The organism is Pseudobutyrivibrio sp. C4, from assembly GCF_900111635.1.
Lineage (GTDB): Bacteria > Bacillota > Clostridia > Lachnospirales > Lachnospiraceae > Pseudobutyrivibrio > Pseudobutyrivibrio ruminis.
On the sequence record NZ_FOHF01000009.1, the window covers coordinates 1 to 57,671 of the forward strand.

The 57,671-nt window shown below is 39.1% G+C and carries 53 protein-coding genes and 2 tRNA genes (1 of these 55 running past the window's edge); 1 reads left to right on the forward strand and 54 read right to left on the reverse strand.

Annotated elements, in window-relative coordinates:
* Positions 1–271 precede the first annotated feature (271 nt).
* The 40 genes from BMY66_RS12145 to BMY66_RS12340 form a co-directional block, all read right to left on the reverse strand.
* Entirely contained in the window at positions 272–1,294 is a 1,023-nt protein-coding gene (locus BMY66_RS12145; protein WP_090395359.1) for a threonine aldolase family protein, read from the reverse strand.
* Positions 1,295–1,382: 88 nt separating this feature from the next.
* A tRNA-Ser gene (locus BMY66_RS12150) sits at positions 1,383–1,468 on the reverse strand.
* 137 nt (positions 1,469–1,605) lie between these two features.
* Positions 1,606–2,295, reverse strand: a complete 690-nt coding sequence (ispD, locus tag BMY66_RS12155) for a 2-C-methyl-D-erythritol 4-phosphate cytidylyltransferase (protein WP_044938538.1) — start codon at positions 2,293–2,295, stop codon at positions 1,606–1,608.
* A 2-nt stretch (positions 2,296–2,297) separates the two neighbouring features.
* Positions 2,298–3,323, reverse strand: coding sequence for a tRNA (adenosine(37)-N6)-threonylcarbamoyltransferase complex transferase subunit TsaD (gene tsaD / locus BMY66_RS12160; RefSeq protein WP_090395360.1), 1,026 nt, complete (start codon positions 3,321–3,323; stop codon positions 2,298–2,300).
* Complete coding sequence (locus BMY66_RS12165; RefSeq protein ID WP_044938542.1) at positions 3,313–3,897, reverse strand: DUF6715 family protein; 585 nt, start codon at positions 3,895–3,897, stop codon at positions 3,313–3,315. The genes tsaD and BMY66_RS12165 overlap by 11 nt, the downstream gene beginning before the upstream one ends.
* 1 nt (position 3,898) lies before the next feature.
* On the reverse strand, positions 3,899–4,810 hold the full coding sequence (locus BMY66_RS12170; RefSeq protein ID WP_044938544.1) for a ribonuclease Z: 912 nt from the start codon (positions 4,808–4,810) through the stop codon (positions 3,899–3,901).
* A 23-nt stretch (positions 4,811–4,833) separates the two neighbouring features.
* On the reverse strand, positions 4,834–5,274 hold the full coding sequence (rimI, locus tag BMY66_RS12175) for a ribosomal protein S18-alanine N-acetyltransferase (RefSeq protein ID WP_090395361.1): 441 nt from the start codon (positions 5,272–5,274) through the stop codon (positions 4,834–4,836).
* Entirely contained in the window at positions 5,274–5,984 is a 711-nt protein-coding gene (gene tsaB, locus BMY66_RS12180) for a tRNA (adenosine(37)-N6)-threonylcarbamoyltransferase complex dimerization subunit type 1 TsaB (protein ID WP_044938550.1), read from the reverse strand. The genes rimI and tsaB overlap by 1 nt, the downstream gene beginning before the upstream one ends.
* A gap of 1 nt (position 5,985) precedes the next feature.
* Positions 5,986–6,417 (reverse strand): tRNA (adenosine(37)-N6)-threonylcarbamoyltransferase complex ATPase subunit type 1 TsaE, encoded by a 432-nt coding sequence (gene tsaE, locus BMY66_RS12185; RefSeq protein WP_033153220.1) that lies wholly within the window; start codon positions 6,415–6,417, stop codon positions 5,986–5,988.
* Positions 6,414–6,920: a YcxB family protein gene (locus BMY66_RS12190; RefSeq protein WP_090395362.1), complete on the reverse strand. Its 507-nt coding sequence runs from the start codon at positions 6,918–6,920 to the stop codon at positions 6,414–6,416. Before BMY66_RS12190 ends, tsaE begins: the two co-directional genes overlap by 4 nt.
* Before the next feature lie 260 nt (positions 6,921–7,180).
* Positions 7,181–9,337 (reverse strand): Tex family protein, encoded by a 2,157-nt coding sequence (locus BMY66_RS12195; RefSeq protein WP_090395363.1) that lies wholly within the window; start codon positions 9,335–9,337, stop codon positions 7,181–7,183.
* An 18-nt stretch (positions 9,338–9,355) separates the two neighbouring features.
* A complete protein-coding gene (locus tag BMY66_RS12200; protein ID WP_090395364.1) occupies positions 9,356–10,420 on the reverse strand; it encodes an acyltransferase family protein in 1,065 nt (354 codons plus the stop codon).
* Positions 10,421–10,522: 102 nt separating this feature from the next.
* On the reverse strand, positions 10,523–10,888 hold the full coding sequence (locus BMY66_RS12205; RefSeq protein WP_074791572.1) for a DUF1667 domain-containing protein: 366 nt from the start codon (positions 10,886–10,888) through the stop codon (positions 10,523–10,525).
* Between the two features lie 13 nt (positions 10,889–10,901).
* The gene (locus BMY66_RS12210; RefSeq protein WP_090395365.1) at positions 10,902–12,167 is read right to left on the reverse strand and encodes an NAD(P)/FAD-dependent oxidoreductase; all 1,266 of its coding nucleotides are present in this window, start codon (positions 12,165–12,167) and stop codon (positions 10,902–10,904) included.
* Positions 12,167–13,618 (reverse strand): NAD(P)/FAD-dependent oxidoreductase, encoded by a 1,452-nt coding sequence (locus BMY66_RS12215; RefSeq protein WP_074791576.1) that lies wholly within the window; start codon positions 13,616–13,618, stop codon positions 12,167–12,169. Before BMY66_RS12215 ends, BMY66_RS12210 begins: the two co-directional genes overlap by 1 nt.
* Before the next feature lie 126 nt (positions 13,619–13,744).
* Positions 13,745–15,244, reverse strand: a complete 1,500-nt coding sequence (gene glpK / locus BMY66_RS12220) for a glycerol kinase GlpK (RefSeq protein ID WP_044938571.1) — start codon at positions 15,242–15,244, stop codon at positions 13,745–13,747.
* Positions 15,245–15,294: 50 nt separating this feature from the next.
* Positions 15,295–15,873, reverse strand: coding sequence for a glycerol-3-phosphate responsive antiterminator (locus tag BMY66_RS12225; protein ID WP_044938573.1), 579 nt, complete (start codon positions 15,871–15,873; stop codon positions 15,295–15,297).
* A 210-nt stretch (positions 15,874–16,083) separates the two neighbouring features.
* Positions 16,084–17,277, reverse strand: a complete 1,194-nt coding sequence (locus BMY66_RS12230; protein ID WP_090395366.1) for an ROK family transcriptional regulator — start codon at positions 17,275–17,277, stop codon at positions 16,084–16,086.
* A 17-nt stretch (positions 17,278–17,294) separates the two neighbouring features.
* A complete protein-coding gene (locus BMY66_RS12235) occupies positions 17,295–18,635 on the reverse strand; it encodes a fucose isomerase (RefSeq protein ID WP_090395367.1) in 1,341 nt (446 codons plus the stop codon).
* Positions 18,635–19,303, reverse strand: coding sequence for a DUF4867 family protein (locus tag BMY66_RS12240; protein WP_044938580.1), 669 nt, complete (start codon positions 19,301–19,303; stop codon positions 18,635–18,637). Before BMY66_RS12240 ends, BMY66_RS12235 begins: the two co-directional genes overlap by 1 nt.
* 16 nt (positions 19,304–19,319) lie before the next feature.
* The gene (locus BMY66_RS12245; RefSeq protein ID WP_090395368.1) at positions 19,320–20,177 is read right to left on the reverse strand and encodes an NAD(P)-dependent oxidoreductase; all 858 of its coding nucleotides are present in this window, start codon (positions 20,175–20,177) and stop codon (positions 19,320–19,322) included.
* Positions 20,178–20,357: 180 nt separating this feature from the next.
* On the reverse strand, positions 20,358–21,041 hold the full coding sequence (locus BMY66_RS12250) for a transaldolase family protein (RefSeq protein ID WP_090395369.1): 684 nt from the start codon (positions 21,039–21,041) through the stop codon (positions 20,358–20,360).
* A 69-nt stretch (positions 21,042–21,110) separates the two neighbouring features.
* On the reverse strand, positions 21,111–22,520 hold the full coding sequence (locus tag BMY66_RS12255; protein WP_090395370.1) for an SLC13 family permease: 1,410 nt from the start codon (positions 22,518–22,520) through the stop codon (positions 21,111–21,113).
* A 28-nt stretch (positions 22,521–22,548) separates the two neighbouring features.
* Positions 22,549–24,018, reverse strand: coding sequence for an MFS transporter (locus BMY66_RS12260; RefSeq protein ID WP_090395371.1), 1,470 nt, complete (start codon positions 24,016–24,018; stop codon positions 22,549–22,551).
* A gap of 22 nt (positions 24,019–24,040) precedes the next feature.
* Positions 24,041–26,053, reverse strand: coding sequence for an alpha-glucosidase (locus tag BMY66_RS12265; protein ID WP_090395372.1), 2,013 nt, complete (start codon positions 26,051–26,053; stop codon positions 24,041–24,043).
* A gap of 107 nt (positions 26,054–26,160) precedes the next feature.
* Positions 26,161–26,763, reverse strand: coding sequence for a bifunctional phosphoserine phosphatase/homoserine phosphotransferase ThrH (thrH, locus tag BMY66_RS12270; protein WP_044938597.1), 603 nt, complete (start codon positions 26,761–26,763; stop codon positions 26,161–26,163).
* A gap of 17 nt (positions 26,764–26,780) precedes the next feature.
* A complete protein-coding gene (locus tag BMY66_RS12275) occupies positions 26,781–27,977 on the reverse strand; it encodes a homoserine dehydrogenase (RefSeq protein ID WP_090395373.1) in 1,197 nt (398 codons plus the stop codon).
* Positions 27,978–27,981: 4 nt separating this feature from the next.
* Positions 27,982–28,425 carry an ACT domain-containing protein gene (locus tag BMY66_RS12280; RefSeq protein WP_044938603.1) on the reverse strand — a complete coding sequence of 148 codons (444 nt, stop codon included), beginning with the start codon at positions 28,423–28,425 and terminating at the stop codon, positions 27,982–27,984.
* An 83-nt stretch (positions 28,426–28,508) separates the two neighbouring features.
* Positions 28,509–29,646, reverse strand: a protein-coding gene (gene prfB / locus BMY66_RS12285; RefSeq protein WP_143063585.1) for a peptide chain release factor 2 whose coding sequence is annotated in 2 segments (ribosomal slippage) — positions 28,509–29,570 and positions 29,572–29,646 — 1,137 coding nt in all. Because the reading frame shifts where the segments join, the coding sequence is not laid out codon by codon here.
* Positions 29,647–29,684: 38 nt separating this feature from the next.
* Positions 29,685–30,953, reverse strand: a complete 1,269-nt coding sequence (locus BMY66_RS12290) for a S41 family peptidase (protein ID WP_090395374.1) — start codon at positions 30,951–30,953, stop codon at positions 29,685–29,687.
* 77 nt (positions 30,954–31,030) lie between these two features.
* The gene (gene ftsX, locus BMY66_RS12295; protein ID WP_090395375.1) at positions 31,031–31,939 is read right to left on the reverse strand and encodes a permease-like cell division protein FtsX; all 909 of its coding nucleotides are present in this window, start codon (positions 31,937–31,939) and stop codon (positions 31,031–31,033) included.
* Positions 31,929–32,609: a cell division ATP-binding protein FtsE gene (gene ftsE / locus BMY66_RS12300; protein ID WP_033153148.1), complete on the reverse strand. Its 681-nt coding sequence runs from the start codon at positions 32,607–32,609 to the stop codon at positions 31,929–31,931. The genes ftsX and ftsE overlap by 11 nt, the downstream gene beginning before the upstream one ends.
* A gap of 34 nt (positions 32,610–32,643) precedes the next feature.
* Positions 32,644–33,732, reverse strand: coding sequence for a PucR family transcriptional regulator (locus BMY66_RS12305; protein WP_033153146.1), 1,089 nt, complete (start codon positions 33,730–33,732; stop codon positions 32,644–32,646).
* Between the two features lie 653 nt (positions 33,733–34,385).
* Positions 34,386–35,606, reverse strand: a complete 1,221-nt coding sequence (locus BMY66_RS12310; RefSeq protein WP_090395376.1) for a C40 family peptidase — start codon at positions 35,604–35,606, stop codon at positions 34,386–34,388.
* Positions 35,607–35,749: 143 nt separating this feature from the next.
* The gene (gene trxB, locus BMY66_RS12315) at positions 35,750–36,664 is read right to left on the reverse strand and encodes a thioredoxin-disulfide reductase (protein WP_090395377.1); all 915 of its coding nucleotides are present in this window, start codon (positions 36,662–36,664) and stop codon (positions 35,750–35,752) included.
* A gap of 15 nt (positions 36,665–36,679) precedes the next feature.
* Positions 36,680–37,054, reverse strand: a complete 375-nt coding sequence (locus BMY66_RS12320) for a RidA family protein (RefSeq protein ID WP_033153141.1) — start codon at positions 37,052–37,054, stop codon at positions 36,680–36,682.
* Positions 37,055–37,067: 13 nt separating this feature from the next.
* Entirely contained in the window at positions 37,068–37,892 is an 825-nt protein-coding gene (locus BMY66_RS12325) for a CvfB family protein (RefSeq protein ID WP_090395378.1), read from the reverse strand.
* A complete protein-coding gene (locus tag BMY66_RS12330; RefSeq protein WP_049960420.1) occupies positions 37,892–38,590 on the reverse strand; it encodes an acyl-[acyl-carrier-protein] thioesterase in 699 nt (232 codons plus the stop codon). Before BMY66_RS12330 ends, BMY66_RS12325 begins: the two co-directional genes overlap by 1 nt.
* Positions 38,591–38,695: 105 nt before the next feature.
* A tRNA-Gln gene (locus tag BMY66_RS12335) sits at positions 38,696–38,767 on the reverse strand.
* A gap of 101 nt (positions 38,768–38,868) precedes the next feature.
* Entirely contained in the window at positions 38,869–39,522 is a 654-nt protein-coding gene (locus tag BMY66_RS12340) for a YigZ family protein (RefSeq protein WP_090395379.1), read from the reverse strand.
* Between the two features lie 55 nt (positions 39,523–39,577).
* Here BMY66_RS12340 and BMY66_RS12345 point away from each other — a divergent pair, with 55 nt between their 5' ends.
* Entirely contained in the window at positions 39,578–42,169 is a 2,592-nt protein-coding gene (locus BMY66_RS12345) for a transglycosylase domain-containing protein (RefSeq protein ID WP_090395380.1), read from the forward strand.
* Positions 42,170–42,218: 49 nt separating this feature from the next.
* On the opposite strand, the gene BMY66_RS12350 is transcribed toward BMY66_RS12345, so the two are convergent.
* The 14 genes from BMY66_RS12350 to BMY66_RS12415 form a co-directional block, all read right to left on the reverse strand.
* Positions 42,219–44,339: a glutamine synthetase III family protein gene (locus BMY66_RS12350; protein ID WP_044938628.1), complete on the reverse strand. Its 2,121-nt coding sequence runs from the start codon at positions 44,337–44,339 to the stop codon at positions 42,219–42,221.
* Positions 44,340–44,446: 107 nt separating this feature from the next.
* Positions 44,447–45,310 (reverse strand): class II fructose-1,6-bisphosphate aldolase, encoded by an 864-nt coding sequence (gene fba, locus BMY66_RS12355; RefSeq protein ID WP_033153129.1) that lies wholly within the window; start codon positions 45,308–45,310, stop codon positions 44,447–44,449.
* Between the two features lie 76 nt (positions 45,311–45,386).
* On the reverse strand, positions 45,387–46,280 hold the full coding sequence (locus tag BMY66_RS12360) for a diacylglycerol/lipid kinase family protein (RefSeq protein ID WP_044938630.1): 894 nt from the start codon (positions 46,278–46,280) through the stop codon (positions 45,387–45,389).
* An 18-nt stretch (positions 46,281–46,298) separates the two neighbouring features.
* Positions 46,299–46,547: an HPr family phosphocarrier protein gene (locus BMY66_RS12365; protein ID WP_044938633.1), complete on the reverse strand. Its 249-nt coding sequence runs from the start codon at positions 46,545–46,547 to the stop codon at positions 46,299–46,301.
* Positions 46,548–46,589: 42 nt separating this feature from the next.
* Positions 46,590–47,432, reverse strand: a complete 843-nt coding sequence (whiA, locus tag BMY66_RS12370; RefSeq protein WP_044938636.1) for a DNA-binding protein WhiA — start codon at positions 47,430–47,432, stop codon at positions 46,590–46,592.
* Positions 47,433–48,305, reverse strand: a complete 873-nt coding sequence (rapZ, locus tag BMY66_RS12375) for an RNase adapter RapZ (RefSeq protein ID WP_033153122.1) — start codon at positions 48,303–48,305, stop codon at positions 47,433–47,435. It abuts the gene before it with no gap.
* On the reverse strand, positions 48,302–49,228 hold the full coding sequence (murB, locus tag BMY66_RS12380) for a UDP-N-acetylmuramate dehydrogenase (RefSeq protein ID WP_090395381.1): 927 nt from the start codon (positions 49,226–49,228) through the stop codon (positions 48,302–48,304). Before murB ends, rapZ begins: the two co-directional genes overlap by 4 nt.
* Positions 49,221–50,618 carry an aminopeptidase gene (locus BMY66_RS12385; protein ID WP_044938641.1) on the reverse strand — a complete coding sequence of 466 codons (1,398 nt, stop codon included), beginning with the start codon at positions 50,616–50,618 and terminating at the stop codon, positions 49,221–49,223. Before BMY66_RS12385 ends, murB begins: the two co-directional genes overlap by 8 nt.
* Positions 50,619–50,632: 14 nt before the next feature.
* Positions 50,633–51,562: an HPr(Ser) kinase/phosphatase gene (gene hprK / locus BMY66_RS12390; RefSeq protein WP_090395383.1), complete on the reverse strand. Its 930-nt coding sequence runs from the start codon at positions 51,560–51,562 to the stop codon at positions 50,633–50,635.
* Positions 51,563–51,593: 31 nt separating this feature from the next.
* Entirely contained in the window at positions 51,594–53,465 is a 1,872-nt protein-coding gene (gene uvrC, locus BMY66_RS12395) for an excinuclease ABC subunit UvrC (RefSeq protein ID WP_090395384.1), read from the reverse strand.
* A gap of 5 nt (positions 53,466–53,470) precedes the next feature.
* Complete coding sequence (ftsH, locus tag BMY66_RS12400) at positions 53,471–55,474, reverse strand: ATP-dependent zinc metalloprotease FtsH (RefSeq protein WP_081822045.1); 2,004 nt, start codon at positions 55,472–55,474, stop codon at positions 53,471–53,473.
* 133 nt (positions 55,475–55,607) lie between these two features.
* Positions 55,608–56,405, reverse strand: a complete 798-nt coding sequence (locus BMY66_RS12405; RefSeq protein WP_044938650.1) for an ABC transporter ATP-binding protein — start codon at positions 56,403–56,405, stop codon at positions 55,608–55,610.
* Positions 56,405–57,328 (reverse strand): ABC transporter permease, encoded by a 924-nt coding sequence (locus BMY66_RS12410; protein WP_074791619.1) that lies wholly within the window; start codon positions 57,326–57,328, stop codon positions 56,405–56,407. The genes BMY66_RS12405 and BMY66_RS12410 overlap by 1 nt, the downstream gene beginning before the upstream one ends.
* A gap of 73 nt (positions 57,329–57,401) precedes the next feature.
* Positions 57,402–57,671, reverse strand: partial view of an ABC transporter substrate-binding protein gene (locus BMY66_RS12415; protein ID WP_044938655.1) — the 3' portion only. The gene runs 768 nt beyond the window's last position; 270 of the gene's 1,038 nt are visible here — the last part of the coding sequence; the start codon falls outside the window, past its right edge; its stop codon occupies positions 57,402–57,404.

The window sequence follows — 57,671 nt, forward strand, 5'->3', positions numbered from 1 at the left end:
CTTTGTTGTTGCCCTCAGCAGCAACTCGTTTATATTATCACGATGCTGTGTTTTTGTCAACAACTTTTTTATTTATTTTTCTTGATTTTCTTTGAAAAATCAAGGGCTGTGACTCTTTCGAATCAGCTTGTAAATAGTATCATCTGCATTGATTTTTGTCAAGCACTTTTTACTATTTTTTATCGCTGTTTCAGCGAAGCTTTTCGCTCACGCGACAGCTTGTTTATAATATCAAACAGCCCTTTGGGTGTCAACAACTTTTTGCAAACTTTTACAAGATTTTTTTCAAAGCTTCAACATCCTCTTTTGTAGTGCCCCAACTAGTTGCAATTCTAATAACTGTATGCTCTTCATCATACTTTTCCCAGAAGTCATAAACCACATTTTCTTTAAGTTGTTCTAGCTTGGCATTATCCATAACAACAAAAATCTGGTTAGTAGGATTTTCCATATATAATGTATATCCCTTAGCCTTCAAATCTTCTCTGATAGAATCAGCCCACTTAACACCATTTCTGCCCATAGACATATACAAATCATCAGTAAACAATTCAGCAAACTGAATGCCCAGTAATCTTCCTTTTGCAAGAAGGGCTCCATGCTGTTTAATCTGAGTAATCATATGTTTAGGAGTATTGTTCTTTGTAAATACTACCGCCTCACCAAAGAGAGCACCAACTTTAGTCCCTCCAATGTAAAATACATCGCAAAGCTTAGCCATATCCGCCATAGTTATATCATCAGCTGCTGCGAGTCCGTAGGCTAGACGTGCTCCATCTATGAAAAGAGGTATTTCATATTCATTACATATAGAATAAATTGCCTCTATCTCCTCCTTGGAATACAGTGTTCCATATTCAGTAGGATAAGATATATAAACCATACCCGGATTAACCATATGCTCACAGCTTCCATCTGCATAATGGTCTGCCAGCATTTGATTTAATTCATCTGCGTGAATCTTTCCTGCATGCCCTGGTAAAGTTATTACCTTGTGTCCGCTATATTCGATTGCCCCCGCCTCATGAACAGCAACATGCCCTGTTGCGGCCGCTACTACTCCATCGAAGTTCTGTAGCATAGAATCAATAACTGTTTGATTCGTTTGTGTGCCACCAACCAAGAAATAAATATCAGCATCAGGACAATTAATGTACTCTCTTATTTTTGCTTTCGCAGAATCACAATATGGATCTTCTCCATAACCCGAAGTAGAAAGCATATTTGTTTCCTCAAGAGCTTTTAAAATGTTAGGATGACACCCCTGGGCATAATCGCATTGAAAGTAAAGCATAACATTCCTCCTTTATATCTCTAGCTAACACTAATATATAAATGAATACAATAAAAAAGGCAACCACTTTCGTGATTGCCTTATCCAGCGCAGAGGGTGGGATTCGAACCCACGCGCCCTTGCGGACAAACGGTTTTCAAGACCGCCTCGTTATGACCACTTCGATACCTCTGCATGCATCTCTCGAGCACGTTATGTATAATATCATCCTATAAGATGGATGTCAACAAAAAATCGTAAGTTTTTTTGAAAATCCTTGAATTCAGAAAATTGTGACAACACCGCATTTTATCGTACTTTTCTGTATGTTTTTAATGGCGGTTTCTAAGTATCGCTTCTCCGAAGGTTGCGTCCTCTGGAGTAGTGACTTTTATGTTCATATATGAGCCCTGAATCATGTGGACATCATGGTCAGTTGCCATCTCTACTATCATGGCATCATCTGTGATTGATGTGTCTGCATTAGGCATAATTTTATCGTATGCCCCTCTGATAAGATTGTATTCAAAACACTGTGGTGTCTGAACAGTCCATACAGTGCTTCTATCTGGTGTATCTAATACTTTTCTATGCGTGTCTGTAATCTTGATTGTATCTTTTGTAGGCATACCTACAACGCATGATTCATATAGAGCAACAGCCGACATACAGCGGTGGATTATATCCTCTGTAACAAAAGCTCTTGCACAATCATGTATCAAAACATAACCATCGTTAATTGCCTGTAGACCCGCGTATACTGAGTCGTATCGTTCCTCTCCACCTTCAACAATAGCAATGCACTTATCTATATGATATCTTTCGATTATTTCTTTACGGCACTTTTCAACGTCTCCTGGCGCCACTACAAGTACAATTTGAGTAACCTTGCTTTCCTGGAATGTACGAAGACAATGAGACATAAGTGGAGCCCCACCTATATTCATATACTGCTTAGGAACTTCCTGTTCCATTCTTTTACCACTACCTGCTGCAAGTACAATCGCTGTAAATTTATTCATTGTTATCTTTCTCCCAGTTTAAGATTTGGAATAGCATTCAAATCCCAGCTATCCCTTCTGCCCGCTAAATACTCATAGTATCCAGCAGCGCCAATCATTGCCGCATTATCTGTACAAAGGATTGGTGATGGATGATAGAATTCTACACCCTTACTTTTGCACATTTCTTCCATAGCTGTTCTAAGAGTTTGATTAGATGCTACACCTCCAGCTATAGCGAACTTATCCATACCGAACTCATCGATAGCCATAGCTGCATGCTCGCATAAAGTATCTATAACTGTCTGTTGGAAGGATGCTGCAATATCCTTATCGTTTACTTCCTCGCCCTTCATTTGGGCACCATTTATATAGTTTAATACCTGTGACTTAAGTCCACTAAATGAAAAATCATACACTCCATCAGATACCTTTGGACGTGTAAATGTAATTGCATGAGGATTTCCTTCATGGGCAGCCTTTTCGATTTTAGGACCACCTGGGTATCCTAGCCCGATAGCACGAGCCACCTTATCAAAAGCCTCTCCAGCTGCATCGTCCCTGGTACGTCCAAGGATTTCGTATTTACCATAATCCTCTACTCGAACAAGATGAGTATGGCCACCAGACACTACTAAGCACAAAAATGGTGGCTTAAGCTCCTTATTTTCGATGTAGTTGGCGCTAATGTGGCCCTCGATATGATGAACGCCAATTAAAGGCTTGCCTGTAGCAAACGCTATTGCTTTCGCCTCTGCAACGCCAACAAGTAACGCACCAACTAAGCCTGGACCATATGTGACAGCAATTGCGTCCATATCTTCCAAGCCCATATCAGCTTCTTCTAATGCCTGCTCAATTACCTGATTAATTCTTTCTATGTGTTTGCGGGATGCAATCTCAGGAACTACCCCTCCATAAAGTGTATGAAGTGGTATCTGAGTAGATATGATATTACTTCTAACATCTCTTCCGTTTACAACAACCGCAGCCGCTGTTTCATCGCAAGAGCTTTCTATTGCAAGAATTTTTATTTCTTTAGTATCCATTTATTTCGTCCTCTGTGGACAGCCTCCATGTAAGAATCTTCCAATTACCATTTGAATCTTTTCTCAGGCAGAAATCCTCGTATGTACGAGTATATGAACTTCCTTCACGTACAAAATAGTACGCTGAAACAAAAGCACACTCATAACCATTTATCTTTTTATACTGAACTTCACCCGACTCACTAACAGAGCTCGATACGATAACTCTTTGACGATTGTGATAGTCCTCTATTTCAAGATTTAATGACGCAACGTAGGTATCTTTTGGATTGTATTGTAACAACTCATCATCCATAAGTTTTCTAGCCTGATCAGCCATCTGCTCAAGCTCATCCTGAGTAAAGTCTTCTGCATAGTAGGCTGTAATTATTCTATTGTACCATTTAACCACTGCACGAGGTGTGGCAGGGTAATTCTTATCAAAATCCTTTGAAATAATTGCCTGTACCTCTGACAGCTCAACACTATCATCTGCGGAAACAGAATCATTGCGGCGTGACAAATAAGCATAGTATCCCACTACAAGAGAAACCATACAGATTACCGCTATTCCTATTCGCAGTACCTTTTTCATCCTACTCCTCCGAAAAATCAAGTTCTATAAACTTGCCGTCTTCTCCCAATTGTGCCTGTGGAAATATATCACAGACAGCTTTCATATATCTTTTATGTCCGGTCATGGATGGGGAAAAATGTGTAAGCCATAGCTCAGATACATGAGCATCCTTTGCGACCTTTGCTGCTTCATAGAATGTCATGTGTTTATTCTGACGAGCTTTTGCAAGCTTTTCTTCCTCTGCGTACATTCCCTCACAAATAAGCAAGTCCGAGCCCTCGGCTGCTTCTACCAGTGATTGTGTAGGCCTTGTGTCAGTACAATATGTGACCCTCAAGCCCTTTCTAGCCTCGCCCATAACCATTTCAGGGGTGAATGTTTTTCCTTCGAATTCTACTGTTTGCCCCTTTTGTAATGGGTTCCACAGCTGAACCGGCAAGCCTAATGCTTTTGCGCCTTCTACGTCAAATCTGCCTTTTCTAGGTATATCTATCGTATATCCATAGCATAGCACATTATGATTAACTTTGAACGCGTGAATGTGATAACCCATTATCTCGAAACGTTCATCAGGCTCTGTAATTTCATGAAAATGTATTTCAAATGGAAGTTCAGGTGCGATAACCCTAAGTGAATTAACCACCCTTTCAAGCCCCTTTGGACCAACAATTGTAATAGGCTCAGTCCTATCAGAATTGCCCATGGATAACAAAAATCCAGGCAAACCACTGACATGATCTGCATGATAGTGAGTAAGACAGATAATTGAAATAGGATTTGGTGAAAAGCCTGCCTCCCTGAGAGCTACCTGTGTTCCCTCACCGCAATCTATAAGTAACCCCTCGCCGTTAAATCTCATAAGACAAGAAGTTAACCATCTATTAGGAAGCGGCATCATGCCAGCCGTTCCCAACAAACAAACATCTAACATTTATAAATCCTCTATAACCCTTATTACAAGCTCTTTGACATACAAATAGCATCTTCTATTGGGTTTGAATAAAAGTATTTGCGCTTTCCAATTTCTTCAAAATCAAAGCGTTGGTAAAGATTTCGTGCAGGTATATTTGAAACACGAACCTCTAAGAATATTGTTTCAACATTTCTTTTTACAGCCTCAGATATGGTGTATTCTAACAATCCTTTTCCAAGGCCTTTTCCCTGATGCTTTGTATCTATTACTATGTCTGGGAGTTCAGCCTCTGGCGCTGTTATGTATAAAACAGAAAAGCCACAGATTACATCATTCTCTGTGACAACCATAATCAATGAATAATCAGAATCAAACGCCTCCTGAAAAGATTTCATAGACCATGGTGTAGGCATAACCGCCTCTTCTATTTGAAAAATAGCCTGCAAATCCGCTGATGTTGCATGTCTATATTCAAAGGCCATTAAGCTTTCCCTTCCTTTTCCATGCGTTCTCTCTCTGCCTGTGACAATCTGAGATAATCAGGTCTGTGATCGGCCGCTGGCTCGCATTCACCATTTTGATAGTATATCTGGCCTAAAGTTGCAACTGATGCTGCATGCTGTCTGTTCAGATGAGCAGGTGCAAATCTGAATGGAACCTTTATGAGATTTGGTATTTCCTCCTTGAATACAGGAACTCCATCTCCTATAAATGTAACCGGCATCTGTAATTCGTTTATCTTTTCTGCTATTACATGGAAATCTACTGCACACTGACTGTGAAGTGTATTGAACTGTCCATCCTGATCAAAAGAGTAAAGGCCTGTGTATACCTGGCCTCTTCTAGCATCCATGATTGGACAAATAACTCCTGATTGCCCCCAAAGATTGAAAGCCAAAGCATCAACTGTAGGCACGGAAACTATTGGGCATCCCAAAGCCAAGCCTAATCCCTTTGCAGTTGCTGATGCAATTCGAAGACCGGTAAAAGATCCTGGTCCTGCTGCCACTGCAATGGCATCGATAGTGTTTAAATCTAACTCAATCATCTTGCCAAGCTCATCAAGCATTGGAAGAAGAGTCTGAGAATGAGTCTTTTTGTACCCCGTAGTGTACTCACCAATTAAATTATCATCCTCTACAACGGCAACTGAAGCAACAAGCCCAGAACCGTCAATTCCTAATATCTTCATACTATATTTGCTCTATCGTAATTTTGCGATAGTCGAATCCTTTTTCTAAATTTTTCTCTATTGTGACCTGGGTGTAATGCTCAGGTAAAATGTCGGTGATAAGATTAGCCCACTCAATAAGAGAGACGCCATCTCCATAGATGTAATCCTCGTATCCGATTTCATCCATTTCTTCGATATCGCCTATACGATATACGTCAAAATGATAAAACGGTAAGCGTCCTGTGTCGTAGACCTGAACAATAGTGAATGTAGGACTACAGATTGCTTCGTCTATTTCAAGACCATCTGCAAAACCCTGGGTGAAGACCGTCTTACCAACGCCCAAATCACCGATTAAGGTGAATACCTGACCAGGACTAGCTTCGCTAGCAAGCTTACGTCCAAGCTTTTCTGTTTCTTCTGGTGAATTTGTTTCTATTACTTCAATCATTTTATTTGAATCTTATAATCCTCTACGTGAGTTTTGATGTATGCAACAGCATCTTCATATTGGTTTGCTATATCTTCCTTTGGGATGATATAAGCATTGATCCTGTTGCTATAAATAAGGAGATAATCCTTCCAAGTGGCTATCTTATAAATATATTCCCATGGAAGCTCCGAATCCTCATCTGCTACTGGCGAGCTGACAACTATGCCTGTGTCAGTAAAACGGTATGTAAGAGGATGCATAAATACTTCCTGGCCCATCTGTGCCTTAGCTCTCATTTTGAGAGTCATTGGAATGTATAGTAAAAAAATTATTGCCACAAGCGGATATGCCACTCTGTATATTGGTGATAAAACTGAGAAACGCAGTATCCAGACAGCAACTAAAAGCACAAAAAGAACAATTGAAAAAATCCCCTGTGTGCTGGTGTATGCGTGATGGATATTGTAGCGATATAAATCCTCTTCTTTGATTTTTACGCTAAATGTAATTTCCTGTCCCATAATCCCAAAATCTCCCTATTTTTTGATATTTTACCATACTTTTGCGCAAAAAAATAGAGCAAGCCGAAACCCCTAACGACTCGCTCTAACCCATTTCTCCTAAAAAGCAAACTGACTGTTACTTTCTCTAACTAAAGTAGAGTATAGGAGTATTAGTTATAATTGTCAATATAATATAGCTTCTATTGATACATTTTGTACAATTACTACAATTTGGCATAACCATTTATGTATATGATTACCCCTTGCAAAACGATTTGTTACTTATCTCTCTTTCCAAGCTTCATTGTAAGACTGATTCTGCCCTTCTTTTCATCCACTGAAAGCACTTCGACATCAACAATATCGCCTACAGATACAACTTCCAAAGGATGCTTGATATATCTATCTGTCATCTGGGAAATATGAACAAGGCCATCCTGATGAACTCCGATATCAATAAATGCACCAAAATCAATTACGTTTCGAACTGTACCCTTAAGCTGCATTCCTGGCTTAAGGTCTTTCATCTCAAGTACATCACTCTTGAGGATTGGTTTTGGCATATCTTCACGAGGATCACGTCCTGGCTTTTCAAGCTCCTTGATGATATCCTCCAAAGTCATCTCTCCAATGCCAAGCTCTGTGGATAACTCTTTGATATTATTAATGCTCTTGTGAATATCTTTAAGAGTGCCTGCTGCAATATCCTTTGTATCGAAACCAAGCTTTTCAAGAAGAGCCTTTGCTGCATCATAGCTTTCTGGATGAACCGCTGTAGCATCAAGGGGATTCTTTCCTCCAATAATACGCATGAAACCTGCGCACTGCTCAAATGCTTTTGGTCCAAGCTTTGGAACCTTTTTAAGCTCTGCTCTGGAATTGAATCTACCATTTTCTTCACGATATACAACAATGTTCTTTGCAAGTGTTTTGTTGATACCTGATACATACTCCAGCAATGATGCTGACGCAGTATTTAAATCTACACCAACTGCATTAACGCAAGTCTCTACAACGCCTGCAAGTGTCTCATCAAGCTTCTTCTGGTTCATATCGTGCTGATACTGACCTACACCTACTGATTTAGGGTCGATTTTTACAAGCTCTGCCAATGGATCCTGAAGACGACGAGCCATAGATGTTGCAGAACGCTGTCCAACATCAAAGTTAGGGAACTCCTCTGTTGCAAGCTTACTTGCAGAATAAACTGATGCACCAGCTTCATTTACAATGATGTACTCAACCTTTTCTGGAATCTCTTTAAGCATATCTACTATTATTTGCTCTGATTCACGGCTAGCAGTACCATTTCCAAGAGAAATAAGTGAAACATTGTATTTTTTGATAAGTGCTTTTATTACTTTCTTTGTCTCTTCTACTTTGTTCTGAGGGGCTGTTGGATAGACAACTGTTGTATCCAAAACCTTTCCTGTTGCATCGACTACAGCAATTTTACAACCAGTTCTAAACGCAGGGTCCCAACCAAGAACATTACGACCTGCAATTGGAGGCTGCATAAGAAGCTGTGTAAGGTTCTTGCCGAATACCTTGATAGCTCCATCTTCTGCAACTTCTGTAAGGTTATTTCTGATTTCATTTTCAATAGAAGGCGCAATAAGTCTTGTGTATGCATCTTCTATAGTTGCTTTCAAAGCTTCATTCGTATTTACGTTATCTTTGCTGATTACCTTCTTTGAAAGGTAATTAATTATATCTTCTACAGGAGCCTCGATAGAGACCTTGAGAATCTTTTCTTTTTCACCACGGTTTAAAGCAAGAATACGGTGACCTGGAAGCTTTGCAATTGCTTCATCATAATCATAATAGTTTTCGTATACCGATTCTGCTTCAGCATCTTTCGCCTTAGAGATAATTCGACCGTTTTTGAAAGTCTTCTCTCTAATCCATGTACGATAATCCGCATCATCTGAAATGCTTTCTGCAATAATGTCACAAGCTCCAGCTATTGCATCTTCTACAGTCTCAACACCCTTTTCCTCATTGAGGAAAGCCTTAGCTTCTTCCTCAAGAGATTTGTTTGTCATCTGAAGAATGATGATATTAGCAAGTGGCTCTAATCCTTTTTCTTTTGCGATAGTAGCTCTTGTACGGCGCTTTGGTCTGTATGGTCTATACAAATCATCAACAACAACCTGTGTTGTTGCTTCAAGAATAGCTTTCTTTAACTCTTCTGTAAGAAGTCCCTGCTCTTCAATCGATGCTAAACAAGTGGCTTTCTTTTCTTCCAAATTACGTAAATACGTTAATCTTTCTGAAAGTGTACGAAGCTGTTCGTCATTAAGACCTCCTGTAGCTTCCTTACGATATCGAGAAATAAAAGGGACTGTATTTCCTTCGTCCAATAATTTAATTGCTGCATCTACCTGAGCTGCTCTAACCTGAAGCTCTGATGCTATCTGTTTAGTAATATCCATGTTGTAACTCCTGTTTTATTATTTTGCCTTCTTTGGAAATAGAAAAGCGTTTACCTTTGCTGAAAGTTTTATTACAAGCTCTGCTCCGCCCCAACTTAAAAGAAGCATCATAATAAAGGCAACAAACAAATCCTTGCTTGTATATCCTTGAACATCTCTTGTTGAGAAGAACAGTCCAATCAATGCATGATGTACCAAAATAACACACCAGCTAATTTTTGAAATATAAGCAACTGCTGCATACATTCTGCCATCTTCCTTGAGAGTGACATCGCGAAGACCAATAATCATGGCAACTGACCATATCGCAAATGTGATTTCTCCTGCTTCAGCTGAAAGCATGAATAACGCAGACTCAGGCGCAAATCCCTGCACTAAATAATGTCCCCAAATGAGAACTGTTATGACAAGACAAACCCACTTAGTCCATGTAGGGATTTGCTTGGTTCCTATTGTTTCATGCATAAGCATTCCAATGTAGAAATAAACTAAAACAAAAAGAGGGTTCATCAGTACATTTATTTGGAATGGATTATAAACAAAAAGCATTACATTGCTAATAATCAAAAGAACTGCAAGAGTGATGAATTTTGCTTTTTTAAGAAGCCAAGCTAGCAGTGGATACACAGCATAACATATAACAATACAAGACATAAACCACTCACCAATAAGGTAGAAGTTGGCCTCAACCTGGAACATCATTCCATCAATACCTAATATGGTATAAATGAATTTCCATGGCTGTACAAATGAAGCTGTGATTCCATTATTTACAAAGAAATACAGGCATGTCATCAGTGTGTATGCTACATAAAAAGGAATGTATAATCCCTTAAAGCGTTTAAGATAATACTGTTTAAGAGAAATGGTATCCTCCTTGTTGTACATAAGGGCATAACCCGAGATTATAAACAAGAAAAGACTGGCTGGTCTGGCCATAACATTAAAGAAATAGTTAATGCCAGGCATTAAAGAATCAGTACCATTTCCTCTATAGATATAGTCCACTGTAAAGTGATAGCAGAATATAAAAATTACTCCAATGACTCTAAGAATATCAAGTCCAATGATTCGCTTTTTCATAAAACACTCCTAACTTAAATTATCTAGTTTAGTATATGCAATGTGGATATAAAAAAGCAAGTGGATAAACCACTTGCTTTCTCTTTATAAGCATGAGCCGGATTATACTGCCTCAACATTTCTAGTTGCCACAACATCCACGCCTGTTCCACATACATTTTTAACTACTACATCGCCAATGTGAACAGGAGCCTTCATAACGGCTGCATCAATTTCCTTCATTACATCGTCGATTTTATCCTTTGGAATATTACTAGCTGTTTTAACTGAAACTCTTGGCTTATCTCCTCCAAGAATAACAGCTGTAGATGTAACTGTTCTCTCAGGATGTGTCACTTCATTTCTTGCATATTTATCACCGATGCCGCAAGTGTTGCCTGTCACTGAGACAACCTCACCTTCATTCAATTCTACTGTAATCTGGCATCCCATTGGGCAGCCAATACATGTTAACTCTCTCTTTTCCATTTTCTGCCCCTCCTTACTCTGCTTCTATCTTAACTGTAATTTTCTTTAAACCTGGCTTTTCTTCTAGCTTAGATTTAAGCAAGATAACCTGTTCCATCTCTCCAGGAGCCATAATACGTTTTTTATTATGCATCACGCGCTCATCATCAAAATATACGCTTACATATGAATCCTTATATACAGCGCCCACTCTGAATCTTACAGTAAGTTTATCATCCATTCTTCCAAGGTCGATTGTTGAAGGAACAGTATAGCGAGCACCTTCTGTAGCCACGATTTCAATTTCTTCTTCACCGTTATCAGCAAGCTCACCCTTGATGAATTTAGCTGCATTCTGTCCTGCTCTATCAGCTTCTTCCGAAACATAGTCAACAAGATCATGAACGTGAAGTACGTTACCACAAGCAAATACACCTGGTATGTTTGTCTCAAGTGACTCATTTACGATAGGTCCACTTGTAATTGGACTCATCTCCACTCCTGCATTTCTTGAAAGTTCATTCTCTGGAATAAGACCGCATGAAAGAAGAAGAGTATCGCATGTATATCTTTCTTCTGTACCAGGAATTGGCTTTCCATGATTATCTACCTGTGCAATTGTAACTGCTTCAAGATGTTCTTTACCTTCAATATCTACTACTGTATGGCTAAGTTTAAGAGGAATACCGAAGTCATCAAGACACTGAACGATATTTCTCTTTAATCCGCCTGAGTAAGGCATAAGCTCTGCAACCACTTTAACCTTTGCACCTTCAAGTGTCATACGGCGAGCCATGATAAGTCCAATATCACCAGAGCCCAAAATAACTACCTCACGTCCCGGCATATATCCTTCAATATTTACAAGACGCTGAGCTGTACCTGCAGAGAATATTCCAGCTGGTCTGTAACCTGGAATATTTAAAGCTCCTCTAGGACGCTCACGGCATCCCATTGCAAGAATAACTGCACCAGCTTTAATCTGATACATTCCATCCTCTCTGCTCATAGCTGTAACTACTCTATCTTCAGAGATATCCATTACCATAGTGTTCAGCTTATATTCGATTTTTGCATCAAGTACCTTTTCGATGAATCTGTATGCATACTCTGGGCCTGTAAGCTCCTCTTTAAATGTGTGGAGACCAAAACCATTGTGGATACACTGATTTAAAATACCTCCTAATTCCTTATCTCTTTCAAGAATAAGAATTTTATCTACACCTGCGTTTCTAGCAGCTACTGCTGCTGCAAGTCCTGCTGGGCCTCCGCCAACGATAACAATATCATAATTAAGCATTACTGATTGCCTCCCTTCTGGTTCTTTGTACGATGTGTAACAATCTTTGATTGTCCACCACTCTTTGTAATCTCCTCATAAGGAAGACCTAACTCTCTATGGATAATTTCCATAACCTTTGGTGAGCAGAAGCCTGCCTGGCATCTTCCCATTCCTGCTCTTGTTCTACGCTTTACACCATCAAGTGTGCGAGCACCAAGAGGTCTGTGAATTGCATCTAAAATCTCGCCCTCTGAAATAGATTCGCAACGGCAGATAATATTTCCATAAGCTGGATTTTTCTTAATTAATTCATTTCTTTCTTCAAGTGAAAGATTCTCAGGATTTAAAATATCCTTGCGAGTTCCAACCCAATTTTCTTTCTCAGTAAGATTCATTGCCTCTTTAAGAAGATTTGCTACCATCTCTCCAATTGCTGGACTAGCTGAAAGACCAGGAGACTCAATTCCTGCACAATCAACAAATCCCTTTGCATCTTCTACTTCGCCGATAATAAATTCATGTCCATCTTCATGGGCTCTAAGGCCTGCAAAGGAAGTAATAACTTTTCTCATAGGAAGATTCTTTACATGGTCGTTGGCCTTTGCAATAAGGTCTCCGATTCCTTCTCCTGTTGTATTTACTCCTTCTTTGTTTTCAATATCAATTGCTGTTGGTCCAACTAACAAATTGCCATGTACTGTTGGTGTAACAAGAACGCCCTTACCAAGGTCTGTTGGCTGAGGGAAAATTGTATGTGTTACATGAGTTCCTGCTTCTTTATCAAGCAAGCAGTAATCACCTCTTCTTGGTGTGATATGTATTTTATTTGCACTAACCATGTTGTGGAACTTATCAGCATATACGCCAGCTGCATTTACAACATACTTTGCAATGTACTCGCCATTGTTTGTACGAAGATGCCACATTCCATCTTCACCTTTTTTGATATCTTCAACTTCAGTGTTAAATCTGAATTCTACGCCATTAACATTTGCATTTTCTGCCATAGCAATATTGAGCTTAAATGGGCAAACGATTCCACCTGTTGGTGCATATAAAGCACCTTCAACGTTATCTGAAAGATTTGGTTCCATTTCAAGTGCTTCTTCTCTGCTTAAAATTCTAAGACCCTTTACACCATTTTTTACACCTCTATCGTAAAGGTCTTGAAGTCCTGGTAATGCCTCCTTGTGAATGCAAACTACCATAGAACCATTTCTCTTAAATGGAACATCCAAATCCTTGCAGATTTCGTCCATCATCTCATTGCCTCGAACATTTAACTTGGCCATCAATGATCCCTCTGCTGCATCAAATCCAGCATGAACAATAGCTGAATTTGCTTTTGTTGTCCCCTCACAAACATCACTGCATTTGTCCAAGACACATACATTTGCATTGTATCTTGATAACTCTCTTGCAATAGAGCTTCCTGAAACGCCAGCTCCTATGATTACTACATCATACATATTATCTACTCCTTCTTTCTAATCCTTCACTAAGATTTGTCATATAAAAAAGAGTTGGCAAAGAGACGCATCGTAAATGCGTTTCTATACCAACTCCAATCTCACGGTATCATATTATTTAATTAATCAGTCTTTAGCCCAACCTCTTGTGGCTGCAACTGCCTTTGCCCATCCCTTAAGAGCTTCCTTACGTTTTTCGTCTGTCATCTCTGGCTTGAACTCGCGGCAGATGCCCCAGTTCTTGATGACGTCTTCTTTGCTGTCCCAATAGCCAACAGCAAGACCGGCTAAGTAAGCAGCACCCATAGCTGTTGTTTCAACACAGCAAGGACGAACTACGTTTGTATTTATTATATCAGACTGGAACTGCATCAGGAAGTTGTTGTTTGATGCACCACCGTCAACCTTTAATGAGTTGAGGTGCTTTCCTGAATCAAGCTCCATTGCGTGTAAAACATCGTATGTTTGATATGCAAGTGATTCAAGTGTAGCTCTGATGATATGGTATTTGTTAACACCACGTGTAAGGCCTGTGATTGCACCTCTTGCATATGGATCCCAATATGGAGCGCCAAGACCTGTGAAGGCTGGAACTACATAACATCCGTTAGTATCATTTACTCTAGTTGCAAAGTATTCTGAATCAGGTGATGAATCTACAATCTTAAGCTCATCACGAAGCCACTGAATAGCAGCGCCTGCAACATATACTGAACCCTCAAGAGCATAAGTGATTTTGCCATCAAGACCCCAGGCAATTGTAGTAAGCAAATCATTCTTTGAGAAGATTGGCTTATCACCTGTGTTCATTAACATAAAGCAACCTGTGCCGTATGTGTTTTTTGCATCTCCCTCATTGAAGCATGTCTGTCCAAACAATGCAGCCTGCTGGTCGCCTGCAGCACCGGCAATTCGGATTGGACCACCAAAGAATTCTGGATCAGTCTCTCCGTAAATGCAACTTGAAGGCTTTACCTCTGGAAGCATGCTCATTGGAATATCAAGTATCTGGCAAAGCTCCTCATCCCACTCAAGAGTGTTGATGTTGAACAAAAGTGTTCTGGATGCATTTGAATAATCCGTAACATGAACCTTGCCTTTGGTAAGCTTGTATATCAACCAGGAATCCACTGTTCCAAAGCAAAGCTCGCCTCTTTCAGCTCTTTCACGTGCTCCATCTACGTTATCAAGAATCCATCTTAATTTAGTTCCTGAGAAATATGGATCAAACTTTAATCCTGTTTTTGACTGGAACTTTTCAACGATTCCTGGAATTTTGCCTTTCATTTGCTCTGCAAAATCCGATGTTCTACGGCACTGCCAAACTATCGCATGATATATTGGCTGGCCTGTAGCTCTATCCCAAACAATAACTGTTTCTCTTTGATTTGTAATACCGATTGCAGCAATATCATCTGCTGTTGCACCGATGCTTCTGACTGCTTCACGAGCTACTGAAAGCTGTGTCTGCCAGATTTCGTTTGCATCATGCTCTACCCAACCAGGCTGTGGAAAGAACTGTGTGAATTCTTTATTGACCGCTGCACACATCTCTCCTTTTTCATTAAACAGAATACATCTGTTGCTTGTTGTTCCGGCATCTAATGCCATTACATATTTACCCATTATTACTCCACTACTCCTTCTATCATTTGGTAGAAATACCTGGTACTGCGCTATAGCTCCCAGACTGCTTCATTTGTAGAAGATACTGCAAGCACCCCATTATTAAGCGCATTCATAACATCTTCTCTATCTGAAATAAGTCCTCCAGCAATAACTGGAACCTTGCTAATACTGTTTATCTTTTTGATAATCTTTGGCTGAACTATTCCAGGGAGAATCTCGATGACATCTGGCTGAGCTATTCCGTGACGATCCTGCTTTTCGATATTAACAAGAGCCATACTATCTATCACAAAATATCTAAGCACTGTGTACATTCCAAGCTGATTTGCTCGCTCAATCAAGCTTCCTTTAGTGGTAATTATTCCATCCGCTTTGACGGTATTCTTGATGTAGTCTACTGCAACATCCTTACCACTTCCAAGGCCTGCTATTAAATCCATGTGCACCATAGCCACCTTGCCGGCTGACTTAATTTTCTCAACGATGTCAGAGATGTTGCAAATATCCCCATACAGAATGAAGATTATTTCGCACTCTGTCTTTAGGGCTTTTTCAAGGCCTTTATCATCTTTGACTGCTGCAATAACTGGATTGTTCTCTAGCTTTTCGATAAACTCTCTGTTCATAGTTTATTCTCCTAATCGTACTGTCTTTATTTAGACATAAAAAAAGAATATGCCTAAATAGACAAGGAGAAAATCCTTATCACAGCCACATTCTCTTCTCTCACGGGCACATATTATCTTGTAAATTAATAATACACTTAGATTTGGGAAATATCAATATATTTTTGCTGAATTCCCAAGCCTAAGTGTAAATAATTGACAAATTTGTAATTAGAAAAATAATTCTTCCAAAACTACAGCTAATCCTTCTGTATGATTGATTCCTTCTGATAATTCTGATTTTACGAAGAAATCATCTGATATTCTATCATCAAACTGTTTGTAGGCTTCGATGAAGCTATCATATACGCCCGGTATATCGAACATATAACCAATGAGAACCACTCTGTTTGGATCGATAAGACTTATGGCGTTTCTAACATTATGTGCAAGACGATTCACCTTTTCTTTTATTATTGCTTTTAATGAGGCATCATCTATACTAATCCACTCCTGGATATTCTTACTACCAACTATATTGCCTGCTTCAACCCATTTTTTAAGGCTAGGCATTTTGTCAATTGACGCTAATACATCATCAACTATGGCATTTGTAGATACATATGCCTCTAAGCAGCCTTTTCTTCCACAGTTGCACATCCTGTTTTCACCAGATGTCATATGTCCTATTTCTGCCGCCATATCATTAGCACCTCTATAAATATGTTGTCCTGATACTATGGCTGCTCCAACACCTGGCCCCCACTTCAGTAGCAGCATTTCACTTTCTGATTTACCTCTACCAAAATAGATTTCACTTTGTGCATAAGCTTTAAGGTTGTTTTCAACAATAACTTTCAAACCAAGCTCGCCAGAAATGATATCAGCAATTCGAACCTCTCTAGTCCAAATATTATAAGTATTAAGAGAGATTCCCCTAGCTCGATCCACTTTGCCAGGAACAGTGACTGACGCTCCTAATATAGTCCCCATCTCGATGTCATTTTCCTTGAGAATTCGTTTGCATTTTGATGTGATTTTTTGAAGAAAATCCTCCGGCTCTATATCCTTATCTGTGAATAAAGAATAATGGCATTTAACCGTTCCACCCAGGTTTGTGACAGAAATAAAAGTTTCGTCTGATTCTATGGCTATGCACAGAACATTTTTATATGCATGGTTAATATCCACAAGAATTTTCTTGCGGCCTGCACGCTTTTCCTCTTCTGCTTCTCCCAGTTCAACAATAACGCCTTCTTCCAAAAGCTCAGTGGTTATCAAAGTAACAGAGGCGGCTGTTAAACCAACCGCCTCAGATATGTCTTTTCTTGACATTGCTCCATTGTTATTGAGTAATCGGAGAATTGAAGATCGGTTACTAATTTTTACGTTTCCTAAATTGATTCCCTGATATTTCATGCCCATTATTTTACACCATTTGCTCAGAAGCGCACAACTTCTATATCTAGCATATTTCCCAGTTTTTCTAACTCATCCGCTATGTTTTTATAGATTACAACATAGTGTGGCTCCCAACCATGCTTAATAGTTTCCTTTACTATCTTTTCAGCAGACTCCTTTGTCTTTACTACAATAGACGCACCATTAAATTGCTTTGGCTTATCCATAACTTCTCCGTCTGCAATAAAGAAGCGGAACTTCCCCTCTGCCGTACGACCTACTCTGAAAATTGTTGCTTCATCAGAAGACTTACATCCAAAGTCCATAACAGGACCAATTTTTCTATTTGGATGAACGCCTACAGTTGCACCTGTATCGCATCTTGCCAAATTACAAGCTGCCATTCCACAATGCCAGAATGTTATTGAGCTTTCCTCTTCATCCATGGATACTGGATCTCCAAAGAATGTGGATTCTCCAGTAAATGCAGTTCCAATGAACATTGAAAGAGCGCCATATACATCAGCCTCACAGCTTGCAGGGATGTTGATTGCATTGAGCAAAGACAGCACCATACATACCGGTGTACCAAATTCTGTAAAGAAATCTGGCCAGCATCTGCTGGATATTGCACCAATGTGATTATCTTCTACGTATGTTTTGTATGCTTTATAAAGACGTGCAAAGTCTTTGATATTCTGCTCAGGCATATTTGAAAGACCAACTACCTGACGTTTAGCATCTTCAAGATATTCCTTGCATTCTTCGTCTGTGTATTTCATTGCTTTATTAATAAGTTCTCTTGCCTCAATTGCCTCAAGAGTAACCCCGAACCTGCTCATAAGCTCAGCATCAAGAGCTCTACCAAAACCAAACCCCTGAGGAGTATGACCAATGGCAGACATTTTTAAGCCTGTAAGCTCCACTTTTACTTTTGCTGCAGCAATTGTTGCTGCCAAGGCTTTCTTAACCTTTTCCTCTGAAGGTGCACCAAATACATGCTCAAACTTTCCTTCACCCCTAAATGCACAAATAGCATTTGCTGCAGAGTATGCTCCCGTAAGCGAATTGCTTCTCAAACGTGTTCCATCAATCACAGGCTCACGAAGAGTCCAAAGAAGGATTGGACAATCAAAGTGTCTAAGTATTTCACTTGCATATGCTGCATTGGCAAAAGTTATATTCTGCAATATTACAAGATTTGGATTTTTGTCTTTGATAAACTCAGCAACAGCATCAACTGTTAGAAGAATATCATCTGGAACAACGATATCCTCATCAATTGACTTTAACAGTTCAATTGAATTATTAAACTGATCATGCGCTGTCATCATTTCATATGTGCCGACACCAATTGGTACGTAAATAGCTTGAAATTTCATCAGTACTTTAACTCCTTGTTTTCTCCTATTAGTCCTGGAAATGCTCCCTGTTTAATAAGTGGTTCACGCTCTGGATGAGCGATTACCCATTTATTCTTCTGAAGAAGCAGTTTGTTTTCTCCCTCACGATTTGCAGGTTTTGATTCTAGAGGTGTATTTGTCCCCTGGGGTAAAATAACTATTCCCTTGAAGCCTTCATCGTAAACTCTGCAAGGTGATAGATGCAGTGTAGTTTGAAACATTTCTATTGCTGTGCCTTTTGGTACGAAAAAGACTTTTGCATCTTCTACTTTGTAAGTACCATCTTTAGCAATCAGCCATGTATGACCAAGTACTAACATAAAATCTGTAACAGCCACATTTATCTCGCTTCCCTTGTGATATTCAAAGCCATTATATGTGGTGTTTCTTCCATTGCAATAACCTACCTGAATTGGCATGCCCCCATAGATTTCATCTCTTATCGCATTTACGATATTAGCTCTTTCCATTTCAGGTACCGATGCAACATATATATTTCCGTTCTCCGGAATATCTGTATCCTTTTCCATATACGCAATTAGTTCATTGAAATCATAACCTGTTACAACATTTCCATAGGTTTTGAACTCATCATCAAATACAGAAAGGATTTTTACATCATTCACTTCATTTAGATGTGATAACATAATTCCCCCAATTTATTTATTGTTCTCTTACAACCTTAATTGTTGCTCGGAAATCTTCCTTACCCATGCCCTTATCAAGAGCTGTTTGATATACTCGACGTGCATTCTCTTCGCCTGGCATATTTACCTTGCACTCTTTCGCAAGATTACAGCAAATGTTTACATCTTTTGCCATGTTTTCAATGGAGAATGCTGTTGTATAATCCTCTGCATCAAGCTTAGATGCCTGTCCATCCAAGTAGAAGTTTTGACCACCACCATATGAAATAGCCTGAGCAAAAGTAGGAATTGAAATTCCGTTTGCCTTTGCAAGAGTGATAGTCTCGTTTACACCGTTCTGAATCTGAGAAACAAGGGCATTGTGGCAAATCTTCATTACAAGACCTTTACCGTTATCACCCATGCGAATAACGTTTTCTCCCATGTATTTAAGAATTGGAAGAGCCCTTTCAAAATCTTCTTCACTACCACCTACATAGATTCCAAGTGTACCTGCAATAGCAGCAGGCTTACTCTTTACAACTGGAGCGTCAATAAAGTGTGCTCCTGTCTTTTTTACCATTTCAGAAATCTCTACTGAAACGCTAGGATCAATTGTGCTCATATCTATGCAGAACTTGCTGCTATCAAGGTCCTCTAAGATTCCTTCATAGACCGCACGTGAGTGTTCACTCTTTGGAACCATAGAAATAATTACATCACATGCTTTAGCTAGTTCATTGGAATTTTCGCATGGCTTTGCCCCCTTTGAAGCAAGCAAGTCAACCTTCTCTTTTACAAAATCAAATGCATAAACCTCATCGTCATGCTTCTTAACTATATTCTCACACATTGACTCGCCCATAATACCGAGTCCTATAAAACCAATCTTCATATCCTCTCCATTCCGTCCTTCCACCTAGACTACGACTGCTGTTACGTAATGCAGGGTCTGCTCCGCAGCTTCCTGCTAGACTACTAAATAACTTCACTTCGTTCGTCATTTAGCAGTCGATTAATGCAGGGTCTGCTTCGCAGCTTCCTGCTAGACAACGAAATAACTTCGCTTTGCTCGTTATTTAGTTGTCATGTCCCAGGCATCGCAGAATGTACCAAGGCCCTGGGTTGTGTATGCATGCTTCATGCAATCCTGATATACTGCAAGGCCTGTAGTTACGATGTCAGCTCCTGCAACTGCGCAATCTGCAATTTGCTTTGGTGTACGGATAGCTGCGCAAATGATTTCTGTTTTACCGTAGTAACCATAGTTCTTGTAAATATCTACGATATCTTTGATATATTGCTTGCAATCTTCACCGTTTGCTTCCTTCCATCCGATGAATGGTGAAACAAAAAGTGAACCATTCTTTGCTGGAAGTATTGCCTGTGCTGGTGAAAATACAAGAGTTACATTTGTGCGAATTCCCTCTTTTTCAAGAATGCGAGCTGCTGCAATACCAGCTTCTATTGCTGGAATTTTGATTACAAAGTTTGGACTAATCTTTACAACTTCGCGAGCCATCTTGAGCATCTCTTCTGTATCTGTAAGATGTGGATTAATTTCTACTGATACCGGAAATTTATCAACCCCTTCTAATCCCTCTTCTTTAATCCAATTAGCAATATCTGTGATTGCTGTCATAAATGGTTTACCACTTAACATAATGTGGCGTGGATTTGTTGTTACTCCATCAATTCCAAATGTGTTGTACGCATATTTGATTTCATCGAGTTTCGCACTGTCTAAGAAAAATTTCATTTTAATTACCTCCCAAATTGCATTTAATTAACGCTTTTAATTAATTATTATAATAACTCTTTATCTTTTTTAATCAAGGATTATCACAGAAATAAATCCAACTATTATCGCAGTCATCATTCTCAGCACTGTAACCGGCAATCCTTTTCTCATAAGCTTTGCTGGATCGAGTCCGTAAGATACTGATATTGCCCTTACTGATACTGGAAGAAGTGACTCATAATTCATAGCCATTGCTGTTGCAAAAACATAAGGCAATGGGTTGAGTCCCAGCTTGCTAATTACTCCTATAACTATTGGTAAAGTAACAGCCGCGGATACCGTACTGTTTGTCATCTCAGAAACCACACATGCAAAGATTGCAAATATAGCGATAGTTTCGAATCCTCCTGCAAGATGCAAGGACGCAATAAGATTTGCAATTGTATCGTTTGCTCCAGAACCTGTAAGAATCTGTCCTAAAGCAAGACCTCCTGCAAATAGAAGAAGCATGCCCCACATAACTTCTTGCTGCGCTCTATCCCAAGTGAGAAGCATCTCCTTCTTTTCCGCTGATACTATTACAAAGTTTAAAAATCCAAGTATTAAAAATAGGTATGCTGGCACAAGTCCTGGAAGAATATCTGCATATAACGGTCTGATAAATGAACCAAGCATTGCCGCTATAAAGAGAATTAGACTTACTTTCTCATCCTTTTTCATTGGGCCCAATTGGGCGTAGCACTCTTCAAAATACTCCTTCGTTCCTGAAAGAGAATCTGTCTTAAGTGGTTGCAACAGCATTGCCACTAACACAACTGCCGTTGCAATGACTGTGTATGGAAGCATATTTATTAGCCAATCTACATACATAAACTCTTGACCAGTGTATTCTTCTATAAAAGAGATTGCCGTGATGTTCATGGCGCCGCCCAATGGCGTGCCTGCGCCCCCTACCTGAGAGCCCCATGCTATCGCACATAAAATCGGAGTAGCCACTTCGCAATTTTTTATATCCTTGTATCCAGCTGCTGCAAGCATAGACACCGCTATTGGTGTAAATATTGCTACTACAACAACATTTGGCATCATATTAGAAAGCACCACAGCTGCAAGTAGCCACACTGTAATCTGTGATTTCATAGATGGACCTATTAATGTCAGCGCCTTTAGCGATATTCTTTTATCTAAACCAATCTGAGACCAAGGTGCCGTTAAAAGGCAGGAGCCAAATATCAGAATGATACTGCTTGACGCATACTGACTAATAACATCTTCCATTGGTACAATATTGAATATTGCATTTATAACCCCAGGCAGCAAAGCTGTAACTGTGATATCCACAGGTCGTGAAACCCACCAATATATCATCCAAAGTGCTGTTCCCAAACCTTTAGCTGCCGTGTAATTCATAAAGCCGCTTTTCCCTAAGCCTAATGAAACCAATAGAAATAGAATTGGTCCCACGCAAAGTGAAAACAGCCTTTTTCTTGTATTCATTATTTCCCCCAAATCTGCTGTATCTGTATTACAGTTTTACAGCATTTTCCTTCTTCCAAAGCTCATTATATTTAAAGCCTGTTACCTTCTCGCAGACTTTTATTTCTTCATCTGTAGCCTTGCTGCTATCTTCACCTTTTCTTCTTGCGATTTCTTTTTTCACAATATCAAACTCCCTTTTGTTCATTGGGAATATGACTGCAAATATAATAGTAAGAACCATAAGGATAATTGGTGCCCACACGTATAGCTGGGTAATGCCTGCCTGTGTTGATGCAGCCTGGCGAAGCTTTTCCGAAGCTAATGTCTCGTCATATCCTATCATCATAAGCAACAAACCAATGATTGTTGAGCTAAGACCAGTTGCTATTTTTCTGATGAATGTAGCCATTCCAGAAACGATTCCTGGTCTGCTAATAGATGTGATTAATTCATCTACATCTGCCATATCAGATAGAATTGCATAAATGCTAACCGATGATGCTGCCATACCAAGACCAATGATGAATGATAGAACCAAAATGATTGCAAATGGTGCCCCCTCATATGAGAAGAAGAGCAATGATATCGTTGCCAATATTCTGACTGGAAATCCTACCAAAATTGGAAATTTCTTTGATGTACGTGGCATTACAATTGAAAAAATTATAGTGCCAGAAAATTGTGCAAGCAAAAGCACTCCCATCATGATAGTAAAACGACCACCCGAGTATGCGTTCAAAACATCATCAACGTAATATACAGCAAGTCCTGTGACGAAGTCCGCTGCTCCTTGACCTGCCAAGAATATGCAGATAAACAATTTAAATGAAAAGCTTTTATATACTGTAAAAGACTGAACAAGGCTCTTCTTTAATGGAACATTTACAGGTTCTTTCTCTCTTTCCCATGTTCCTAAAAATGTAAGCAAGATAACCACAAAGAATATGATTGAAAAAATCAAGGCAACTAAAAAATACTGAGAAGCATTTGTGTTATCCTTAATGATAATTGTTGGAACCAAACCAGCAATTATGGCGCCCAAACTAGAAAAGACTGTTCTTATACCGGAAAAGCTTCCACGTTTTACATAGTCATCAACCATATCTGGCAAAAGACCATTATATGGCACCATAACAATAGTAAAACCAGTTGAGAAAAGCATATACATCAATACATAAAATGCGTACTGGCCACCGGTGCTTTGGCCGCCAACACTTGTCCACAATAACAAAAATGTAATTGCAGAAATAATGCTTCCCAACAAGATATAGAATCTTTTGGCACCAAATCTGGAGCTGGTTCTATCAACAATGTTTCCCATAATAGGATCAGTGATAGCGTCCCATACTTTTCCAATCAAAGGAATTGTTCCTGCTAGCGCAGGTGACATGCCAAGTGCTTTTGTTAGAAATACTGTAAAAAATGTACTGATAACTACAAATGCACCACCACCATAGATGTCTGCAAAACCATAAGAGCATTTTGCTAGGAAACTATTCTCCCTGTTTTTCCCCATAGTAAAAACCTCCTAAACCTTATTAAATTATCCCCCTCAAAAAATCCAAATCTGATGATTCTTTTCTAACAAATACCGGTGGTTGTCCTATTTCAGCATCCACATATACGGTTCCTTTTTTATATTCTTCCCCTGTGAATAAGTGAACCCATGTATCATCCGGTAAAGTTACGTTCCTGCCTTTAGCCCCCGCTTTAAGAACAGGTGCAACAAGAATATCTCTTCCCAAAAGATATTCTGTTGTTTCACTATATGCCCATGGCTCATCATAGTGATAAAAAATCGGTCTCATCACCGGTGTACCTTTTTCAGTAGTCTGGCTTACTAACCCCTTTAAATAGTCAGCCAACGCTGAATGCCATTTTGTACACTTAGCCAAATGAGCCAACAGCTCTTTATCCTCATTAAACTGAACATTATTTCCTGGCTGATTGCCTTCATGAAATCTATACAGTGGAGAGAAAACATTCATCTCCTCCCATCGCATAAGCAATTCCTTGGAGCGGCGCATGTGCATGATAGTGGTGTAACCACCAACATCTGAATGAGATATGCCAAATCCTGACATGGCCAGAGATAATGTTGCTGGTATTACTGATGGCATACCATCATCGATTGACCAATCCACATGCTGATCTCCCGTCCACATCATTGCTGAATCCTTAACTGTTCCTGTGTATCCTGCTCTAGTGAAAAAGAAAACTTCATCTTGGGCACCGCACTCTTCTATCGCTTCACGATTAAGCTTTGCCCATATAGCAGGCCAGCTGTTATGGAGAAATTTTGCATCTCCGTTGAATAACACGGCGTCGTCTGGCAGATATTCCCCAAAATCTGCCATCCAGCCTCCCATGCCTATACCAAGCATGTTTTCCTTTATAAGACTTTTGTACCATTCATAAGCCGCTGGATTTGTGAAATCAACCATTGCTGCCGGAAAAGTGGTAATAGTAACTAAATAATCTTCACCATCTTTATTTTTAACGCAGTACCCCTTTTCTTTGGCTTCCTGATATATATCTTTTTCAAGCGCTATGAACGGGTTGATGTATCCCAAGAAACGGACGCCCTTTGCTTTCCATTCTTTTATTTTTTCTGGAAGATTTGGATATTGTTCTCTGCTATATTTCCAGTTCCACATAACCTGATAACCAAATCCTGTGCATCTGCATCCGCACCAATCCTGGCACCAAACTCCCACGACTTTTACGCCAGCCTCATCTAATTCCTTAAGCTTACGATCAATATTTCCACAACCATCAAAGCCTTCTACAACTTTGTCTCCATCCTTCACCCAGTCTTGCATAGCGATTATGCCACCGTCATATATCCAGTCTGGCAATTTGCGCTGTCTGCCAAGCAGAGCCGTAAGCTTCTCTGATAGTTTCTCAAAGCTTTCAGCTTTTTCACTATAAATGTGAGGAAGCTCTTGAGTATATATAGTGATAGCGCCTGGCTTTCTGAAATCAAATTCACCATACGCATTCATATCAACATGAACGTAATACTTGTCTGATGAAATAAATGTAGGCTGAACATAATACGATTCGTATTTATCAAATTTAAGCTTTTTATTAGGACGTTTCCCTCTTATCTTTTCTTTGATAATCTTTCTTGAAATACGATTTGCATTCTGATGCTCGGCAACCCAAATTCTTACATTTTGTCCTTTTAAATCAAACTCTGAATATGTTTCACCACAACCATAAATATGCTCCTCACTGTTGGTAGGGAATGTAAGCCAAAACCTGTTCACTTCCCCATGATTGCCTTCAATCTGAACCATGCTTAATTCTTTTTTATCGCCAACATCGGATAAAACTAATTTGAATGTTTGATTTTTATTTGGTGTCGAAAGAATTACTTCAACGCCATTTTCAGTTTTCTGCTCTGAGACAATCTTGCATTTTTCTTTCCAGTGAATCTTCTGCTTATATTTAAAACTGCCTCTATCCATGGTGAAGTTGTTTTCGCCAAATCCAACTTCCACTGTAAGATTCTTGTAATCTACTATAGTAATTCCCCCTTTATGCATTTAATTAACTCTCTTAATTAATTTAAACCTATTTTAGTTTAATGAGTTCCTTTTATCAACCATTTTCCACTTATTTATAAATGAAAAATTACACAAAAATAGAAGCCCTATTTTTGGGCTTCTACAATTGCTTCATATAAATCATCATATTCTTCAAATGCAGGATACTGTGGGTAATCCTTTTTTATTGCATCTGTTGTTCTGAAGAGGAATCCTGCCTTTGATGCTTCAATCATAGCTAAATCATTGAAGCTATCACCACTTGCTATTGTCTCAAATCCGCAAGACTGTAATGCACGAACTGTGGTAAGCTTGCTCTTCTCACAGCGCATCTTATAGCCAGTGATTTCTCCGTTATCTGCAACCACCAATTCATTACAGAAAATGGTTGGCATGCCAAGCTTTTCCATAAGCGGTCCTGCAAACTGTGAAAAGGTATCGCTGATAATGATTACCTGGCCAAAGGCTCTAAGTTTATCTAAAAATTCCTTTGCTCCAGGAAGAGGATCAATACCTGCAATAGTTTCCTGTATCTCTTTTAATCCAAGACCATGCTCTTTCAAGATACCAATTCGATAATTCATAAGCTTATCGTAATCAGGCTCATCTCTTGTAGTCTTTTCGAGCTCAGGAATTCCTGTAGCTTTCGCAAATGCAATCCAAATTTCTGGAACTAAAACACCCTCTAAATCCAAACATGTAACAAACATAATATTCTCCCAATATATTAATAGAATCTAATTGCTGATATTATTCCACCTAATGCTGCTTTTCTCTCGTTAAACTCATGCTCTGTCATTTCCTGAGTAATGAATCCTGTTTCGTCATCTAAATCAAGATTTGCATATTCTACATTTTCGAATTCATTCTCGATATTTGACTGGAGAGCTGAAGTTCTAACGAAGTATCTATATTTCTGCTCGTTAGCATCTGCAAGCTCAAGCTTTTCAGCAGACCATCCGATTCTAACATGTTTATCTACGTTTCTTGCAAGGAAAACCATATCTCCAACTACCGCTGAAGCTGTTGGAAGAGCACCTGCTCCTGCACCGTAGTACATTGATTCGCCAAGCATATTACCGCGTACTGAAACTGCATTCATAACACCTGCAACATGGTAAATCATCTGACTAGGCTTTACTAAAAATGGTGCTACGCGGCATGTGTAAGTATCCCCAACCTTTGTGCTACGTGCAACCAACTTGATGCTGTAGCCCATTGACTTAGCATACTTGAAATCTGTTGCTGTTATTTTGCTGATTCCTTCTGTTGGTATCTCATTGAAATCAACATTTTTACCTGAAACAAGAGAAGTGAGAATAGCAATTTTTCTGCAGCTATCATGGCCTTCAACATCTGCTGTTGGATCCTTCTCTGCGTAACCAAGTGACTGAGCTTCAGCTAATATTTCATCATAATCGCTACCAAACTGTTCCATGTTTGTAAGCATGTAGTTTGTAGTACCGTTACAAATAGCTGACATCTCTTCGATAACATCACCTGTGAGGCAAGCTGTAAGTGTACGTATAATTGGTATTCCGCCACCAACTGCTGCTTCAAACACAAAGTTTACGTTGTTGTTCTTGGCTATTTTCATCAACTCAGCACCCTTGTCTGCTACAAGTGCCTTGTTAGATGTAGTAACTGATTTTCCTGCCTCAAGCATGGCCTTAACAAAAGTAAATGCTGGCTCAACACCACCCATAGTTTCAACAACTACTTTTACTTCTTTGTCTTTAGCTATTTCTTTGTAATCCTTTACGAAGCATTCTTCATGTGGGTCACCAGGGAAATCTCTAAGGTCAAGAATATACTTAAGCTCTAGTGGCTCACCAAGTCTTTCTTTAATGATGTCACTATTAGTATCAAGAACTTTTGCTACACCAGAACCTATTGTTCCGTATCCCATAATTGCTACTTTCATGTTGTCACTCCCTTGCTAATATTTTTACGTAATGGACACCGTTAATGTTTTCAATTGCGCTAACTAGATCCGAAAAATCCCCTGAATCTTCAAGAACATCTACCGAGATGGTGAGAGTTGCAAATCCCCCTACAGGAATACTTTGATGAATCGTAAGAATATTTACATGGAAATGAGCCATCACATCCAATACACTAGACAAAATACCAGGCTCATCCTCTAGTTGAATGACCATATTTACCGTTTTACCCTTGGTGTCCTCATGGAATGGAAATATGTCATCCTTATACTTATAGAAGGAACTTCGGCTTATTCCTACAGACTCCGTTGCCTCTTGTACAGAATCGCATTTCTTTGTTTCAAGAAGCTTCTTAGCCGCCACAACCTTAAGTAATACCTCAGGTACAGCTTTTTCTTTTAATACAAAATAGGTAGTTTTCTCTGCCATATATCCTCCAAAAGTGTCTTTCGTACAAAAACATTTGTACTCGTTCAGAAGATAATAACATTAAAAGCTACCTATTTCAAGTCCTAATTCATATCTGTGGCTCCTCTATCTGGGCATCCCAGTGAAAGCCATTTTAAATAAGCATTCATAAATGGTGTAATCTTGCCATCCAGCACCGCATCAGTGTTTCCTGATTCCTCACCGGTACGCAAATCTTTTACCATTGTATAAGGCTGTAATACATAAGATCTGATTTGGTTTCCCCAGCCTATTTCAGAAACCTCACCACGAATTCCGCTGGCCTTTGCAGCATTTTCTTCCTGTTTTAACAAAAGAAGCTTTGTTTTTAACATCTGCATTGCCTTATCGCGGTTTTGATGTTGGCTTCGTTCATTCTGACATGTAACAACAATTCCTGTTGGGAAGTGTGTGATACGAATGGCAGAACTTGTTTTGTTGATATGCTGTCCGCCGGCACCTGAAGAACGATATGTATCAACTCGGATATCATCATCCTTAATCTCAACATCAACATCTTCTTCTATATCTGGCATAACATCACAGGAAGCAAAGGATGTCTGACGCTTTCCCTGTGCATTGAATGGTGAAATACGAACAAGTCTGTGGATACCTTTTTCTGATTTAAGATATCCGTATGCATTTTCGCCATTAACCTGGAATGTAACGGATTTGATCCCCGCTTCATCGCCTTCCAGGTAATCTAATTCATCAACTTCAAAGCCTGCATCTGAAGCCCAGCGAGTGTACATGCGGTATAACATCTGTACCCAATCGCATGCTTCCACACCGCCTGCACCTGAATGAAGAGTTACAATAGCACTATCAGCATCATATTCTCCAGATAGTAGTGTTTTCATTCGAAGTTTCTCTAATGATTCTTCGAACTCCTCTATCAATACACCTACTGTATCAACTATTTCCTGGTCCTCTTCCTCGTTGCCAAGTTCAATATAGTCTTCTATTTCTTTATATAAGTCCTCAAGTTTATCTATGACTGAAACATCATCCTTCATGGACTTTAATTCCTTCATTTTGGCTGTAGATACCGCTGCATCTGTCCAAAAATCCGGTGCTTCCATTTCGCGCTCAAGCTCTTCTATACGAGCCTTTTTTGCTGCGACGTCAAAGTGAATCCCTCACTTCCGTCATAGAATTTTTCTGCGCTGTTAAGCGCTGCTTGAACTGATCAAGTTCTATCACGAAATCACCTCTTTTCAATAATGGCAATAGTTTAAATACTAATTAGAAGCTAATACCTCTAATGCTTTTTGTATTTGGTTATCTAAGTCTACACTATATGCATCTTCTTCACCACCTAAAAACTCATATTCGAGAACTTCATCTGGTGTGATACCTGTTCCGTGGATGCACTCTCCACTAGGTGTGTAGTATGTCTGAGTAGTAAGCTTTACAGCTGAACCATCTGTCAAAGGAATTGTTGATTGAACAATACCTTTACCAAATGTCTGTGTTCCAATAATTGTTCCATAATCAAAATCACGAATTGCGCCAGTAAATATTTCAGCTGCTGATGCTGTATTTCCATTTACTAAAACAGTCATAGGAATAGATTTGTAATTTGCTGCATCTGATGTGTAATCTTCTCTGTTTCCAGCTTTATCCATTGTATATACTACTGTGCCTTCTGGAAGCAGATAATCTAGAATATCAACTACGGAATCTAACAATCCGCCACCATTGTTTCTCATATCAAAAATAACTGATGTCATTCCCTGAGCTTCAAGGTCTTCGTAAGCTGCTACAAAATCATCATATGTTCCATCAGTAAACTGAGATACCTGAATGTATCCAACATTATTATCAAGCATCTGGTGCTCTACAGTAGGTGTTGAAATTGATGCACGTGTGCATGTGACAGTCATTTCTTCACCTTCGCGATTAATGACTAATTCAACATCTGTACCCTCATCGCCGCGGATATGTTGTACAAAAACATCTAAATCTTCTTCGGTTGCAAAGATTCCATCGGCCGAAACAATGATATCGCCTTCCTGTAGACCAGCTTTCTCTGCAGGTGTATCGGCATATACTTTTGTAATTGATACTTCCCCTGTTTCTGCATTCTTCTGAAGAAGTGCTCCAATACCGGCATAGTTACCTGTAAGTGTGTCCATTAAATCCTCGTATTCTTCTGCTGTATAGTATGCAGAATATGGATCATCAAGACTTTCCACGATACCAGCATAAACACCATCGATTAATGTCTGATCATCAACATCCTGATAATAGTAGTTCTTAATTATGTAGAGGATTGTCTGCAGCTTGCTTTCTGATGTGGCAGAATCCTCTGTCAATGTATCAATCACTCCCTGTGAGCTATCTGACACAGAGGTCTTACGACCAAATAAAACAACAACTGCTACTAATGTAGCAAGTAAAAATCCTACAATTAAGCCAACTGTTGTGCCAATTACTACGGGCCATTTACTAGTCTTTGGCTTTTCTTGAAGCTCTGGTGAATAGTTAGATTCGTATTCTGTATTCATATAAAATGCCTTTCCTTTATATTGATAAAAGTGCCTTAGCTACTGCCAAGGCACTCCACGTAACTTGAAATATTATACTAGACTCTAAGATGCTTATGCAAGGTTACTCGTGAGCCAAACCAACCGATACCAATTCCAAGTACTAATGAAATAGGAACCAATGTATTGAATATAGTCTCAATTGGAATAAATGATACCATGCTGCTGAGAAAATTAAACTCTGATGCAGCATACTCAATTACCTTGCCATATATAAAGTACAAAAGTACAAGTGGTATAGCAGAACCAATCAATCCAATAAACACACCTTCTACTACGAATGGCTGTCTAACGAATGCATCCTTTGCACCTATTAATTTCATGATTGCGATTTCTTCTCTTCGAACAGAAATACCAACCATTACTGTATTACTAATCAAGAATACTGATACTGCAAGAAGAATAATTACGATAGCCATTGAAACGATTGTAATAGCTTTATTAATATCTGTAAGTGTTTTAGCAGCCACTTCTGATTTATTTACCTGACGTACTCCATCAAGTCCTTCAAGGAATGAAACCAAGGTAGACTGCATCGAAACATCACTAAGATAGATTTCGTAGTTTGCTGAATTTGCAAGAGGATTATCATCTGCAAATCCTGCTGCCAAATCTTCATTTCCACCAAAATATTCTTCTTTGTATTCTTCCCAAGCCTGATCTGCTGAAATAAAATCATAGCTTGCTACTTCTGGGCGTTTTGAAATCTCTTCTCCTATTTCGTCTATGCGTGTCTGTGAGATTCCCTCATCAAAGAAAACTGTAACCGCTACACCTTCCTCTGCTGATTTAACCATTGCCTGGAAGTTTGTTCCTAAGGAATAAAATATACCAAACAAAAAAATACAGGCAGTCATAGTTGCTATTGACGCCAGAGAAAACATTTTATTTCGCCAAACGTTTTTCAAACCTTGGCCGATGTTGTAAATATGTGTACTAATCTTCATAGTCATCACCTCCAACATCGCTAACTACCACGCCTTTTTTGATGGTGATAACTCGTTTATTCATTGCTCTAACTATTTCCATATTGTGGGTAACTACTACTACAGTTGTTCCCCTTTGATTGATTTCATCCAAAAGTCGCATGATTTCCCATGTGTTATCGCTATCAAGATTTCCTGTAGGCTCATCTGCAAGGATAATCTTTGGCTCGTTTACAAGGGCTCTTGCTATTGCAACACGCTGCTGCTCTCCACCAGAAAGCTGACTTGGACGAGATTTATATTTAGCTGCAAGTCCAACTAATGAAAGCATAGTTGGTACTTTCTTTTTTATTTCTCTGTTTGATGACTCTACAACCTTCATTGCAAAGGCAACATTTTCGTAGACATTTCTATCAGGCAAAAGTCTGAAGTTTTGGAATACAACTCCAACATTTCTACGGTACATTGGAATCTTTTTATGTGTAACCTTTTTAAGGTCCTGTCCATTAATATAGATTTTTCCTTTTGTAGGCTCTAATTCCTTTAATAACAATCGAATCAGGGTGGATTTACCTGAACCACTATCACCCACTACGAATACAAACTCGCCTGGATCAATGTGTATTGTAACATCTTCCAAAGCTGGTTTTCCAACTTCATACGATTTACTTACATGATCTAATCGTATCAATATCAATACCTCATTTCTATAAAACTAAGTGTACTTAGAATTTTTCATCTTCCATATACTTCATGTATTTTACAACCATTAAGGCAATTTTGAAAGTGATTGCATCTTCAAAAACTCGTAAATCTAATCCTGTGCTCTTTTCAAGCTTATCAAGACGATATACAAGAGTGTTTCTGTGAATATATAACTGTCTAGATGTCTCAGAAACATTTAAGCTATTCTCGAAGAATTTATCAATAGTTGTAAGAGTCTCTTCGTCAAAATCATCAGGAGATTTGTTATCGAAGATTTCTGATATAAACATCTTGCAAAGTGGAATAGGTAACTGGTAAATAAGACGTCCTATTCCAAGAGCTGAGTATGCAATAATTTTCTTTTCATTAAAGAAGATTTTACCGACATCCATAGCCATAGAAGCTTCCTTGTAAGAACGAGAAACCTCTTTGATTTCGCCAACAACAGTACCATAAGAAACGCGAATATTCTTATTATCCTTGTCGTGGAATGCATCGATTATAACTGCAGCAATTTTATCTACATCCTCGAATGTATCATTCTCTCCAAGTTCCTTAACTACAATAATATTGTGCTCATCAACTGCTGTCACAAAATCCTTTGTCTTGCCGCCAAATACTGAGCGAACTCTATCAAGCTCGTCGCCGTCTTTGTCTGGGCCAACTTCAACAATCATAACAACTCTTCGCGCATTAATATCCACATGAAGCTTCTTAGAACGATTATAGATATCAACAAGAAGTAAGTTGTCGAGAAGCAAATTCTTAATAAAGTTATCTTTATCGAAACGCTCCTTATAAGCAATCATTAATTCCTGTACATGGAAAGCAGCAATCTTTCCAACAGTAGATGCTTCTTCGTCATCCCCTTTGGCTAAAATAACAAATTCCAACTGCTGATCATCAAATACCTTAAAGAAGTGATACCCTAAAGCCACCTGGCTATCTGCCTCAGATGCTGCAAACACAGCTATAGCGTCTGCAAACTGAGCTGTATCATTAAAAGTAGATGCGCATACAACACCGTCAGAATCAGTCACTGCTAAATCTACTTTTGTAAGCTGATGTAATCCTTCGATTGTATTTTGCATGATTTGATTAGAAATCATAGGTCGTACCTCCTGATTAACTATGCAATATTAACAATGCCAAAACCTTTTTTTGCATACAAATTCACATAACCTATGCTCATTCTAATATAAATAACCAAAAAATGAAATAGCAAACTTATATTTATTTATGCAAATTCACAACTAGCCATAAAATTACAATTATGTGGAGCTTTTGTGAACAGAAAATCAAATCTCATTATTGTCTGATAATAGGCAGCATATTCAGATATTTTTTCTTCTCTTTTAAAGTCAAGCATATTAAGCAATTTTACAAGTTTTGTTGATTTAAGACAAAACAAGCGTTCTCGAAAATTGTGGATAACTTTTATGATTCGTTCACAATTTCTGTGGATAAAGTGGATAAATGGTTTACAAGTCCGAATTTACGTGATGATTGTGTGATTTTTTGTTGAAAAAATATTTCATTTCCACATTGTCTGAAATTATATTCTAGTTTAACAATTTCTGTTTTTGTGCAAATTTTCACTAAACGGTTCCAGTATTCCAAAATAAGTTTTCTGACAATTAGTGTCAAATTATTATAAATATTATTATTTTATCTGCTCTATCCTAACGGATTCACAATATAACATTTCGCATTTTATCATAAAAAAGGCACCGCCTAAATGCGGTGCCTCAAAATTCTTTAATTAGAAGATTCTTCTGATTGCAAGAATCTGCTTGTAGTTTACATTTGAATATGTAATACCAGTTCTGTATGTAGATGCATGAAGTAACTGACCGTTACCAGCATAAATACCAACATGACCTGAGTAGCAAACGATATCACCTGGCTGCATCTCATCATAAGATACTCCATAACCAACGCTACGAAGTGCGCTTGATGAATGAGGTAAGCTTACACCAAATGCTGAGTAAACACTCATTACAAATCCTGAACAGTCTGTTCCGTTTGTAAGAGATGATCCACCGTAAACATATGGGTTACCAACAAACTGTGAACCATAAGCAACTACTGAGCTTCCATCTGAACCTGAAGGAGCTGAGTATGACTTGCTAGATGAAGAAGATGATGATGAGTTTGCTTTCTCAACTGCAGCTGCTGCCTGAGTAGCTTTCTTTGCTGCTTCCTGAGCTGCCTTCTTTTCTTCCTCTTCCTTTGCTAATCTTGCGATTTCAGCGTTCTTAGATTCTGCTACTGTAAAGTCTGTTGAAAGATCAACGTAATCTGTGCTGACATAGCCTTCACCAGCATTACATGTAACCTTTACCCAACCTGTATCAGCCATTGACTCATCAACAACTGTAAGGTCATCACCTACTGGAATCAAATCGATGATGTCGGATTCTGTAGTAGCTTCCTCACGAACATAAAGAGTAGTTGTCTTAACTGTAGCTAAACGTCTTGAAACTTCCTTTGCAAGTTCCTGATCACCCTGAACTACGTATTCGCTCTTTACATAACCTGTAACATCACCAGATGTGATAAGTAACCATGTACCATCTTCTGCCTCAACAGTTTCAGAAACTGTAGCAGCTGAGTTGTTATATAACTTTCCGACATAATCGCTATCAGCTGATGCCGACTCACGAATATATACGTAATTATCTACCTGAGCAATTGCAATATCTGCATATGGATTTTCCTCAGATGCAGCAACTGTACTAGCTTCGTTGTCTGCTAACTGTGATTCTGCAGCAAGTATATTTGCATTTGCAATCATATCATTAACTGAAAGCTGTGCACCTGCGAAAGCAGTATAGTCTGTTGTTTCTAAAACGCCTGTTGCACTAGATAATGCGCTAACACCTGATGTAGCTGTAGCAGCACTAGCGCTAAATGAAAGGCTTGAAACAACAACACAAGCAGCAAGTGTATAACTAACAGCTTTTGTCATTTTTGAATTCATTCTGTAAAAAAACCTCCGAATTTGTTACAAACTTATTACAACTGTTGTCATTATATAATCTAACAGTGAATGTGTCAAGTCCGATTTAACCCTGCATTTTCTTATAATCTGAAAATATGTTGAGTTTGTAACATTTTAGTAAACTATTTTAAATTTAAATAATTGGTTATAGATGTTATTGCATTCGCCCCATCAGCGGTTGCAGTAATTACCTGACGTAATTGCTTTGTTCTAACATCTCCTGCTGCAAATACTCCTGGAATATTAGTCTCGCATGTTTCGTCTGCAACAATATAGCCTCTTTCATCTAATGAAGGAAGCCCCGAAATAGTTTTGGTGTTTGGCACTGTACCTACCGCAATAAATACACCATCTACTTCTAGTTCTTTTTCTTCATTTGTTTTCTTATTCTTTATAAGAAGTTTTTCAACTGAATCATTTCCAATTATAGATTCAACTGTGGAATCCAATACCAACTCTACATTATCAAGAGACTTGATTTGGTTTTGTAAAACTACAGCTCCTCTAAACTCATCTCTTCTATGAATAAGATAAACTTTTTTGCAGGTTCTAGCTAAATAAGCTGCATCCTCGAGGGCTACATCTCCACCGCCAACTACAGCCACTACCTTATCTTTGAAGAATGCACCATCACATGTAGCGCAGTAAGAAACGCCCATGCCTGAAAACTCATCCTCACCAGGACATCCAAGCTTTCTGTTTGTTGCTCCGGTAGCAATAATAACTGTCTTTGTCTGGAAAGTTTCTTTTTTAGTAACAAGCTCTTTTGTCTGCCCATTGTCTACTATGGAAGTAACACGACCTCTAGCGAACTCAACTCCAAGCTTTTCACAATGCTGCTTCATAGCATCTGCCAACTCGGTGCCTGATACTCCTGGAATACCAGGATAATTATCTACCTCGTATGTGTTGAGTATCTGACCTCCGCTGATAGAACTTGTGTCTAATACAAGAATATTATAGCCAGCTCTCTTACCATATATTCCAGCAGCAAGGCCAGCAGGCCCCGCTCCTATAACAATAACATCATAAACCATAACACTTCTCCGAATTTATTTGATTGCAATTGCCTCTGCTTCCAAGAGAACATCCTTTGGAATACGAGCAACTTCAATACATGAACGAGCTGGAAATGGCTCTGGGAAGTACTTTGCATATACTTCATTAATTGCTGCGAAATCATCCATGTTTTTAATGAAGACTGTTGTTTTAACAACATTTCCCATGGATGTACCGGCTGCCTCTAACAATGCGCTCATGCTCTTGAATACTCTGTCAGCCTGTGCTGCAGCACCTTCAGGAATAACACCTGTTTCTGGATCAACTGGAATGATACCTGATGTATAAACCATTCCATTTACCTCGATGGCCTGTGAATATGGGCCAATTGCCGCTGGCGCAGCTGTTGTTGAGATTACATTTTTCATAAGTATGTCCTCCTTATAGTTTGCGTATCTTTCCATCTACTAAGGAAATCTTTCTTTCCTTGTAGAGTCTTCCAATAGCACGTTTAAAAGCCGCTTTTGAAAGACCTGTTTCCCTTTTTATAACTTCTGGTGATGCCTTTTCTGAAAATGGCAATACACCAGCATAGCTATCTATTAAATCAAGTAACGCTTCTGCATCATCTTCCATTTGGATGTATGCTTTATCTCTGATTGTAACATCGCATTTACCGTCTTCTTTGATGCCTGTGATGCGAACCATAAGAACATCTCCAACTCGGTACTTGCTTGTATCCTCATGCCTTGGAATCATTGCAGAATATTTGTCCTCGATAGCAACGAAAGTGCCAAAGTCATGTCCAAATTCGTATATTCTAGCTTCTACTTCGTCGCCAACCTGATATGGTGGCTTTGTAGAAAGCATCTCGTATAAGCCCTTCATGCTGGCACAGAGGCGCTGACTTTTATCGATGTACACTCTAACTAAAATCTCGTCACCTTCAGATGGCTGCTTTGTCATTTCCTTGAAAGGAAGGAATAAATCTTTCTCTAATCCCCAATCAAGGAATGCACCTACTTTATTAACCTGGCTAACTGAAAGAACACCCATCTGGCCAAAAGTAAGCTTTGGAGTATTTGTTGTACAGATTAATCTATCCTTAGAATCCTTGTATACAAATACCTTTATCTCGTCTCCGATTTTGGCATTCTCTGGAACCTGCTTCTTTGGCAAAAGAACTCTTTCTGTTCCATCTGAAAGATAAACACCAAACTCAACTTTCTTTTCTATTTTTAAAACTTGTATTTCGCCTAATTTCATTATTTGTACTCCACTATTGTATAAACTTCATCTTCTTTTTTGAGGACTACCTGATATCCCTGTTCTATTTTTCCTATATACACATCTAGCTTGTCATCTAACAATGCTGCTTTTTTGTAGTTGATATTAATTGTGTTGAATGACTGCTCTGGTAAGTAATAACGGGTGACATCTATGTAGTGAGAGTTATTCATGTGGTTGTTTGTGTCCAAATATCTGTCTGTAACTGTAAACTCTCCAACTTTTTCTATGTCTGCACTGAGCCTTAACTTGTTGTGATTTAAATCAAACTGAGGAAGGCTAGCATCCTCCGGATATGCTTTTGCAATTTCTTCTGTAAATCTGGATGGTTTGAGCTTATCCAAATCCATAAGCACCCAGAGGGAATCTGCATAAACTAAAACCTCTCCATCCTCGGTTTCGATTGAGTAAAGACGATGCGCCATCATGCCTCTAACCTGATATGGCCATGTGCATACCTTTACTTTCTCTGAATACCTTGGCAATCTTTTAATATGTATTTCATAGCTTGTCACAAACCAACCTAGTCTTTTGGGAGCTAAGTAATATACACCAACGCCAACATCATCAGAATGAAAACAGCTACAGTTTTGCATGTAATTAACTAAGCCAAAATATGTGAGATCAAGATTAGCATCAACTTCACTGTATTTAATTCTGTCCTGATACGAATACATCACTTACCTCCAAAACCACCGTTAGCAAATATTATATATTAACAGTTTGATTTGTTCCATAAATTTCAGGTAAAAAAAAGACCTAAGCTAATGCTTAGGTCTTAGCTGGCCCACAAGGATTCGAACCTTGAAATGACGGAGTCAGAGTCCGTTGCCTTACCATTTGGCGATGGGCCAATATTATTCGCTGAGCGCTTTGTTTCAACTGCTTTACCGCGTCAACGAATGCTATTATAGAGCATAGATTTTAAAATAGCAAGCACTTTTTTCAACTTTTTTTAAAATTTTAAAATCTGGCCATCTAAAACATCGAATTTAACCTGAGAATCCCACGTAATTTCGGCATTTCCCGCAGTTTTGTCTGCGATAATTTTTTCTAGATTTTCTTTAAAATTACATTCGACTACAGAAGAAATTATTACTTCCGCTCCAAAATCTGTATTTAAAATTGGAAGATTATTTTCTCTAAGAACATATTCTATTTTTCCATAGCCATTGTAGTCTGTTTTTATTTCACATGGATATCCGTCTTTAGGTTCTAGAATCTTGCAATTCTTCAGTCCCTCCTGGACAGCCGACTGATATGCTCGCACAAGGCCACCTGTCCCCAAAAGAACTCCACCAAAATAACGAGTCACCACTACTGCACAGTTATGAATGTTTTCTCTAAGAAGAACATCCAGCATAGGACGACCTGCTGTCTGCGCAGGTTCACCATCATCGTTGCACCTAGTGACTTCGTTGTTGTTTCCAATAACAAAGGCTGAGCAATTGTGTCTTGCATCCCAAAATTCTTTCTTTTTTTCAGAAATAAAATCTACAGCCTCTTTTTCAGTTGTAACGGGGCAAATATGAGCAATAAATCTCGATTTCTTTTCTTCTATCTCCCCTGTTCCGCCTTCATATACAATTCTAAAAGTCTTATTATCCATGTGGTTTATTATAAATGATAATTTTGGTATAATGAAGTCTAAATTGGAGGTTATTATGAATTACGGAAAAGAAAATGCAGCTAAGCAATCCGCTCAGCTTTCAGGACGTAAGAAGCGAAAACGTCACAGTGCCGGATTGGCCATTATTCGTATTTCGCTGATATGCATCGTCTCTGTAGTCGTAGCTGGTGGTATTTTTGCTTACCTCTATGCAAAGAATCTCATTGACCAGCTTCCAGATGTATCCACAATCGATATCTCACCAACTGGCTACATGAGTACAGTTTATGATTCAGACGGAAATGAAATCGAAACCTTAGCATCAACAGGTGCCAATAGAACCTATGTTACTTTAGATAATATTCCTATCGATTTACAACATGCTTTCGTTGCAATCGAGGATGCTCGATTCTATGAGCATAATGGTATTGATCCACAGGGTATTATAAGAGCAGCAATGCAAGGTATCCTGGACGGTTTCCATTTTTCTCAGGGTGCCAGTACAATCACCCAGCAGTTACTTAAAAATAACTACTTCACCACATGGACATCAGAGCGAACTAAGCTTGATAGTATTAATCGAAAAATACAGGAGCAATACCTAGCCGTTCAGCTTGAAAAAATAGTTAGTAAAGATGTTATTTTAGAGAACTACCTTAACAGTATCAACTTAGGTCAGAACACACTTGGAGTTGAAGCAGCAGCTGAGAGATACTTTAATAAATCTGTTTCGGATTTGACCCTTTCTGAATGCGCAGTTATCGCTGGAATCACACAGAATCCAACAAAATACAATCCTATTTCTCATCCAGAGGAAAACGCAACGCGCCGTAAAAAGGTGCTTAAAAATATGTTGGATCAGGGTTACATCACAGAGAGCGAATACGAAACAGCTCTCGCAGATGATGTTTACGATAGAATTCAGGTACTTAATACCGAAATATCTTCTTCCTCAACTTCTTATTTTGTTGATGCTTTGACAGATGAGGTTATTGAGGATTTACAAACAAGACTTGGTTACACAGAAACTGAAGCTTATTCACTATTATATTCAGGCGGTCTTTCAATTTACTCTACACAAGATACTTCAATCCAAAATATCGTAGAGGAAGAAATAAACAATACTGACAACTATAAGGGAATTGAAAAATATTCATTCTCATACAGATTGACCATTACAAAATCAGATGGCACAACCGCCAATTATTCTGATACCACAATGCTTTCTTATTACCAGTCAAGCAACTCTAGCTACACTCTTGAGTTTGACTCAGAAGAGGAAGCAGCTGCTGCAATCGAAGAATACAAGGCAGCAATTATGGAAGATGGCGATGAAATCGCTGGAGAGTCTGTAACCTATACACTTCAGCCTCAGGCCGCAATGACAATTATCGATCAATACACTGGTCAGGTTGTTGCTATGGTTGGTGGACGTGGCGATAAGACAGCAGCCAAGACTCTTAACAGAGCTACAGGTATTACTCGTCAGCCAGGTTCTACATTCAAGGTTATAGCATGTTATGCTGCTGCACTTGATGCCGGCGGAATGACACTTGCTTCTGTTGAAAATGATATGCCAACTACATATGCAGATGGCACTTCACTTAAAAACTACAACAACACATACCTTGGCTGGACCAATATCAGAACTGCCATTACAAACTCTATCAACGTTGTTACTGTTGAAGTAATGGGCGATATCGGAACAAGCCTTGGCTTCCAATATGCAAAAGATTTAGGAATTACAACATTGACTGATGGTGATAACAACCAGGCTCTCGCTCTTGGTGGTATCACAAATGGTGTTACTAATGTAGACCTAACATCAGCATATGCTACAATCGCAAATGGTGGCGAATACAATTCACCAATCTTCTACACTACTGTAGTTGATCATCAGGGAAATATAATTCTTGATAATAGAGATAACACTTCAACTAGAGTATTAAAAGAAACAACTGCTTGGTTACTTACAAGCGCTATGGAAGACGTTATGACTTCCGGCACTGGTACAGCTGCCAACTTTGATGTAAATGGTATTGCTGTAGCCGGCAAATCCGGTACTACAACAAAGAATCGTGATACAGTCTTTGCAGGCTTCACTCCATACTATACAGGCGTTATTTGGGGCGGATTTGACGACAATACACCTCAAAGCTACACAACCTACTCAAAGGTTATTTGGAAGGCCGTAATGAGCCGAATTCACGAGAATTTATCTGCTAAAGATTTTACAATGCCAGATGGAATTGTTACTGCTCAAGTATGTAAAAAATCAGGCAAGCTTGCCATTGGCGGTGTATGCGACTGCGACCCTCGTGGTTCTATGGTTTACACAGAATACTTTGAGGAAGGCACCGAACCTACAGAATACTGTGATAAGCATTATCTCGGTACTGTTTGTACACAGTCACATATGTTTGCAAATTCAGAATGCCCTGCCTACTCAGGAGTATTTATTGTAGGCGCAGCTGCCGGAACTGCTGACGAAGCATACGGCGTAGATGCTGCAACATTCGGAACATATTGTCCATACCATGGTGGTTACCAAATGCCAAACACTGGTGTAATTGGTGGTTCATCATCCACGACAAGTGATTCTTCAGGAGGCAGTGAAGGAACCATTCAAATAATTGGTGGTGAATAATATGCATTAAAAAAAGAGCTCGTTTGAGCTCTTTTTTGTTTGCTTTATTTTATACTTCGAAAATCATGTCTCCGTAGCTTGGCATTGGCCAGCATTCCTTGTCTACAATCATTTCTAAGGCGTCTACAGGAGCACGAAGCTCTTCCATAGCCTTTATAACTTCATCGTGGTAGAAGTTGGCTTTTTCGCAGCTAGAAGCCTTCATAGTATATGCCTTATTGTTTGTTTCTTTAAGCTTTACAAGGGCTTCTTTTGCTTCACGTAGATGGTTAGATACCTTAATGAGAAGCTCCTTCTGTGTGCTTACATCAGCCTCAGGACAAGCATCCTGAATTGTACCAATAGAAAGTCCAAGCTCTGTAGCATAGCCTATTACAGCTGGAATAATCTGCTTAGAAGCCATATCTATCATGGTCTTAGCTTCAATATTGATTGACTTGATATACTGCTCATATTCGATTTCTGCACGTGATTCAAGCTCTACCTTTGAGAATACACCAAACTTTTCAAACATTGAAACTGTCGCATCTGTTGTAAGAGCAGGAATTGCTTCTACCAAAGAATTGATACTTGGCAAGCCTCTCTTCTTTGCTTCTTCAATCCACTCTTCTCCGTATCCGTTTCCGTTGAATACGATGCGCTGATGCTCTGTAGCAAGCTTCTTAATCATATCATGAACTGCACTATCAAAATCCTTTGCTTTCTCAAGCTCATCACAAGCCTCGCAAAGTGCTTCTGCCATGATTGTATTGAGAACTACGTTTGGCTCGCCAACTGAATCCTGTGAACCAACCATTCTGAATTCGAACTTATTTCCAGTAAATGCAAATGGTGATGTACGGTTTCTATCTGTAGCATCTTTTCTAAAGTCTGGAAGTGTTTTAACGCCTGTAGCCAGCTTTTCACCCTTCTTTGACTTAGTAGCAGTACCAGTAGAGATAAGCTGTCTTAAAACGTCCTCTAACTGCTCTCCAAGGTATACAGAGATGATTACAGGAGGTGCTTCATTTCCACCTAATCTGTGATCATTACCAACGTCTGATGCAGATTCACGAAGAAGATCTGCATGTAAATCAACAGCCTTAAGAACAAGACAAAGCACAAGCAAGAACTGGATGTTCTCATGTGGTGATTTACCTGGCTCAAAAAGATTGATTCCATCATCGGTAACAAGTGACCAGTTATCATGCTTACCTGAACCATTTACGCCTGCGAATGGTTTTTCATGGAGGAGGCACTGTAAACCATGGCGGTTTGCAACCTTTCTAAGAGTCTCCATGATAATCTGGTTGTGATCAACTGCAACGTTGCACTGTGCATAGATTGGTGCAAGCTCGTGCTGAGCTGGAGCAACCTCATTATGCTGTGTTTTAGATGAAACGCCGAGCTTCCAAAGCTCAATATTAACATCACGCATATAAGCTTCAATTCTCTCTGGAATTGAGCCAAAATAATGGTCGTCCATTTCCTGTCCCTTAGGTGGCATTGCACCAAAGAGTGTACGACCTGTATACATTAAATCCTTACGGGCAAGATACATTTCACGGTCAATAAGGAAGTATTCCTGTTCAGCACCAACTGAAGGAATTACACGCTTAGAATTTGTGTTACCAAATAATCTAAGAAGTCTGATTGCCTGCTCTGATAAAACTTCCATAGAACGAAGCAAAGGTGTTTTTTGATCCAAAGCTTCTCCTGTGTATGAACAGAAAGCTGTAGGAATGCAAAGTGTTGCACCTGCTGCATCCTGTCTAACAAATGCTGGAGATGTTGGATCCCAAGCAGTATATCCTCTTGCCTCAAATGTGGCTCTAAGTCCTCCTGAAGGGAACGATGATGCATCTGGCTCACCTTTTATAAGCTCTTTACCAGAAAAGCTCATAAGCACCTTACCACTTGGCAGTGGAGCAGAAATAAATGAATCATGTTTTTCTGCTGTAATACCTGTAAGTGGCTGGAACCAATGTGTGTAGTGGGTTGCACCCTTCTCAATAGCCCACTCCTTCATTTCGTGTGCAATAACATCAGCAGTCTCTAAATCAAGCTCTTCTCCAGCAAGAATAGTCTGCTTAAGCTTCTGATAAGTCTTCTTTGGAAGTCGTTCCTGCATAACTGTATCGTTAAATACATTTTCTCCAAAGATGTCTGCCACATTAAAATATTCTTCCATTTATAAAGTATCCTTTCCCATAACATATATAAAGAAAGACAATCAGCAAGGATCCCCACCGATTGTCTTCCATAAAGCTCATAAGAAAGCTAAATCGGGCAAACCGATTAAGCCTTTCCAACTGAACCGAAAAGTTCCATCTTTTCTTTAACTGTTGCCTTGATAGCATCTGTACCAGGAGCTAAAAGCTTACGTGGATCGAAGCCCTTACCCTCAAGGTCCTTACCAGCCTCAATATATTTACGTGTAGCGTCAGCAAATGAAAGCTGGCACTCTGTGTTAACGTTGATCTTTGAAACACCAAGCTCGATAGCCTTCTTGATCATATCAGCTGGGATACCTGTACCACCGTGAAGTACGAGTGGCATTGCACCTGTCTTCTGCTGAATAGCATCAAGTGTCTCGAAAGAAAGTCCCTGCCAGTTCTCTGGGTACTTACCGTGGATGTTACCGATACCTGCTGCAAGCATATCTACACCAAGGTCAGCGATTGTCTTGCACTCGTTAGGATCAGCACACTCGCCCATACCTACAACACCATCTTCTTCACCACCGATTGAACCAACTTCGCACTCGATAGAAAGGCCAAGTCCGTGAGCAACATTAACAAGCTCTGTAGACTTTGCAAGGTTCTCCTCGAATGGATAGTGTGAACCATCAAACATGATTGATGTGAAACCAGCTTTGATGCACTTGTAGCATCCTTCGTATGTACCGTGATCAAGGTGAAGTGCTACAGGAACTGTAATTCCGAGCTCCTCGTCCATAGCCTTAACCATAGCAGCTACTGTACCGAAGCCTGTCATGTACTTACCAGCACCCTCAGATACACCAAGGATTACAGGTGAGTTAAGCTCCTGAGCTGTAAGAAGAATGGCTTTTGTCCACTCAAGGTTATTAATGTTGAACTGACCAACTGCATAGTGGCCTGCTTTTGCTTTATCAAGCATTTCTTTTGCAGAAACTAACATAATTATATCCTCCATATAATCGTTTTTGGGTTCTAAAGAACCCCATCTACCGCAAATTTTAACATAACGTAAAATTCTATTCAATAGCTATTTCAAGGGCACTGTTCTCGTCTACGACGTTAACAACCTTATGATTGCCACCGAATTCTCCGTCCAATGTCCATGGGACATCTTCACTACATGTAAACTTTATTTCGCTGGTTTGGAAACTGTATACCATCTCTGAATCTGGAATAATACCAGTCATAAAGCCTAGGATTTCATTGAGCTCCATTGGGTTACGTGGCATTTTGATTAATGTTGCCTCAAACACACCATCGTTCAAACCAATATTGCCTCTTATGATACCCTGAAAACCGCCGACAGACTTTGAATTAGTAATCATGCCATAAATAAACTCATCATAAATAACATTGCCATCATACTCCACCTGCATGCGGAATGATGGTATATCGCGAAGCTGTTTAGCTCCTTCGATTATGTATGCAGCATGTCCTAGAAGATTCTTTAAATCTTGTGATGTGGCATAAGAAACTTCTGTAAAAATACCAAATGCAGCCACATATACAAATGAATCTGAATTGAATCTACCTATATCACATGGAAATAGTTTATCAGAAACACTAATCTGCGCTGCATTTAACATGTTCTTATCTATACCAAGTGAATTTCCAAAATCATTTGTTGAGCCAGCTGGAATATATCCAATAGGCTTTCTTTCTGATGGAGCCAACTGCATCATACCAGTAACCACTTCATCAAGTGTTCCATCTCCACCAGAGCAAACGATTCTATCGAAATCCTTGGACTGTTCAATTGTCTGTCTTGTTGCATCGCCACCAGACTGTGTAATATGTACACTAACCTGATAGCCAGCCTTAATCATTATATCCAGAATGTCAGCCAGATGTTCTTTTATCTGCCCTTTACCAGAGCGTGGATTGATAATAAATAATAATCTTTTTGACATATATCCCTCGATAATAATTTATTTTGTAAGGAAATCAGCAAGTTCTGTGACAGCCTTTTCTTCATCATCTCCTGTAGCATCAATAACTACCTTTGATCCTGAAGCCAATACCAAACTCATCATACCCATAATACTTTTAGCATTAACCTTCTTTTCATCCATCTCGAAATAGATTGAACTTCCAAACTGGTTAGCTAACTGCACAAGGTGTGCTATTGGTGTAGCTTCCATTGAATTTGTCATCTGAATAGTAACTTCTTTTTGCATGACGTCCTCCTGAAAAACTAAATAAAACCTAACGCTGGCCTTTTATAACTGTTCTGCCATTTGAACCAGCTTTTTCAATCGATGATTAACTCCTGACTTGCCTATAGGTGGATCTAAGTACTGCCCCAAGGCTCCTAGCGGTGTGTCTGGATTATCAAGTCTTACCTGAGCAATTTCCTGTAGCTGTGGTGGCAATGTATCAAGCCCCAGCTTTTCATCCAAAAGATGAATTGCTTCGATTTGTCGAACAGCTGCATTAACTGTTTTGCCAATGTTTGCTGTCTCGCAATTGACTTTTCGATTGATTGTGCCTCGCACCTCTTTAACTACCCTGATGTTTTCCAACTCCATTACCGAGTGCGCGGCTTCCATAACACGTAATATTTCAACGATTTGTGCGCCTTCTTTAAGGTATACAACATATTTACCATTTCTGCTAACATATTTTGCTTCCACATCGAATGTGTTCATAACCTTTGTTAGCTGAGAAGCCATAGCTTCTGTGTTGCATACAATCTCAAAATGATATCCCTTATTGGGATCTGAAATGGAGCCTGCCGCCAAAAACGCTCCTCGTATAAATGAACGCTTACAGCATGGCTGTTGGATAACTAAATCGTTTGCTATCTCGCTATCATCGGATAGCTTAAGCATTTTTTTAGTCTCCAATAAGACATCAGTAGACAGTGCTGTGACATCTTTTCCTATATTAAGTGTTTTATTTAATAAAGTAAAGACTTTTCTGTTTAATGGTTCATCTGAATAGTTCTGAAATGCATTTATTCCTTCCATAAGAAAAATGCCAGACATCTCTGCCACCATACAATGCCTACTTTTAGGAATAACAGAAAAGAGTTCCTCTTTTACATCTTTTGAAAATGACAATTATTTTCCTCTCAAAGCATCCTTGCCTATATCACGATGCTCAATTTTAAGTCCATAAGACTCATCATGATTTAGTGCCTCAAAAATCTCATCTGCCAGGCATACACTTCTGTGTTTACCGCCTGTACATCCAACTGCAATAACCAGCTGATTCTTTCCTTCTTTTATATAGTTAGGAATCAGGAACTTGATTAAGTCAGTTGTTTTCTCTAAGAAAATCTGAGACTCCTCATATTTTAAAACGAAATCCTTGATTGGCTGGTCGTTTCCTGTGAACGGCCTAAGGTCTGTATCATAGTATGGATTTGGTAAGAATCGTACATCAAAAACCAAATCCGCATCTTCTGGAATTCCGTACTTAAAGCCAAATGAAATGATAGTCACGAAAAGGCTCTTGTAATCTGCATCATCAACAAATATCTTTTCAAGCTCTTCCTTTAACTCTCTTGTTAAAAGATGGGTTGTATCGATAACATAGTCTGCCTCATCACGTAAAAATCCGATAGATTCTCTTTCCTGCTGAATGCCAGCTGCAATTCTTTCTCTACCAGAAAGTGGATGATTACGTCTGGTCTCTTTGTATCGTTTAATTAACACATCATCCTCTGCATCCAAGAACAGAATAGAAAAATGTTTGTTGTCGTTGTCTAATTCCTGCAAAATGTCCGGCAAAAGCTTCATAGCTCTACCATTACGTACATCTATTCCAACAACAATCTTTTGATCAAAGGCGCCATTCTCAGCCAATTCAACAACGCTCTTTAACAATTGGATTGGAAGATTGTCCATGCAATAGTAGCCCATATCCTCCAGCATTTTAAATGCTGTGTTTTTACCTGCACCTGACATTCCTGTTAGAATTAATAGCTTCAATTTACGTTCCTCCCTATAATTCGAACCTCTGGAACTAAATGAACTCCAAATTTATTAAATACTTTATCATTAACATCTGACATTAATTGTAAAACATCAGCTGCTGTTGCATCGCCCTTATTTACTACAAAGCCACAGTGTTTTTCTGAAACCTGGGCACCACCTACAGTATATCCACGCAATCCTGTGTCATCAATAAGCTTTCCAGCAAAATATCCCTCTGGTCGCTTAAAAGTAGAACCTGCACTTGGGAAATTAAGTGGTTGCTTTTCAGTACGCTGCTGTCTGATTTCGTCAATTCTAGCCTGTATTTCTTCTGGATTTCCTTGACTAAGCTTAAGAACAGCAGAAAGAACATATCCTCCATCTTCCATTAAAGATGAATGACGATACGACATTGATAATTCCTCTGGTGTAACAGTTTTCTGCTCCATTGATGGGGTAAGAATAAGGACTGATTCGATTATGTCCTTCATTTCCCCGCCATAGGCTCCTGCATTCATAAATACTGCACCACCGATTGAACCTGGTATTCCTGATGCGAATTCCATTCCAGTAAGCCCTGCTTTTGCAGCTTTGTTAGCTACAGTTGAAAGCAAAGCACCTGCTTCTACAACCACTGTATCACCATTGATTGTTATGTCATTTGATTGTTTACCAAGGGAAATAACAACACCTTCGATTCCCTCATCAGACACTAGCAAATTGCTTCCATTTCCTATAACAATAAATGGAATCTCCTGCTCTTTAAGAAATCGAATTAAAGGAATAATAGAGGCATAATCCGGCTCGATATAAATATCGGCCGGACCTCCTATTCTAAAAGTCGTATGACTTTTCATTGCTTCCTCTAAAAGGATTAAAGATTTTGGAAATTGTGCTTTTAATTCTTCTGCTAATTTCTGGTATTTCTCATTAAGCATATTTAATAAACGCCTCGTATCCTAATAATGCTTCGTATAAATCAACCTTTGAAATAATCTCACATGGAGCGTGCATAGAAAGAACAGCAACACCTGAGTCAATTACCTGCATGTTGTAATTGCCCATGATGTAGGCGATTGTTCCACCGCCCCCCTGGTCTACCTTACCAAGCTCAGCTGTCTGCCAGAATACATTGTCCTTGTCCATGATGTCACGAACCTCTGCAACATACTCAGCGGATGCATCGTTTGAACCACTCTTACCTCTAGCGCCTGTATACTTGTTAAATACAAGACCACGTCCGAGATATGCTGAGTTGTTCTTTTCAAATGCTGATGCATAGTTTGGATCAAATGCTGCAGATACATCTGATGAAAGAACCTTGCAGTTTGTAAGAGCTCTGCGAAGCTTAAGCTCTGAATAATCTCCTGTAAGATTGTAAAGCTCTGCGAAAATATTCTCGAAGAATCTAGATTCCATACCTGTTGCGCCTACAGAACCAATTTCTTCTTTATCTACAAGGAGGCAGCATGCTGTCTTCTTTAATTTTTCCTTGCAATCAATAAGTGCCATAAATGATGAGTAAGCACATACTCTATCATCGTGACCGTATCCTAAGATCATTGAACGATCAAAACCAAAGTCTCTAGCTGGACCGGCTGGAACAACTTCGATTTCTGCTGAAATGAAATCTTCTTCCTCAATATCGTACTTGTCTTTAAGAAGCTTAAGAATATTCTTCTTTACAGATTCCTTTTCCTTCTCGCCCTTTTTGTCAAAGCCTGGGATGCTTCCTACGATAACATTGAGGTCTTCACCTTCTACTACCTTTGCCCCCTTCTTATCCATCTGGTCTGCTGCAAGGTGAATAAGTAAATCTGAAATACCAAATACTGGATCATTCTCATCTTCACCTACATTAACAGGCATTACTTCACCTGTCTTTTTAACAAGTACACCGTGAAGTGCAAGTGGAATAGTTACCCACTGGTATTTCTTGATACCACCATAATAGTGAGTGTCAAGTAATGCGATATCTGAATCCTCATATAATGGATTCTGCTTTAAATCCATTCTTGGGCTGTCGATATGAGCACCAAGAATGTTCATGCCAGACTCTAAATCCTCTGTACCTACGATAAATAAAGCAAGCTCCTTACCCTTATTTACAGCGTAAACCTTTTCTCCTGCTTTAAGCTTCTTACCACTTGCAATAGCTTCATCAAGATTCTTAAATCCTGCTTTTTCAGCCTTTTCTACAAAGAATGAAACACATTCTCTTTCTGTTTTGCATGTTGATAAGAACTTTCTATAGTCTTCACCAAAGGCCATAACCTTTTTCTTATCTTTTTCTGAAGTATACTTACTCCAAGCATTCTTACGTTCCATAAGATTTGCATCTCCTATCCATTAATATTATTCTGAACTCGCCTGTAAAGCTCTTCAGCAGCATTATAGCCCATCTTCTTCTGACGATGGTTAACTGCGGCAGCCTCACAAATAATAGCGAGATTTCTACCTGGTCTGATTGGAAGTGAGTGACATGTTACATCAATTCCTAGAATATTCATATATTCATCTGTCATACCAAGACGGTCATATTCTTTTTCCTTTGACCAATCCTCAAGCTTAATAACTAAATCAATACGCTGCTCATCCTTTACAGCCTCAACACCATAAAGTGATTTAACATCGATAATTCCAATACCTCTAAGCTCAATGAGATACTGTGTGATTGATGGTGCGCGTCCGTATAATCTTTCGTTGTTTGGACGACGAATCTCTACTACATCGTCTGATACAAGTCTGTGACCACGACGGATAAGCTCCAATGCTGCCTCTGATTTACCTATTCCAGATTCACCAGTAATAAGCAAACCTTCACCATAAACATCAACTAATACTCCGTGAATAGTTGTGTATGGTGCAAAATCTTTATTTAAAGAATATATCAAAGCTGACATAAACTCTGATGTAGCACGATTAGTTCCTAATACAGGAACATTTGCCTTAACAGCTTCCTTGAGTAATATTTCTCCTGGCTTTTCACCTCTACAGAAAATTACACATGGAATATCATATGTTAATAACTGTGCAAAGCTTTCTGCTTTTTCTTCATCTGTCTTTTTATTTAAGTACGCTGCTTCTACGTTTCCAATAACCTGAATTCGGCTTGAATCAAAATGCTCATAAAATCCGTGTAGCTGAAGCGCTGGTCTATTGACATCTGCAACTGTTACCTGAGCCTCTTCAAGATTAAGCTCTGGTGTGAAATTGGTAAGATTAAATCTTTCCTGAATTGTTGCTACTGATACAAATTTATTATTTGCCATAAAAACCTCCCATCTACTGAAAATTCATAGACTATTTTAGCTCATTTTCTGCGGAATTAATAGGGTGAAAGTAATTGTATACATTCTCTGCTGCTTCTTTACTCATAGATTCTGTATCCATCAAATCTTCCACTGTGGCATTTGCCATTTTTTCTGCAGAAATATATTTTTTCATAAGGGCCTTGCGTCTCTTTGGTCCAATGCTCTCAATATCATCAAGAAAACTTCTAACCTGTCCTTTGCTTCTGAGGCTACGATGATATTCTATTGCAAATCGATGTGCTTCATCCTGAAGTCTTGTAATTAACTGGAAGCCCTCAGAATGCGTATCTATAGGTATTTCTTCATCCTTATAGTATAGGCCTCTGGTTCTATGATGATCATCCTTTACCATACCTGCAATAGGAATGTGAAGCCCTAATTCAGCCATAACCTGCTCTGCAATGTGCACCTGTCCTTTACCACCATCCATCATTATAACATCAGGGAATTTGGTAAAGCTGTCTTCTATTACACCGCCATTTTCTTCAAGCTCTTCTAGACCATGAGAAAAACGACGAGTCAGCACCTCATGCATAGATGCGTAATCATTTGGACCTTCAACGGTTTTGATTTTGAATTTACGATAATCCGAGCGCTTTGGCTTACCTTTTTCAAATACTACCATTGAGCCAACTGATTGGAATCCTGAAATATTTGAAATATCGTATGCCTCCATTCTGCTCGCTCCTGGAAGTCCTAATATATCAGCTATTTCCTTCATAGCTCCAATTGTGCGGCCCTCTTCTTTCTTGATTTTTTCTCTATCCTGATCCAAAACCATCTGGGCATTTTTAGCCGCAAGTTCAACGAGCTTTTCCTTGGCTCCACGCTTAGGAGTTCTTATGTACACTCTGGAACCTTTTTTATTTGTAAGCCATGTTTCAATTAATTCCGATTCAGTCATTTCAAACTGAACAAATATTTCTCTAGGGATAAAAGGTGTACCTGTGTAGTAATCTTTAAGGAAGTATTCAAGCAAATCTTCATCTGTATCATCCACGCGAACATTAATAAAGAAATGCTCTCTACCAATCATTTTGCCACCGCGAATAAAGAACACCTGAACAACTGCATCCTCTTTGCCCTTCGCCATAGCAATTATATCTCTATCCTCTCCATCAAGCTGGGTAGCTTTCTGTCTTCCTGCACAGGCCTTAACTGACTCAATTAAATCTCTGTAAAGTGCAGCTTTCTCATAATCCATATCCTCTGATGCTGCAAGCATTTTTCTTTGAAGATCTTTTATTGTATCGGCGTAATCTCCATTTAAAAACTCGATTACTTTTTCTACGTTTTTACGATACTCTTCCACAGGAACATTTCCCTGGCAAGGGCCTAAGCATTGACCAATATGATAGTTCAAGCATGGTCTGTTCTTACCAAAATTTTCTGGAAGCTTCTGGGAACAGGTTCGTATCTTGTATAGTTTTTGAACTAGCTCAATAGTGTCGTGAACAGCTCCTGCAGATGTGAATGGGCCAAAAAACTTACTACCATTCTTTTTCATCCTTCTAGAAAACAGCACCCTTGGATATGCTTCCTGCAAAGTAACCTCAATATATGGGTAGGTTTTATCATCGCGAAGCATAGTATTATATTTCGGACGATATTCCTTTATTAAATTACATTCTAAAATAAGAGCCTCTAATTCAGAGTCAGTGACTATAAACTCAAAATAATCAATATTTGCCACCATCTGCTTTTTCTTGAGGCCCTCATCATGGCTTGGTTGAAAGTATTGTCTCACTCTATGACGAAGAGACAATGCTTTACCTACATATATAATTTCATCATTTTTCCCGTGCATTAGATAAACTCCCGGTTGATCCGGGAGTTTACTAAGGTCTTTTTCAGTTACCATATAAATTACTCATCAAAAATGCTATCTTTTACCACATTCTGTGGATCATTATCATCGTCAAAAAGACTATGTCTTTCTGGTTCTTTCTTTTCTTCTGGATCAGGAATTCCCTTTATTTCTCTAAAGATTGACATGAATTCCTTACCTGTAATTGTCTCATGCTCAAATAGATAGTCTGAAATCTTATCAAGGCATTCCATGTTGTCTGCAAGAAGCTGCTTAGCCTTTGCATATGCATCTGTAATCATCTGAAGAACTTCTTTATCTATTTCTGCTGCTGTATTTTCGCCGCAGATTAATGATGCTCTTCCATCAAGATACTGGCTCTCTACTGTTGCAAGTCCCATCATTCCAAACTTTTCAGACATACCAAATCGAGTAACCATTGCTCTGGCAATCTTTGTAGCTTGCTCGATATCATTAGCTGCACCTGAAGTGTACGAACCAAATTTAATATCTTCTGCTGCTCGACCACCCATATATGTAACAATCTTTGCAATTAACTCGTCCTTAGTCTCAAGGAACTTTTCTTCTTCTGGAGTCTGAAGAGTGTATCCCAACGCTCCCATTGTTCTAGGAACAATTGTAATCTTCTGAACTGGCTCAGCATCCTTTTGCAATGCAGAAACAAGAGCATGTCCAACTTCGTGATATGAAACGATTTTACGTTCCTTCTCACTCATCGCTCTATCCTTCTTTTCCTTGCCGCCAACTGCTACAAGTTCAAATGCTTCGAATAAATCTTTTTGATTTACAAACTTGCGCTTATCTTTGACTGCTAAAATAGCTGCCTCGTTAATGATATTTGCAAGATCAGATCCAACAAGACCTACTGATGCAAGTGCGATAGCATCCAAATCAACTGTCTCATCCATCTTTACATCCTTGGAATGAACCTTAAGGATTTCAAGACGTCCCTTCTGATCTGGCTTATCAACGATGATTCGTCTATCGAAACGACCCGGACGAAGTAATGCTTTATCAAGTACCTCTGGTCTGTTTGTAGCTGCAAGGATAAGTAAGCCCTTGTTTGAATCAAAACCATCCATCTCTGAGAGAAGCTGGTTTAATGTCTGCTCACGCTCATCGTTACCGCCGCCATAATGTGCATCACGGCTCTTACCAATGGCATCAATCTCATCGATGAAAACGATACATGGTGCTACTTTCTGTGCTTCCTTGAAAAGGTCACGTACACGTGAAGCACCAACACCAACAAACATCTCTACGAAATCTGAACCTGCAAGTGAAAAGAATGGAACACCAGCTTCACCTGCAACTGCTTTTGCAAGAAGTGTTTTACCTGTTCCTGGAGGGCCTACTAAAAGAGCACCCTTTGGAAGCTTCGCGCCGATTTCTGTGTACTTACGAGGGTTATGCAGGAAATCTACCATTTCCTGAACTGATTCCTTTGCCTCATCCTGTCCAGCTACATCCTTAAAAGTAACTCCGGTAGCTTTTTCCATATTGTAGAGCTTGGCATTTGATTTACCAACGCCCATTGGGCCACCACCCATACGTTTCATAAAGAAACCAAGAAGCACCCATAACAATACAATTGGCAAAACAAATGATAGTACGTTATAGATAATTGCCGCTGTCGAATCAGCAATTGTTCCTTCATACTCTACGCCGTGTTCATCTAACTTATCAAGCAAATCATCATCACGAAGATATGCTGTATAAAGCTTTACAGATGTGGACTGGCCTGTGCTTTCATAAATCTGCTGAAGCGCACTTGCCTCATCAGATGACATGCCATATGTTTCACCCTCAACAAGAGTAATATTGATGACATCGTTATCGAAGTTTACTTCTGCAACTTTATCATCTTCGACAAGCTGTAAAAACTCTGTGTAAGTAATCTCCTGATTTGAATTTGAACTAGCCCCTCTGTACATCATACTTGTAAAGAAAAGTGCCACAAGCACTAATATTCCTAAAGTGTAGAAAGGCTGACGATTATTCTTTTTATCTCCACCGTTTTGGTTGTTATTATTCTCGTTCACAACTGCCTCCGTTTTGTAGAAAATTCTTATATTAATTTATCATAAAATAGTGGAAAAGTAATGATTTTAATAAAATTTTAATAGATATAAAAAACAAAACCGTCTGCAAACATTGCCGACGGTTTTGTATAATTTACTTTGATAATATTTCTGTATCGTTAGTGAACTCTGTACCAGATACCTCTTCAAATTTATGTAAAAGGTCCTCAATTGTAAGATTCTTTTTTTCTTCTCCCGAAATGTTGAGAATAACTCTGCCCTCATTCATCATGATAAGTCGATTACCATAATGGATGGCATCTCTCATATTATGGGTAACCATCATGGCTGTAAGGTTATTCTCCTTAATTAACATATCAGTTATTTCAAGAACCTTTGCTGCTGTCTTTGGGTCAAGGGCTGCAGTATGCTCATCTAGCAGTAACACCTTTGGCTTTTGGAGAGTCGCCATGAGAAGTGTAAGGGCCTGTCTCTGTCCACCTGAAAGCAATCCTACCTTTGCTGTAAGTCTATCTTCCAAGCCCAAATCCAACTGCTTTAGCATTTCGTGATATCTTTCTCTTTCAGCTTTCGTAACGCCCCAGCCTAAACCTCTTGTTTTTCCTCTGCGTGCTGCCAAAGCCATGTTTTCATCAATCTGCATGTTTGCTGCAGTACCTGTCATAGGATCCTGGAACACTCTTCCCAAGTAACGAGCACGCTTGTGCTCTGGAAGGCCGGTAACATCAACACCATCTATCGAGATAGAACCTGCATCTACTGGCCACACACCTGCAATCGCATTAAGAAATGTGGATTTTCCTGCACCATTTCCACCAATTACTGTGCAGAATTCGCCCTCCTCTAAATAAAGAGATGCACCTGATAATGCTACTTTTTCATTAATTGTCCCAGCATTAAAAGTTTTTCTAATTTTATTAGCATTAAGCATTATCGTTTACCTCCTCTTTTTGCCGCCTTAAAGAAGGAGCTATTCATTTTATTCTTTAAATATGGCACAGCAAGGAATATTGCTACTATTATCGCTGTGAACAATTTCATGTCATTTGCTGGCATCTTGAGCCACAATACAAATGCTATGAAAATGTAATAAAGAATACCACCTACAATTACAAAACCAAGTGCAAGCCAGAATGTACTCTTTTTCTTGAAAAATGCATTACATAACACATCTCCAATAATGATGGATGCCAATCCTATTACAATCGCGCCTCTACCCATATTTACATCAGCATTACCATTGAACTGAGCAAATAGTGCGCCTGCAAAAGCTACTAACGCATTTGATACTACAAGTCCTAACGCTTTCATAACATTTACGTTAATTCCCTGGGCTTTTGCCATGGCTGGGTTTGTTCCTGTAGCACGAAGTGCAGAACCCATTTCTGTTCCAAAGAACCAATACATGATTGCTATTATAATCACAGCAATCACAAGAACTGTGACTAACGCATCTGTTTTATATCTAAGTGAAACAGCCAAATTGTACTTATCTACTGAGATAGGAGTGTTTGGCTGATTTTTAGCAATTCTCAAATTTATTGAATATAATGCGAGCTGAGTAAGAATACCGGCCAATATATCAGGAATTCCAAGAACTGTATGTAATACACCTGTAATCAAGCCTGCTAAAGCTCCTGCGATTAGTGCAAGTACTAAAGCCAACACCCAAGAATGGCCTGATATAATCACCATAGCTGCAACAGCTCCTCCTGTCGCAAATGATCCATCTACCGATAAATCTGCAAAATTTAATAATTTGAATGTAATGTAGATGCCTAGTGCCATTATTCCGTATATTATTCCCTGTGCAACTGTACCAGGCATTCCTGCAATTAATGTTTCAATTCCCATTTTAAACTCCAAAGAGCAAGGTCAAAATTTCTGACCTTGCCCCAAAATAATTTTATTTTGTTGCTAAATCTTATTATTCAGCCTCTTCTTCCATCTCGATTGCAACATAATCATCTGGAAGCTCAATTCCGAGCGCTTCTGCAATTACTGGATTATATTCCTTTGTAAACTCTGTTGCATACTGAATCTCATATGTAGCAGGGTCCTGTCCATTAACAAGGATTTCGTAAGCCATAAGACCTGCTGCGTATCCGATATCATAGTATGAAATAGAAAGTGTTGCGATACCGCATCCCTTACAGATTCCTTCCTCACCAGCGATGATTGGCACGCCTGCTGTAAG

What these genes read in the sequence shown, in the direction of transcription:
- BMY66_RS12145 (WP_090395359.1), bottom strand. Translation starts at nt 1,294, where the DNA reads ATGCTTTACTTTCAATGCGATTATGCCCAGGGGTGTCATCCTAACATT.
- ispD (WP_044938538.1), bottom strand. Translation starts at nt 2,295, where the DNA reads ATGAATAAATTTACAGCGATTGTACTTGCAGCAGGTAGTGGTAAAAGA.
- tsaD (WP_090395360.1), bottom strand. Translation starts at nt 3,323, where the DNA reads ATGGATACTAAAGAAATAAAAATTCTTGCAATAGAAAGCTCTTGCGAT.
- BMY66_RS12165 (WP_044938542.1), bottom strand. Translation starts at nt 3,897, where the DNA reads ATGAAAAAGGTACTGCGAATAGGAATAGCGGTAATCTGTATGGTTTCT.
- BMY66_RS12170 (WP_044938544.1), bottom strand. Translation starts at nt 4,810, where the DNA reads ATGTTAGATGTTTGTTTGTTGGGAACGGCTGGCATGATGCCGCTTCCT.
- rimI (WP_090395361.1), bottom strand. Translation starts at nt 5,274, where the DNA reads ATGGCCTTTGAATATAGACATGCAACATCAGCGGATTTGCAGGCTATT.
- tsaB (WP_044938550.1), bottom strand. Translation starts at nt 5,984, where the DNA reads ATGAAGATATTAGGAATTGACGGTTCTGGGCTTGTTGCTTCAGTTGCC.
- tsaE (WP_033153220.1), bottom strand. Translation starts at nt 6,417, where the DNA reads ATGATTGAAGTAATAGAAACAAATTCACCAGAAGAAACAGAAAAGCTT.
- BMY66_RS12190 (WP_090395362.1), bottom strand. Translation starts at nt 6,920, where the DNA reads ATGGGACAGGAAATTACATTTAGCGTAAAAATCAAAGAAGAGGATTTA.
- BMY66_RS12195 (WP_090395363.1), bottom strand. Translation starts at nt 9,337, where the DNA reads ATGGATATTACTAAACAGATAGCATCAGAGCTTCAGGTTAGAGCAGCT.
- BMY66_RS12200 (WP_090395364.1), bottom strand. Translation starts at nt 10,420, where the DNA reads ATGAAAAAGCGAATCATTGGACTTGATATTCTTAGAGTCATTGGAGTA.
- BMY66_RS12205 (WP_074791572.1), bottom strand. Translation starts at nt 10,888, where the DNA reads ATGGAAAAGAGAGAGTTAACATGTATTGGCTGCCCAATGGGATGCCAG.
- BMY66_RS12210 (WP_090395365.1), bottom strand. Translation starts at nt 12,167, where the DNA reads ATGCTTAATTATGATATTGTTATCGTTGGCGGAGGCCCAGCAGGACTT.
- BMY66_RS12215 (WP_074791576.1), bottom strand. Translation starts at nt 13,618, where the DNA reads ATGTATGATGTAGTAATCATAGGAGCTGGCGTTTCAGGAAGCTCTATT.
- glpK (WP_044938571.1), bottom strand. Translation starts at nt 15,244, where the DNA reads ATGGGTAAATATGTAATGGCATTAGATGCCGGAACAACAAGCAACAGA.
- BMY66_RS12225 (WP_044938573.1), bottom strand. Translation starts at nt 15,873, where the DNA reads ATGAACAGAGAGTTTATCGAAAAGCTAGAGAACAATCCAGTTATTGCA.
- BMY66_RS12230 (WP_090395366.1), bottom strand. Translation starts at nt 17,277, where the DNA reads ATGGGCATGAAATATCAGGGAATCAATTTAGGAAACGTAAAAATTAGT.
- BMY66_RS12235 (WP_090395367.1), bottom strand. Translation starts at nt 18,635, where the DNA reads ATGAAATTTCAAGCTATTTACGTACCAATTGGTGTCGGCACATATGAA.
- BMY66_RS12240 (WP_044938580.1), bottom strand. Translation starts at nt 19,303, where the DNA reads ATGTTATCACATCTAAATGAAGTGAATGATGTAAAAATCCTTTCTGTA.
- BMY66_RS12245 (WP_090395368.1), bottom strand. Translation starts at nt 20,177, where the DNA reads ATGAAGATTGGTTTTATAGGACTCGGTATTATGGGCGAGTCAATGTGT.
- BMY66_RS12250 (WP_090395369.1), bottom strand. Translation starts at nt 21,041, where the DNA reads ATGAAATTTTTCTTAGACAGTGCGAAACTCGATGAAATCAAATATGCG.
- BMY66_RS12255 (WP_090395370.1), bottom strand. Translation starts at nt 22,520, where the DNA reads ATGAATACAAGAAAAAGGCTGTTTTCACTTTGCGTGGGACCAATTCTA.
- BMY66_RS12260 (WP_090395371.1), bottom strand. Translation starts at nt 24,018, where the DNA reads ATGGGGAAAAACAGGGAGAATAGTTTCCTAGCAAAATGCTCTTATGGT.
- BMY66_RS12265 (WP_090395372.1), bottom strand. Translation starts at nt 26,053, where the DNA reads ATGCATAAAGGGGGAATTACTATAGTAGATTACAAGAATCTTACAGTG.
- thrH (WP_044938597.1), bottom strand. Translation starts at nt 26,763, where the DNA reads ATGTTTGTTACATGTTTGGATTTAGAGGGTGTTTTAGTTCCAGAAATT.
- BMY66_RS12275 (WP_090395373.1), bottom strand. Translation starts at nt 27,977, where the DNA reads ATGAAAGTAGCAATTATGGGATACGGAACAATAGGTTCTGGTGTAGCA.
- BMY66_RS12280 (WP_044938603.1), bottom strand. Translation starts at nt 28,425, where the DNA reads ATGGCAGAGAAAACTACCTATTTTGTATTAAAAGAAAAAGCTGTACCT.
- BMY66_RS12290 (WP_090395374.1), bottom strand. Translation starts at nt 30,953, where the DNA reads ATGAATACAGAATACGAATCTAACTATTCACCAGAGCTTCAAGAAAAG.
- ftsX (WP_090395375.1), bottom strand. Translation starts at nt 31,939, where the DNA reads ATGAAGATTAGTACACATATTTACAACATCGGCCAAGGTTTGAAAAAC.
- BMY66_RS12305 (WP_033153146.1), bottom strand. Translation starts at nt 33,732, where the DNA reads ATGATTTCTAATCAAATCATGCAAAATACAATCGAAGGATTACATCAG.
- BMY66_RS12310 (WP_090395376.1), bottom strand. Translation starts at nt 35,606, where the DNA reads ATGAATTCAAAAATGACAAAAGCTGTTAGTTATACACTTGCTGCTTGT.
- trxB (WP_090395377.1), bottom strand. Translation starts at nt 36,664, where the DNA reads ATGGTTTATGATGTTATTGTTATAGGAGCGGGGCCTGCTGGCCTTGCT.
- BMY66_RS12320 (WP_033153141.1), bottom strand. Translation starts at nt 37,054, where the DNA reads ATGAAAAATGTAATCTCAACAACAGCTGCGCCAGCGGCAATTGGCCCA.
- BMY66_RS12325 (WP_090395378.1), bottom strand. Translation starts at nt 37,892, where the DNA reads ATGAAATTAGGCGAAATACAAGTTTTAAAAATAGAAAAGAAAGTTGAG.
- BMY66_RS12330 (WP_049960420.1), bottom strand. Translation starts at nt 38,590, where the DNA reads ATGTATTCGTATCAGGACAGAATTAAATACAGTGAAGTTGATGCTAAT.
- BMY66_RS12340 (WP_090395379.1), bottom strand. Translation starts at nt 39,522, where the DNA reads ATGGATAATAAGACTTTTAGAATTGTATATGAAGGCGGAACAGGGGAG.
- BMY66_RS12345 (WP_090395380.1), top strand. Translation starts at nt 39,578, where the DNA reads ATGAATTACGGAAAAGAAAATGCAGCTAAGCAATCCGCTCAGCTTTCA.
- BMY66_RS12350 (WP_044938628.1), bottom strand. Translation starts at nt 44,339, where the DNA reads ATGGAAGAATATTTTAATGTGGCAGACATCTTTGGAGAAAATGTATTT.
- fba (WP_033153129.1), bottom strand. Translation starts at nt 45,310, where the DNA reads ATGTTAGTTTCTGCAAAAGAAATGCTTGATAAAGCAAAAGCAGGCCAC.
- BMY66_RS12360 (WP_044938630.1), bottom strand. Translation starts at nt 46,280, where the DNA reads ATGTCAAAAAGATTATTATTTATTATCAATCCACGCTCTGGTAAAGGG.
- BMY66_RS12365 (WP_044938633.1), bottom strand. Translation starts at nt 46,547, where the DNA reads ATGCAAAAAGAAGTTACTATTCAGATGACAAATTCAATGGAAGCTACA.
- murB (WP_090395381.1), bottom strand. Translation starts at nt 49,228, where the DNA reads ATGCTTAATGAGAAATACCAGAAATTAGCAGAAGAATTAAAAGCACAA.
- BMY66_RS12385 (WP_044938641.1), bottom strand. Translation starts at nt 50,618, where the DNA reads ATGGAACGTAAGAATGCTTGGAGTAAGTATACTTCAGAAAAAGATAAG.
- hprK (WP_090395383.1), bottom strand. Translation starts at nt 51,562, where the DNA reads ATGGCAAATAATAAATTTGTATCAGTAGCAACAATTCAGGAAAGATTT.
- uvrC (WP_090395384.1), bottom strand. Translation starts at nt 53,465, where the DNA reads ATGGTAACTGAAAAAGACCTTAGTAAACTCCCGGATCAACCGGGAGTT.
- BMY66_RS12405 (WP_044938650.1), bottom strand. Translation starts at nt 56,405, where the DNA reads ATGCTTAATGCTAATAAAATTAGAAAAACTTTTAATGCTGGGACAATT.
- BMY66_RS12410 (WP_074791619.1), bottom strand. Translation starts at nt 57,328, where the DNA reads ATGGGAATTGAAACATTAATTGCAGGAATGCCTGGTACAGTTGCACAG.